Raw genomic sequence first — 56,991 nt, 5'->3', positions numbered from 1 at the left:
CGCGCCGGCCAGCGTCACGGGATGGATGTCGTCCTCTTCAAAATGCCTCACCGCGACGGGCTCGCCGACGAAGTCCGGATGGCCGAAGTAGGTGGTGCTCACGTAGCGCGCGCTGCGGGTCTCGCAATCGACCTTGGCACGGGCCTGGAAAGAGCGGAACCGGATGCCCTCGCGTTCCGTGCGGTCCTCCGGCAGGCTCATGCGCAGGCTCACGAGCCGGTTCGATCCTTCCACCTCGACGCTGGTCGGCTCCACCTGCACGTAGCTGCTGGCGGCATCGCCGGGCGTGCCCGACAGGGTCAGCCACTCGGCCCGCACTCCCGTGGACGCGAGCACGACGAGACAGAGCAGCGGGAGACGTTTCATGAAGGAAGGGCGGGGGGTGGGCAGGCAACGGCCCATTTTCGCCGGGCGGGCCGACAAGGGCCTGACTCCGGCCCTGCATGGTGCAACATCGGCGATATTCCCCCGCACATTCCATGACGCTGACAGAATCCGGCCCCGTCGTCATCGACACCAACATCGCGCTCGACCTGCTGGTCTTCGAAGATCCCGCCTGGGGACTGCTGACCGTGCGGCTTGCCGCAGGCGAACTGCACTGGCTGGCCTCGGCCGCCATGCGCACCGAGCTCGAACGCGTGCTGGGCTACCCGCTGATCGCCCGGCGCATGGCGCAGCGCGGGCTGGAAGCGCCGGCGGTGCTGGCCGATTTCGACGCGCGGGTGCGGATGGTGGAAGGCACTCCGCCGCGCGCGCCCTGCGTGTGCAGCGACCCCGACGACCAGGTGTTCATCGACCTGGCCGTGGCGCACGGCGCACTGCTGCTGAGCAAGGACCGGGCGGTGCTGTCGATGAAGAAGCGGCTGGCACTGCGCGGTGTGGCGGTGCAGGCGGCGTTCGCACCTTAGTTCGGGAGCGCGGGCGGCGCCAGGTGCCACTGCCCCAGCAACCGCGCCACCGCCCGCACCCGCTGCGTATCCCGTCCCCATCGCCGGCTCGCCGGCAGCTTCTGCGCCCACTTCATGCGCCGGGCTGCATTCGCGATGCGCTCGCGCACCTCTTCGTTCACGCCGGCCAGCGCCGCATGCCAGTGCTGCCCCGCGGCCTGCGGCGCGGCGGCTTCCAGCATCATGGCCGTGGAGTGCAGGTAGCTCAGCCAGTCGCGCGCCTGGCATTCGGCCAGCGTCATGACCTCGGCCGGGTCGTCCTCGAAGTCGATGTAGCCGATCACGCCGTCGGGGCACTGCACGAGGTTGCGGTCGAAGGCCTGGCTCAGGTGCTGGCCGCGCATGTGCACGGCGGCAATCGCGGCAAGGCCTTCGCGCCACACGGCCAGCAGCGCGGCTGGGCCGGCGGCGGCGGCCTGGTCGAGCCGCTCCTGCAGCACGACCGTCGCGCGGCCGCTTTCGCCCAGGTCCGAGATCAGCAGGCCATCCGGCTGCTGCGCCAGCACCACCGGCACGCGCAGGCCCGCGGCCGCGAGCTGCTTGAGCCGCCGAGCCTCGGTCGCGATGGCCGCCTCGCCGCCCGGGTTGGGCACCGGCTTGATGATGTCCAGCCCCGCCATGCGCGCGACCGCCGCCATCACGCGATAGCCCCATTTGCCGTGCCGGGGCCCGGCCTTCTTGAGCCACACGCGTTCGCTGCCGAAGCGGTGGCTCGCCACGTTCTTCTCCTGCCGCGGCAGGGTGGTGCGCAGGAACTCCGCGTAGTCGCCGGGTGCCGGCGGGTTCGGCAGGAGCGCGTCGAGGGGCGCGGGCGCCGAAGCTGCGCCCTTGCGCGATTGCAGGCGCCCATTGGCGCCTCGTCTCAAAGGATTCATGCGGCCAGTGCGAAGCCCGCCACCAGCCCGTGCGGGGCCTGCGTCACGGGTTGGAAGCTCTCTGCGCTGGCCAGCGGCCAGTAGGTTCGGAAAACATTGTGCTGCTCGTCGAGCGGGCCGAGCAGGGCGCCCGGCTGCACCTGCATCACCAGGTTGCTCAACAGGCGCACCTCGGTGTCGGAGATGCGGCGCACGATGTGGTGCGCGGTGATCTGCTGTGGATGGTCGAGGCCCGCAGCCTGCACCAGCTCCTGCAGCGCATGCAGCGTGCTGCGGTGGAAGTTGCGCACCCGGTCGGCCTTGGTCGGCACCACCAGCGCCTGCTGGCGCAGCGGGTCCTGCGTGGTCACGCCCGTGGGGCAATGGCCTGTGTGGCAGCTCTGTGCCTGGATGCAGCCCAGCGCCATCATGAAGCCGCGCGCCGCGTTGCACCAGTCGGCGCCCAGCGCCATCATGCGGGCCACGTCGAAGGCGGTGATCACCTTGGCGGCACAGCCGATCTTGATGCGGTGGCGCAGGTTCACGCCGATCAGCGTGTTGTGCACCAGCAGCAGGCCTTCCTGCAGCGGCGCGCCCACGTGGTCGCTGAATTCGACCGGTGCCGCCCCGGTGCCGCCCTCTGCGCCGTCGACCACGATGAAGTCGGGCGTGATGCCGGTGGCCTGCATCGCCTTGACGATGCCGAACCATTCCCAAGGGTGGCCCAGGCAGAACTTGAAGCCGGTCGGCTTGCCGCCCGACAGCTCGCGCAGCCGGGCGATGAAATGCATCATCTCGGTCGGCGTGGAGAACGCGCTGTGCGAAGAAGGCGAGATGCAATCCACGCCCACCGGCACGCCCCGCGCCGCCGCAATCTCGGGCGTGACCTTGGGGGCGGGCAGCACGCCGCCGTGCCCGGGCTTGGCGCCTTGGCTCAGCTTGATCTCGATCATCTTCACCTGCGGGTCGCGCGCGTTGGCGGTGAAGCGTTCCTCGTTGAAGCTGCCGTCGTCGTTGCGGCAGCCGAAGTAGCCCGAGCCGATTTCCCAGATCAGGTCGCCGCCATGCACGCGGTGGTGCTGCGAGATCGAGCCCTCGCCGGTGTCGTGCGCAAAGCCGCCCATCTGCGCGCCCTTGTTGAGCGCGAGGATCGCATTGGCCGACAGCGCGCCGAAGCTCATGGCGGAGATGTTGAACACACTGGCGCTATAGGGCTGTGTACAGAGCTGCTCCGGATTGGCGCCGACCGGCTGCGGCGTGCCGCCGATCACGATGCGGAAGTCGTGGTTCGCGAGCTTCGTGGGCTGCATCGAATGGTTGATCCACTCATAGCCCGCGATGGTCACGTTCAGCTGGGTGCCGAAGGGCCGGTTGTCCGGGTCGCCCTTGGCGCGCTGGTACACCAGCGAGCGCTGGGCGCGCGAGAACGGCGCGGCTTCGGAGTCGCTCTCGATGAAGTACTGCCGCATCTCGGGGCGGATGAATTCCAGCAGAAAGCGCAGGTGGCCGATGACCGGGTAGTTGCGCAGGATCGCGTGGCGCGCCTGCCGCAGGTCGTGCACGCCGGTACCCGTGAGCGCCGCGAACACGGCCACACCGGTCCAGGCCAGCCACAGGTGCGGCGACACCAGCACGAACGCTAGGCAGGCCGCCAGACCGGCCACGCACAGGGCGAAGGCGCTGTAGCGCGCCGGAAACGGAATAATCGTGGGCATAGAAGTAGTCTCGACCGGAGCCTGCTGCATCATAGAGGGCTGCCCCGAACTTGCCATGACGACCATTCCCGACTCCATTTCGCCTTCCGAGGCCCCCTCCGCAGCCCGTACACCCCTCGGCCCCGACGATTTCGACGCTCTCGACCAGGCGCTCGACGCCATGCGCGAGCACGACGAGGAAATCCCTCAGTGGGAGTTCTGCGAAGGCTTCATGGCCGCGCTGATCTGCACCCGCCGGCCCATCATGCCCTCCGAATACTGGCCCGTGCTGCTGGGCGACAGCTTCTCCTCGGCGCAGCACATGGAGTTCGTCTGGAACTGGAAGCGCCGCTGGATCGAGATCGAGGAGGGCCTCGACGCCCCGGTCGAAACCCTCGACGACGAACGCAGCTGGCAGCCCGAGGTGCTCGACACCCGCGGCGCCATTGCCTCGCTGCCCGAGGAAGAACGCGCCGAAGTCGCCGGAGAAGCCATTCCGTCCTTCGCGCAGGTCTGGGCGCTGGGCTTCATGTACGCGGTCGAGAACTGGCCCGAAGACTGGGCCACGCCGCGCGACAAGGACGCCGCGCGCATGCTCGACGACGCGCTCGACAACATCGTCGCCCTGACCGAGGACGACACCGCCAAGCCCACGTTGTCGATGTACAGCGACGACGCCCCGCCCAGCGTGAGCCAGCAGCGGCTCGACGATTTCGGCGCCGCCATCTGGGCCGTGTACGACCTGCGCCAGCTCTGGAAGAGCCTGGGCCCGAAAGCCGAGACCATCCGCAAGGAAGCCACGCCCGGGCGCAACGATCCGTGTCCTTGCGGCAGCGGCAAGAAGTACAAGAAATGCCACGGTGAATGACCTGGGGCTTTTGACGGGGCGTGTTCTTCGGGGCGCGATCGCTCGGAGCACCCGGTGCCCTGCGCACGCGCGCTGAACAAGAACTCCCGGAACACAAACAGTGCAGCCCGGGAGCGGGCCCCGTTCAGATCTTGAAGGCGCGCTGGATGTCCGGCCGTACGAGGTCGGCGTACTCGCGGTGCTTGCGGATGTAGCCCGCGATGAACTGGCACACCGGGATCACATGCAGCCCCTTCTCGCGCGCCTCGTCGAGCACGTGCCTCGCGATGCCCGAGCCCACGCCCTTGCCTTCGTGCTCCGGCAGCACCTCGGTGTGCGTGAACATGATCGCGTCGGTCAGCAGGTTGTATTCGGCGTAGGCGGCGAGCTTGCCGTCGAGCACGGCTTCGTAGCGGTGCTGCGCTTCGTTGTTGGAAAAGGCGATGGCGGTGTTGTGGCTCATGGCTGGCGTGCAAGAAAAGTAGCGAGATTGGCCGCGGCGGTGGCGCGCACCTTGTTGCGCAGCATGGGCGTCCAGCCCAGCAGCAGGCCCGGCGTGCCGAGCGCCTGGCGCGACCAGGTCCAGAACGGGAAGCTGTCGCGGTGCGTCGCGATCAGCCCCTCGGGCGTGAAGGTGAAGTGCGCGTCGATGCTGTTGTCGACGAGGCGGCCGGTGGCGCCGAAGCGGTAGTGCGCATCCCAGTGGGCACTGCCGCTGGTATCGTCGGCCTTCACGTCGCGCCAGCTCAGGCGCCACACGTCGGCGCCCTTGGCCTGCGTGGCCGAGGTCAGCATGCGCCACATGCCGCCCACCTCGCGCTGCCCGCGCAGCGAGAAGGCCTCGTCGTCGAACACCGCATCGCTTGCGTAGCAGGCCTTCATGGCGGCGCCGTCGAGCTTCGCGAAGGCGCTGTAGAAGCGCTCGATGGTCTGGGCGTTGGTGGCTGCTGTCATGAGTCCTCTCGGGTTTGTGAAAAATCGGGTCAGCGGCCAAGCAACTCGACCAACGTCTGCAGTGCGTACCGCACCGTGGCCGCGCGCACCGTGGCGCGGTCGCCGTCGAAGCGGCGGCGCTCGGTGCGCACGTCGCCATCGACCGACCAGCCGAACCACACCGTGCCCACCGGCTTGTCGGGCGTGCCGCCGGTCGGCCCTGCCACACCGGTCACGGCCAGCGCCACGCGCGACGGCGGCGAATGCGCGATCGCGCCCGCGGCCATCGCGCGCGCCACCGGCTCGCTGACCGCGCCGTGCGCCGCGATCACCGCCGCGTCCACGCCCAGCAGCTCGGTCTTGGCCTCGTTCGAATAGGTGATGAAGCCGCGCTCGAACCACGCGCTGGAACCGGCCAGCTCGGTGCAGGCCGCGCCGATCAGCCCGCCCGTGCAGCTTTCGGCGGTGGCCAGCATCCAGCCTTTTTTCTGCAGCAGGCCGGCCAGCGCCACGACCAGCGCGGGCGTGTCGTGGTCCGCGAGCGTCGGCAACGTCGAAGAAGAAGAGGAAGAGTCCATCGGGTTCACCATGCGCGCCAGAGTGCGATGACCAGCAGCGTGCAGAACGCCGCTACCAGGTCGTCGAGGATGATGCCGAAGCCCGCGTGCCACCAGCGCACCTGCGCCGCGTCGCGCTGCTTGAACAGCGCATCGGCCCAGGCCACCGGGCCGGGCTTGGCGGCATCGAAATAACGGAACAGCGCGAAGGCGACGGCCTGCGCGAGGAGGCCGGCCGGCGTCACCAGCCAGAGCACGATCCAGAAGGCGATCACCTCGTCCCACACCACGGCGCCGGGGTCGGCCACGTTCATGTCGCGCGCAGTCACGGTGCAGGCCCACCAGCCGATGGGCAGCGAGGCCGCGATGATCCAGCCGATGGTGGCCGGCGTGAACCACAGCTGCATCACCGAGAACGCTGCCCAGGCCCACAGAGTGCCCACGGTGCCCGGCGCGATGCGCGGCAGGCCGGAGCCGAAGCCCAGCGCGATGAAGTGCGCGGGATGCGAGAGCAGAAAGCGCAGCGTGGCGCGGCGCATCGAGGGTTGGGGCATGGCGCCGGAGGTGGTGGTCGTGGAGGAAGAAGAAGCGGCTTGCATCGGGGCAGGAGTGTCGCGCATCCGGGCCGGCACCGGTTCGGCGCAGTTTTTATTTATCAAAGCAATAGCTTGTTTAATTGACTGTGCGCGCCTAGCATCCGGGCTTCTTTCCGACTTCGTTGCTTGCCATGTCCTCCTCCTCCTCCTCCGCGCTGCGCTCCCCACCTCCCATCGCCGCATGGAGCGAGCTGTTCAGCGGCCGCAACGGCTGGCGCGCGCTCGCGCTGACCGGCGGCGTCGCGCTGCACGCCGTCAACGTGCACATCGTGACCACGGTGCTGCCGTCGGTGGTGCGCGAGATCGGCGGGCTCGACTGGTATGCCTGGAGCACGACGCTCTTCGTGGTCGGCTCGATCCTCGGCGCCACGCTGTCGGTGCGGCTGCTCGCGGTGCTGGGCCCGCGCGGAGCGTGCCTGGCGGCGCTGGCGGTGTTCGGCGCCGGTTCGGCAGGCTGCGCGCTCGCGCCGGCCATGCCGTGGATGCTCGCGGGGCGCGCGGTGCAGGGGTTGGGCGGCGGGTTGCTCGCGGCGCTGAGCTACGGGCTGATCCAGCTGGTGTTCGAGCAGCGGCTGTGGCCGCGCGCGGTGGCGCTGGTGTCGGGCATGTGGGGCGTCGCCACGCTGTGCGGGCCGGCCGTGGGCGGGCTGTTCGCGCAGGCGGGGCATTGGCGCTGGGCCTTCTGGTTCCTGCTGCCGGTGGCGGCGGCGCAGGCATTGCTGGTGCTCGTGCAATTGCGGCCCGAGATGGGTGTGAAGTACGCGCGGCCCGCCACGCCGCCACGTGTGCCGATGCTGCAGATCGGCCTGCTCGCGGCTTCGGTGCTGGTGATCGCAGCCAGTGGTTTGTGGGCCGACCTGCTCCGGCAGGCCGCCGGCCTGGCACTGGGCCTGGCCATCGGCTTCGCGGCCACCCGCATCGACAGCCGCTCCGCCGTGCGCGTGCTGCCGCGCGGCGCGTATGCGATGAGCGCGCCGCTGGGCGCCATCTACGCGAGCGTGGCGCTGCTGCTGATCGGCACGGAAACCGAGATCTTCGTGCCGTACTTCCTGCAACTGCTGCACGGCCATTCGCCGCTCATGGCGGGTTACCTCGCGGCCGCGATGGCGGGCGGCTGGAGCGCGGGTTCGCTGCTGTCCTCGGGCCGCAGTGGCACGGGAGCCGACCGCATGCTGCGCGCCGGCCCGGTGATCTGCACGCTGGGGCTGTTGGCACTCGCGTGGCTGCTGCCGTCGCAGGAATTCTTCGGTGCCGGTTTCGAGACCCTGCTGATCGCCGTCGCGCTGGCGGCCGTGGGGCTCGGCGTGGGCATCGGCTGGCCGCACCTGATCACGCGCGTGATGTCGCTGGCGCCCAAAGGTGACGAAGGCCTGGCCTCCGCTTCGATCACCACCGTGCAGCTCTACGGCATGGCCGTGGGCGCGGCCGTGGCCGGACTGGTGGCGAATGCGGCGGGGCTGGCCGTGCCGGGCGGTGTCGAAGGCGCGCAATCGGCCGCCCTCTGGCTGTTCGCGGGTTTCGCGCTTGCGCCGGCCGCCGCGGTGTGGCTCGCATACCGCGCCGTCGCGAAGCGCTCCCTATAATTTTTGCCACCACAACACGCGGGAGGGCCTCTGCCCATGAGAACTTTCATTCGACGTCTCGGGGCCCTGTCGCTCCTCATGGCCTTCGGCCTTGCACTGGTCGCCTGCGGCAACAAGGAAGCCGAGCAGCGCAAGGCCTTCACGGCCTTCCTGCAGACCCGCGTGCTCGACAAGCCCGGCCTGCGCGTGCCGATGCCCACGGAAGAAGAGAAAGCCTCCTTCGGCGACTACGCGAAGCACTACGCGGTGATCACCGATTTCAATGAAGGCATGAACAAGTCGGTGAGCCAGCCCATGACGCAGATCATGGCCAAGGGCGCGCTGCGTTCCATCGCCGACCTGGCCTCGCGCCGCGACGACCTCAAGGCCGCGAAGGACGGGCTGAACGGCCTGCGCACCGCGCTCGACCAGCAGACCGCCAAGGCCGATGCCGCGCACGCGCAGCTCAAGCAGCCCGACGATCTGAAGCCGGTCTACGACAAGGCCTTCGACAAGACCGTGACCGCGCCGGCCGGCACCTTCAAGGAAGTGTTCCCCGCGCTCGACACGGTGTTCGACAGCGCGCTGGCCATTGGCGACTTCCTCGAGAAGAACAAGTCGAAGATCCAGGTTTCGGGCACCACGGTCACCGTGGCCGACCCGGCCGTGCAGGCCGAGCTCAACAAGATGCTTCAGCAGCTGAACGGGCAATCGGCTGCGATCAATGCGGCACAGCGAAAAATGCAGGCGATGGTGCAAGGCTCCTGAGCCGCGCGCGGCTCAGGCCTTCAGACGAAGTGGTCGAAGGAGCCGAAGCGCTGTGACACCGGCGCGCCGGCTGTATCGACGATGCGCAGGCCGGCATCGGCCTCGATGCGGCCGATGCGCGTGACGCAGGTGGCGCTGTCTTCTCCGGCTTGCTCTACTGCGGCGCGCGCCGACGGCGCAGCGGTGAAGACCAGTTCGTAGTCGTCGCCGCCCGAGAGCGCGCAGGTGCGCAGGATCTCGGTGCTCAGGCTGGGGACTTCGGCAGCGATCAAGGCCGTCGCCGCATCGGCATCGAGCGTGGCACCCACACCGCTCGAAGCGAGGATGTGGCCCAGGTCGCCGATCAACCCGTCGCTCACGTCCACCGCCGACGAGGCGATGCCGCGCAGCGCCAGCCCGAGCGCCACGCGCGGCGTGGGCTGCTCCATGCGCGCGCGGGCCGACTCGAAGGCTTCGGCCGGCAGCGCGACCGTGCCGCGAAAGGCTTCGAGCGCCAGCCGCGCGTCGCCCAGCGTGCCGCTCACCCAGATGTCGTCGCTCGCACGCGCGCCCGAACGCAGCAGCGCCGCGCCGGCCGGCACCTCGCCGAACACCGTGATGCAGATGTTGAGCGGCCCGCGCGTGGTGTCGCCGCCCACCAGCTCGCAGCCGTGCGCGTCGGCCAGCGCGAACAGGCCGCGCGAGAAGCCTTCGAGCCAGGGCTCGTCGACACCCGGCAGTGCCAGCGCGAGCGTGAAGGCCAGCGGCTTCGCGCCGCAGGCCGCAAGGTCGCTGAGGTTCACCGCCAGCGCCTTGTGGCCCAGTCGCGCCGGATCGACGGTCGAGAGAAAGTGCCGGCCCTCGACCAGCATGTCGCAGGACACCGCGAGCTGCATGCCCGGTGCCGGCGCGAGCAATGCGCAGTCGTCGCCCACGCCGAGCGGGGAGCGCGTGGCGGGGCGCTTGAAGTAGCGTGTGATCAGGTCGAATTCACCCATGCAGCGAGCATAAGCGGTGGCCGTGGCGCCGGCCTGCAGGCACGGCGGCGGCGTTCGGGTAGATTCGCCGTGGCGCCCGCCTTTCACTGCCGAAGTCTTCTTGAAATAGAAAGTTCTCGACCATGGCTGAAACCGTTTCCGTGTCACCCGCCACCATGTCCACGACCGAGCGCGTCGGCGAGGCGATGCGCAGGGCCCTGCCCCTGCTGCCCGGCGAGGCGCGCCAGACCGTCGAGGCCATGCTGGAGCCGGCCGCGCTGGCCATCGTGGCCGCCACGCTGGTTGTGTGGGCCGGCTCGCACTTCTTCGGTGTCGGCGAAGTGGTCGACGTGATCCTGCTCGTGGTGGGGTTCGCCGCGCTCGGTACGGCGGTGTTTTCGGGCGCCAGCGAGCTTTACGACTTCGCGCAGAAGTCGGTCAACGCCGGCTCCGACGCCGATCTCGACGAGGCCGCGAAGCACTTCGCCAAGGCGGTGATGCTGCTCGGCATCTCCACGATCCAGGCCCTGCTGCTGCGCGGCGCGGTCAAGCCGGTGGTGGCCCGCGGCATGCCCAGGATCGAGCCGCTGCCCGATGTCGGCCTGCCGCCGCCGCCCGGAGGCCCTCGCTTGCAGCTGAGTCGCCCGCGCTCGATGGCGGGCGGCGCGCTCGGCGGCACCGACATGTACGGCGCCGTCACCGTCGCGCGCAACCAGAGCCTGACAGAGCAGCGCATCACGCTGTTCCATGAACTCGTGCATCGCTACTTCGCGCCGCGCACCGGTCCGCTGCGGCAATTGCGCGCGCAGCTGCGATGGAATGCCTATTCCAAGTCGGCGCTGCTGCGCTACCTCGAAGAGGCGATGGCCGAGGGCTACGGCCAGCTGCGCGTGCACGGGCTGGCGCAGGCGCTCGGGGCCTATCGCTTTCCGGTCCAGTTCGGCTATGTGACCGTCTCGCAGATGCAGGTCGAAGGCATGGCGATCGGCACCATCATCCTGGGCGGCACCAGCTTCTGGGTCAGCGTGAGCGACGGGCCGATCCCGCCGAACGCTGCGCTGCCACCGCTGCCACCGCTGCCACCGCTGCCACCGCTGCCGCCGGGGTCGCGATGATCGACGAGAAAGAGGCCGTCGCTCTGGCGCGCGCCGCCGCCACTGCGGCTGGCTGGGCCTTCGTCGAGCCGGTGCAGGCGCGGCTGCGCAAGCCCTGGTTCGGCAAGGGCGCGGGGCGTTGGGAGATCAACAGCAACGCGATGGCGTTCGGTGCGCGCGCGCGCTTCGTGATCGACGCGGTCGACGGCCGCATCCTCGACAAGGGCTACATCCCGCGCTGAAGGCCGCGCGGCCGCCGCTCCAGGTGCAGCGGGCCCGCGCTCAGGCCGCCGCGCCCCTGAACCGCAGCGCCGCCTGCCGCACCACCTCCGCCAGCAGCCGCTCCTTGCCCTGCTTCTCGCGCAGCCACCGCGCATCGTTGCGGTTGGCCTCCACGCTGGTGCGCAGCTCGCCCAGCGCCTGTGTGGCGTTGAGCGCCTCGCTGTGCCATTCGAGCTGCGTCATCGTCATCAGGATGTGGTCGCGCAGCGGCATGTGCTGGCCGGTGGCCGGGTCGACGTACACCGCGTCGAGGCCGAAGCGGCAGGCCTGGAAGCGGTTGTAGGTGTAGACGAGGTAGTCGTCCTCGGTCGGCGCGAAGGGCTGCTCCTGCAGGAACCATGCGGCCAGCGACTGCACGTAGCCCGCGAGCGCGGCGGCGCGCTCGATGGTGAGCGGCGTGTCGAACACGCGGATCTCGATGGTGCCGAACTCGGGCTTGGGGCGGATGTCCCAGTAGAAGTCCTTCATGCTGCGCACGACGCCGGTGCGGGTCATGCGCTCGAAGTAGGCCTCGAACTCCTTCCAGCTCGTGGTGAAAGGCGCGCGGCCCGACAGCGGGAACGCGAACACCGAGTTCAGCCGCGCCGAGTCGAACTGCGTGTCCTGCCCCTGCACGAACGGCGAAGACGCCGACAGCGCGATGAAGTGCGGGATGTAGCGCGACATGCGGTGCAGCATCAACAACGCCGCATCGGCGTCGGGGCAGCCGATGTGCACGTGCTGGCCGAAGATGGTGAACTGCTTGCTCAGGTAGCCGTACAGCTCCGACAGTTCGCGAAAGCGCGGCTTGTCGTAGATGCGCCGCTCGTGCCACTGCTGGAAGGCATGCGTGCCGCCGCCGACCACCGCGATGTTGAGCTTGTCGGCGTTCTTGATGAGCGCCTCGCGGATCGGCGAGAGCTGCGTGATCACGTCCTGCGCCGAGTGGCAGATGTCGGTCGAGATCTCGATCATGCTCGAGGTCATCTCGGGCACCACGCTGCCGGGCAGCGGGGTCTGCGCCATCAGCCGCAGCATGTCTTCGGCGTACGGGGCAAGGTCGTAGTCGTGCGTGTTCACGAGCTGCAGCTCCAGCTCCACGCCGAGCGACAGCGCCTCCGACTTGTTGAAGGGTTCGAGCTTGACCGCGCGGCTTTCGGGGTCCGATGGCAGCGGCGCCGAGCGGACGTCGTCGCTGTCCGGATCGACAGGGGTGTTGCTGGCTGCGGCGCTCATCGCTGGGTGTCCTCCGTGATGCTGAAGGCCTGGGGCGCCCAGGGCACCGAACTCTCGCCCACCGCGTGGATGGCCACCGTGGCGAGCACCGCGCCCACCACCTCCATCAACAGGATCGAGGGCAGGGCCACCTGCGTGATCATCGTGCCCAGCAGGGGCGAGGCGGTGGCGAAGTTGGAGGCGATGAGCAGCGCGATCGACGACAGCGGCGACATCGCGCAGCCGACCCAGAAGGCCTGCTTCCAGCTCGCGCCGCTGCCCGGGTTGGCAATGGCCACGCCCGAGATCTTGGCCAGCAGGCGCACGCCGATCACGGCCACCACCACGCTGGCCACCGGCAACGTCCAGTCGGCCTGGGCCGCCACGATCGACACCAGCACGAACATCAGCATGGTGAGCAGCGAGGCGGCCGTGCCCAGCTGCCGCTGCCAGGCCCACGGCTTGGGGTTGAGCGTCTTCAGCAGCACGCCGCCGATCAGGGCCGCCAGCGGCGCCGAGCCGCCGATGTGCGCGGTGAGCGCGGCGCCCGCCGCGATGATCGCCAGCAGCAGGATCGACGTGTTCTCGCTCGATGGGCTCATCACCCGCAGCGCCGAGCGCAGCGCCAGCGCCATGACCCCGCCGACCACGAACGAGAGGCCCAGCACCACCGCCACCGGATAGAGCTTCTGCAGCATCGTCTGCGGCGCGCGCTCGATCAGCCCGGCCTGCGCGTAGCCCAGCGCCAGCGCATAGAAGGTGTTGAGCGTGGCCAGCGTCATCGCGCGCTCGGTCACGGGGCCGGCGGCGCGGGTGTCGATGATCACGCGGCTGAGCACCGCGGGCGAGGCGACGATGGCCATCAGCGCGATCGGGTTGGCCACCGGCTCTGGCAGGCCCAGCAGCGTCAGCACCCAGTACACGCCGAAGTAGGTCAGCGTGGCTTCGAGCAGGCTCTGCACCAGCACCATCGGGTTGTGGCGGAACCAGCGCAGCGGCAGCCGCCCGCCGGCCTCGAACAGCACCACGGCCACGCCGAGTTCGAGCAGGAAGAGGCTGATGCCGCGCAGCGGCCAGATCGCGCCTTCGAAGCCGGCGAAGCCCACCACCGCGCCGACCAGCGAGTAGCCGATCACCTTGGGCAGCCCCAGGTAGCGTTGCACGAGGTGGCCGGAAGCCGCCGCCACCGCCAGCAGCAGCGACCATAGAACGGTGGGCAGGCCCGCCGAGGGGCGCACCCATTCGGACCAGAAGCCCAGCAGATCGTTGAGGAAGCTAGTCAAATTCATCCAGAAGAAGGAAAAAGCCCTGCGGCGCCGAGGAAGGCGCCGATGCGGGGTTGTAACGCATGGTCGAGTCCATGGGGTGCAGGACAAAGGCGTTTTCTGTCCATCCGGCGATTTGATCGCCGGAGAACGCCGCGGCGCAAGAGGTTACCTAATGCAGCACGCGCGATACGGGGGCGCCGCCGATGTCGGCTTCGAGCACGAACATCGGAATGGGCACGTCGAAACGCTCGCCTTCCTCGGTCACCACGAAGTAGCTGCCGTGCATCGTGCCGCTCGGCGCCTGCAGGCGGCAGCCGCTCGTGTAGCGGAAGGATTCGCCGGGCGCAAGCAGCGGCTGCTGCCCGATCACGCCCAGGCCCTTGACCTCCTGCGCATGGCCAGAGGCATCGTTGATCAGCCAGTGGCGGGCGATCAGCTGGGCGGCCACCGAGCCCGTGTTGGTGACGGTGACCGTATAGGAAAAGGTGTAGATGTTGTCCTTGGCGGACGACTGGTCGGCCAGGAAGCGCGGTTCGACCTGTACGCTGAAGGGGCTGTGCGGCATGGGCGCATGGTAACGGAGGCCGTTGGTCGGACTTGCGGCGGCTGCGAGAATCAAGGGTTATGAGCACCCCGTTCCGCATCGCGCCCTCCATCCTGTCCGCCGATTTCGCGCACCTCGGCAAAGAACTCACCGACGTGATCGCGGCCGGCGCCGACTGGATCCACTTCGACGTGATGGACAACCACTACGTGCCGAACCTGACCTTCGGCCCGATGATCTGCCAGGCGCTCAAGCCCTACGCCAAGACCGCTGCCGGCGCACCGGTGCCCATCGACGTGCACCTGATGATCCAGCCGGTTGACGCACTGGCGGCCTCTTTCGCGCAAGCGGGCGCCGACTACATCAGCTTCCACCCCGACGCATCGCCGCACACGCACCGCAGCATCCAGGCCATCAAGGCGGCCGGCTGCAAGGCGGGGCTGGTGTTCAACCCCGGCCTGGGGCTCGAAGCGCTGGACTGGGCCATCGACGACATCGACCTGATCCTGATCATGAGCGTGAACCCCGGCTTCGGCGGCCAGAGCTTCATCGACTCGGCGCTGCGCAAGATCGAACTCGCGCGCAAGCGCATCGAGCAGAGCGGACGCGACATCCGCCTCGAGGTGGACGGCGGCATCAAGGCCGACAACATCGCGCGCGTGGCCTCGGCCGGCGCCGACACCTTCGTGGCCGGCAGCGCGATCTTCAACGCCAAGGACTACGGCGCGGTCATCGCCGACATGCGCAGGCAGCTGGCCGGCGTCGTCAGCGCCTGACCTTTCCGCCGCCTTCGACGCTGTCCGCCTCCAGCGCGCGGTCGGTGTCGACCAGTCCGCGCTCGACGTCTTCTTGGGCCTGGCGGCCCACCCTGGGTGGCTGGCCGTCCTGTGTCTGCTGGCTGTCGGACGACTGGTCGCGCTCGTGCGGCAGGCGCGGCGCCGATTCGCCGCCTTGCTCCACCTTGGTCTTGCCGCCGCCGGCGTCCTTCAGGGGATCGGCCGGCGTCGTCTTGCTCTTGCTGCTCTTGCTGGGGGTCATGCGTGGCTCCTTCGATGAGGAACGAGCCTGCGCCGCCGCCGCCGCCGGGGCGGTAGGAAATACGAGGCTGCCCCTGTAGGTGTCCGCTCGGCGCTATGAAATGGGTAGCGCCTTTGCACGCATGGAAGGGCCTCCGCAATAATCCCCCGATGTCCTCCGATCCTTTTGCCGGCGTGGCCACCGACAGCTTGCGCATCCACGCCTTCGCCTCGTTGAACCCCGGTCCCCGGCTGCTCGTGATGGGTGGCGTGCACGGCGACGAAATCTCCGGCACCCTTGGCATCGAGCGCATCCTGGCCGAGTTCGATGCCGGCACGCTGCAGCTGCGGCGCGGCGAACTGACGATGGTGCCCGTCGCCAATCCATTGGCCCGGCGCCGCTTGCAGCGCGAGGGCGAGCGCAACCTCAACAGGCTGTTCCGCCCCACCCAGGCACCAGCCGACTACGAAGCCCGCGTCACCAATGTGCTGGCCCCGCTGATCGCGCGCCACGAGGTGCTGCTCGACCTGCATTCCTTCCAGAGCGAGGGCGAGGCCTTCGCGATGATCGGCCCGCGCGACAACAACGGCGCGCTGGAGCCCTTTGCACGCGCATACGAGGAAGGCCAGCTCGCGCTGCACATCGGCACGCCCATCGTGGTGGAAGGCTGGCTCGACATCTACGCCGCCGGCCTCGCGCAGCGCGCGGGCGGCGTGCCGGCCGACGAGGCCGCGCTCGACTTCGGCCGCGGCACCAACGAATACATCCGCAGCCGCGGCGGCTACGGCGTCACGCTCGAGTGCGGCCAGCACCTGGACCCGCAGGCGCCCGAAGTGGCATGGCGCGCCATCCGCCGCACGCTCGCGCTGCTGGGCATGGCGGCGCTGCCCGAAGGGCTGTCGGGCGGGCCCGCGCAGCCGCCGAAACTGCTGCGCCTGGCCGGCGTGACCGACCGCCTGCACGAGGAAGACAGCTTCGTGCGCGACTGGGCCACCTTCGACGAAGTGCTGCGCGGCGAGCCCATCGGCATGCGCCACGACGGCACGCTGGTGAGCGCGCCCGACGACGGCTTCATCGTGTTTCCCAACGCGGTGGCGCTGCCGGGCGCCGAGTGGTTCTACTTCGCGCGCCCGAGCGAGCGCCAGCTCGGACCCGTGGCCGGCGCGGCCTGACGACGCCTGGGGCCGCGCTCCTACACCGCCTAGGAAGGGGCGGCGCACATTCCCAGCCTGAAGGAGTGCGTCCATGTCCATCTCGAAAAAAGCCCCCGCGCCGCGCGTCCTGTGGAAGGGCGCCATCAGCTTCGGCCTCGTCCACATCCCGGTTGCGCTGTACTCGGCCACCACCGACCACGGCATCGACTTCGACTGGCTCGACAAGCGCACCATGGACCCGGTCGGCTACAAGCGCATCAACAAGAAGACCGGCAAGGAGATCGCGCGCGAGCAGATCGTCAAGGGCATCGAGTACGAGGACGGCGAGTACGTGGTGCTCAGCGACAAGGAGATCGCGGCCGCCTATCCCAAGACCACGCAGACCATCGAGATCGAGACCTTCGTGCCGGCCAACGGCATTCCCTTCGTGTACCTGGAGCGGCCCTACTACGTGGCGCCGATCAACCGCGGCGCGAAGGTGTACGCGTTGCTGCGCGAAACCCTTCAGCGCAGCGGACGTGTGGGCGTGGCCCGTGTCGTGATCCAGACCAAGCAGCACCTGGCGGTGCTGGTGCCCGTGGGCCCCGGCCTCGTGCTGAACCTGCTGCGCTGGGGCGCGGACATCCGGCCGTGGACCGACCTGCCGCTGCCTTCGGAAGACGCGAAGAAGGCCGGCCTGAGCGAGCGTGAGCTCAAGATGGCCACGCAGCTGGTCGACGACATGAGCGCCGACTGGGACCCCGACGAATTCAAGGACGAGTTCAAGGACGAGATCATGCGGCTGGTGGACAAGAAGGTGAAGGCCGGCCAGACCGAGACTGTCACGCAGCCCGAGCCCGAGGAAGAGCAGCGCACCGGCGAAGGCCGCGGCGCCAAGATCCTCGACCTGACCGAGCTGCTGCAGCGCAGCCTGCGCAAGGGTGGCGGCAAGCCCACCAAGGAAGAAGAGGAGGAAGAGGACGCAGAACCGGAACCGCCGCCCAAGGCCGCCGCGAAGAAGCGCAAGCCGGCCGCGAAAGCCGCGCGCAAGACCCCCGCCCGCCACCGCCGCGCCGCCTGAGGGAGGCCGGCCGCGATGGGCTCCACTGCATCGACCGCGCGCAAGGCCCTGGCGCGTTACCACGGCAAGCGCGATTTCTCGCGCACGCCGGAGCCCGAGGCCGGCGGCCGGCCGGGCAAGGGCGTGTTGTCCTTCGTGATCCAGAAGCACCACGCGAGCCATCTGCACTACGACTTCCGGCTCGAACTCGACGGCACGCTCAAGAGCTGGGCCGTGCCGAAGGGCCCGTGCCTCGATCCGTCCGTGAAGCGCATGGCCGTGCACGTCGAGGACCACCCGATCTCGTACGCGGATTTCGAGGGCACGATCCCGCCGAAGCAGTACGGCGCGGGCACCGTGATCGTCTGGGACCGCGGCGACTGGCTGCCCGAGGGCGACGCGCGCAAGTCGCTCGCCGCCGGCAAGCTCAAGTTCGAACTGCGCGGCGAGAAGCTGCACGGCCACTGGACGCTGGTGCGCATGCACGGCAAGGGCGACGACAAGCATGAGCCCTGGCTGCTCATCAAGGAACGCGACGGCGAGGCGCGGGCGATCGGTGAGTACGACGTGGTCGAAGAACAGCCGGCGAGCGTGATCACCGGGCGTGGCGTGGACGAGGTGGACCAGCCGCCGAAGAAAGTCGCCGGCAAGGCGCCCGCAAAAAAGCTTGCAGGAAGAACCGAGAAAAGGACCGCGAAGAAATCCCCGCTGCCGGCCACTTTCCAGCCCCAGCTCGCCACGCTCGCGGCTTCGCCGCCTTCATCTCCCGGCGACTGGCTCTACGAGCTCAAGTTCGACGGCTACCGCCTGCTGGCGCGCATCGACCGCGGCAAGGTCCGCTGTTTCACCCGCAATGGCCACGACTGGACCGCGAAGCTGCCCGCGCTCGAGAAGGCGCTGGCGAAACTGCCCACGGCCGGCGCATGGCTCGACGGCGAGATCACCGTCGAAGGAGAGAACGGTGCGCCCGACTTCCAGGCGCTGCAGAACGCCTTCGATCGCGGCAAGACCTCGTCCATCGTCTACTGGCTGTTCGACGCGCCCTTCCTCGATGGCGAAGACCTGCGCGACATGCCGGTCGAGGAGCGCCGTGCCCGGCTCGCGCAGTTGCTCGGCCGAAAGCCGCCCGCGCCGCTGCGCCTGAGCGAGGCCTTCGACGCTTCGCCGCGCGACCTGCTCGCGTCGTCGGCGCACATCGGTTTCGAGGGCATCGTCGGCAAGCGCAAGGGATCGCCGTACGTGTCGCGCCGCTCACCCGACTGGATCAAGCTCAAGAACCAGCAGCGGCAGGAGTTCGTGATCGGCGGCTTCACCGCGCCGAAGGGCTCGCGCACCGGCTTCGGCGCCTTGCTGCTGGGCGTGCACGACGAGGCCACCGGCCGGCTGCGCTACTGCGGCAACGTGGGCACGGGCTTCGATGCGGGCCGCCTCGCCGATGTCAAGGCCCGCCTCGACAGGCTGGCCACCGACGCCTGCCCCTTCGAGCCTGCGCCGCGCGGCGTCAGGGCGCAATGGGTCAAGCCCACGCTCGTGGCCGAAATCTCGTTCGGCGAATGGACGCGCGAAAACCGCGTGCGCCAGGCCGTGTTCCAGGGGCTGCGCGCCGACAAGCCCGCGCGCGACATCCGGCGCGAGCGGCCGCAGCGGATCAGGGAGATCGAGGCCGCACCAAAGCCGAAGAACCAGGAAGCAAAGACACCCATGATCCCGAAGATCACCCACGCCGACCGCGTGATCGACAAGCACAGCGGCATCACCAAGGGCGCACTCGCGGCCTACTACGACAGCGTAGCGAAACTCATGCTGCCGCACCTGCGCGGCCGGCCGGTGTCGCTGGTGCGCGCGCCCGAGGGCGTGGGCGGCGAGCTGTTCTTCCAGAAGCACCTGCAGAACAGCGAGATCCCCGGCGTGCGCCTGCTCGATCCCGCACTCGATCCGGGCCACGAGCCGCTGCTGCAGATCGACTCGAAGCAGGGCCTGCTCGGCGCCGCGCAGATGAACGTCATCGAGCTGCACACCTGGAATGCCACCTCGCGTGCCATCGGCAAGCCCGATCGCATGACCTTCGACCTCGACCCCGGCGAGGGCGTCGCATGGCCGCAGATCCAGGAGGCCGCGACGCTGGTGCGCACGCTGCTCGACGAACTGGGCCTGCCGTGCTTCCTCAAGACCAGCGGCGGCAAGGGGCTGCACGTGGTGGTGCCGCTGCGGCGGCAGTACGACTGGGACACCGTCAAGGGCTTTTCACAGGCCGTGGTGGCGCACCTGGCCGAGACCATTCCGTCGCGCTTCGTGGCGAAGAGCGGCCCGCGCAACCGCGTGGGCAAGGTGTTCGTGGACTACCTGCGCAACGGCTTCGGCGCAACCACCGTCAGCGCATGGTCGGCGCGTTCGCGCCCGGGGCTGGGCGTGTCGGTGCCGCTTGCGTGGGACGAATTGCCGGCCTTGACCAGTGCCGCGCAGTGGACTGTCGCCAACGCGGCCGAACGCTTCGAGACCGGCAACAAGCCCTGGGCCGCCATGGAGCGCAGCCGCAAGGGGCTTGCCGCGGCGATGAAGCTGCTGGGCTACAGCAGCAAATAGGCATCCCTGCATTCCTCCCTCCCCTTCCGGGGGAGGGTCTTGAAGAAAACGCTGCGCCTCATCGAAGGCCTGCACCCATCCCAGCCTTCCCCCGGGAGGGGAAGGAGCAAAACCCGACGCTACTGAAGCACTTCCTCGGTCGTCACTTCAAAGCGCTCCAGCGTGTTCGCGCCGAACACCATCGTGATCGGCACGTCCGCCGCGTCGCGCCCGCGCGCGATCACCACGCGGCCGATGCGCGGCGTGTTGTGGCGCGCGTCGAAGGTGTGCCAGCGGTTGCCCAGGTACACCTCGAACCATGCGCTGAAGTCCATCGGAGAAGGCACCGGCGGAATGCCGATATCGCCGAGATAGCCCGTCACGTAGCGCGCCGGAATGTTCATGCAGCGGCACAGGGTGATCGCGAGGTGCGCGAAGTCGCGGCATACGCCCGTGCCTTCGCGAAAGCCTTCCGTGGCGGTGCGCGTGGCCCGCGCGTTCCCGTAGTCGAAGCGCAGGTGCCGGTGCACGAAGTCGCAGATCGCCTGCACGCGCGACCAGCCCGGCGCCACGTTCGAGAAGTTGGCCCAGGCGAACTCCAGCAATTCGCTGTCGACCTCGCAATAGCGGCTCGGCAGCACGAAGGGCAGCGTGTCCACCGGCAGGTCGGCCGCCATGTGCCCGACGGCGCCGAAGTCCACCGGGTCGGGCCAGCCGGTGTCGTACACCACCGCGCGGTTGCGCAGGCGCACGCTCTTCACTCCCGGGGGGACGTGCACGCGCGCGCAGTGGTTGCCGAATCCGTCCAGGTAATGGTCGGTGGCCAGTGGCGGGCTGAGCGTGATGTTCTCCTCCCCTTGCAGGTCCCGGGCGCGCGAGGGATGCACCTGGAGCATGTAGATCACGGCCGTGGGGGCGGTGACGCCGAGTTCGATGTCGAAACCGATTCTGATCAGCATGGTTCTTTTCTTCTTTCTTTCTTCCCTGTGTTGGACCCATGCTATGCGACGGCGCTCCCCGATCCCACGGCCAGGGCGCGCGAAGCTTCGTAGGCGGGCAGGAGGTGCTGTCGGCCCGCTCCTACCTCGTCCGCGTGCCTTCTCCCACAGCGGTGGAAGGGCGGCCACTACGGGGTCCGGGCGCTGCGAAACATAACCTTGCATTTCGCTTGCAGCCCCGGAGTGGACCATGGAGTTCTCATCGCTTTTCGACTCGTTCATCGGCACCTGGGGCGCTGAAATCCTGTTGTGGACCGTCGCCGCCGCGGCGGGCAGCATTTGCCTGATCGCCCTGGTCAACGTGCTCGACATGTTCCTCGACAACAACGAAACGGGCTGAACGCCCACCCCATGAAAGACTCCAGCAGATCCACGATGACGCCGCAGAACAAGGCTGCCGCAGGCCGCCGCGCCAGCGCCGCCAAGGCGGGCGGCGGCAGCAACGCCAAGCAGCTGCAGCTCGAAGGCTTCACCGTCGAGCATCCGACGACCCTGACCACCAACCAGGGTCTGCAGGTACCCGACAACCACAACTCGCTGAAAGCGGGCGTGCGCGGTCCGACGCTGCTGGAAGACTTCATCCTGCGCGAGAAGATCACGCACTTCGACCACGAGCGCATCCCGGAGCGCGCCGTGCACGCGCGCGGCTCGGCGGCGCACGGCTACTTCCAGGTCTACAAGTCGATGTCGCAGTTCACCTGCGCCGACTTCCTGCAGGACCCGGACGTGAAGACGCCCGTCTTCGTGCGCTTCTCGACCGTGGCCGGCTCGCGCGGCTCGGCCGACACGGTGCGCGACGTGCGCGGCTTCGCCGTCAAGTTCTACACCCGCGAGGGCAATTACGACCTCGTGGGCAACAACATCCCGGTGTTCTTCATCCAGGACGCGATCAAGTTCCCCGACCTCATCCACGCCGTGAAGCCCGAGCCGCACCACGAGATGCCGCAGGCCGCGAGTGCGCACGACACCTTCTGGGACTTCGCCTCGCTGATGCCCGAGAGCACCCACATGCTGATGTGGGCCATGAGCGACCGCGCCATTCCGCGCAGCCTGCGCATGATGGAAGGCTTCGGCGTGCACACCTTCCGCTTCGTCAACAGCCGCGGCGAGAGCCACTTCGTGAAGTTCCACTGGAAGCCCAAGCTCGGCATCCACGGCCTCGCGTGGGACGAGGCGCAGAAGATTGCCGGCAAGGACCCGGACTTCCATCGGCGCGACCTGTGGGAAGCCATCGAGAACGGCGACTTCCCCGAGTGGGAGCTCGGCGTGCAGATGATCGCGCAGGACAAGGAGCACTCGCTGGGCTTCGACCTGCTCGACCCCACCAAGCTGATTCCAGAAGAAATGGTGCCGGTGCAGAAGATCGGCAGGCTGGTGCTCAACCGCAACCCCGACAACTTCTTCGCCGAGACCGAGCAGGTGGCCTTCCATCCGGGCCACGTGGTGCCCGGCATCGACTTCAGCAACGACCCGCTGCTGCAGGGGCGCCTGTTCTCGTACACCGACACGCAGATCTCGCGCCTGGGCGGCGCCAACTTCCACGAACTGCCGATCAACAAGGGCGTGTGCCCGTTCCACAACTTCCAGCGCGACGGCATGCACAGGCAGACCATCGCGCGCGGCCAGGTGGCCTACGAGCCCAACACGCTGGGCAGCGGCACGGAGTTCCGCGTGGACGGCGGCAGCCACGGCTTCCAGTCGTTTCCGGAAGAGACCGAGTCGCCCAAGGTGCGCCGCCGCAGCCCCTCGTTCGACGACCACTTCACGCAGGCGCGCCTGTTCTTCAACAGCCAGAGCGCGGCCGAGAAGGAGCACATCATCGCGGCCTTCCGCTTCGAGCTGTCGAAGCTCGACGTGCCGGCCATCCGCCAGCGCATGGTAGACAACCTCGCGCACGTGGACGAGAAGCTGGCACGCCGCGTGGCCGAGCCGCTGGGCATCGGCGAGCCCGATGCCAGGGCGGCGGCGGGGCGCGCGGGCTTTCGCGACCACCGCATATCGCTGCCCATCGACGAGTCGCCGGCGCTGCGCATGGTCGACACGGGCGACGGCTCCATCCGCACGCGCAAGGTCGCGGTCCTCGTGGCCGATGGTGTCGATTCGGCTTCGCTGAAGCCGATCCGCGATGCGCTCGAGCAGGCCGGTGCGCAATGCAAGACAGTGGGCCCGAAGCTGGGCACTGTCGCCAGCGCATCGAAGCGCCAGATCGACGTCGACATGACCTTCGCCAACACGCCCTCGGTGATGTTCGACGCCGTGCTCGTGCCGGCCGGCAGCGAGAGCGCCGCCGCGATGTCGGGCATCGGCGATGCGGTGCACTTCGTGCTCGAGGCCTACAAGCACTGCAAGGCGATCTGCACGGTGGGCGAGGGCGTGCGGCTACTGTCCACGCTCGGTATCGCCGCGGACACGCCGCCGGCCGATATGCCGGCGGGCGTGGTGGTGGCGGCCACGCCGGTCACCAACCTGGGCGACACGACGGCGGCGATGCAGGTGGCGAACGATTTCATCGCGGCCATCGCCAAGCACCGGCACTGGGACCGTGCCAACGTCGACGCGGTGCCCGCGTAGTCCATTTGCGCTAGACCGTATTGCGAATAGGCGCGGCAGGAGGCCGCTCCTAGACTTTCCCCCCGAGGCCTGAACGGCGCGCACTCTCGCGACGTCGATGGTCCGCTGACCGCGGGCTCACAGGGCTGCGCACGGGGGTCCAATGGCTTGGTTTTCGAGATGGGGATGGCAGCGCCCGGCACGTTGTCGTGCAGCTGTCGCGAGTGCTCTCGGTCTTGCAGGCATTCTTTTCCTGGGCTTCGGCCCTTCGGCATCGGCACAGCAGCAGCAACGTCCAGCAGTGCCGGCGGTGTCGTCGAATGCCGAAGCCGCAGCCAGCAAGATGGAGCAGGCCCGCCTGGACGACACCGACACCTTGCTGGCATTGACCAGCGAGGGCGCGGTGCTCTACGGGCAGGACGCGGTCAAGCTCTCGGGTTACCAATACTGCAGCCAGGCCGTCGCACTGGCGGAGGCCGGCGAGTTCCGCCAGAGCGTGCGCGCCGCGAGCAAGGCGCTGCACCTGGCCAACGCCACCAACGATCCGAACCTGATGGCCATGGCCAATCGCGACCTGGCCATCGTCTACAGCTACTCGGGCCAGCTCGAGAAGGCCGAGGAGTTCGCACGCGAAGCGCTCAAGCACCCGGCGCGCGATCCCAAGCTGGTGGTCGGCCCGGTGCAGAAAGTGATCGGCGACGTGCGCACGCGCCGCGGCGATTTTTCCGGCGCGGTGCTCAGCTACGACGAGGCATTGGCCAACAGCTCGCCGCGCTATGCACCGCTGGTGCAGGCCTCGCTGGTCAATGCGCTGATCGAATCGGGCGACCCGGCGCGGGCACGCGAAGTGCTTGGCACCATGGCGCCGCCGAAGGACGCACCGCTCACCGCGCAGCTCGACCGCACCCGCGCGCGGCTGCTGCTGGCCGAGAACAAGCCCGCCGAGGCGCGCGACATGTACCGCGCACTCACCGCGCGGCAGGTCGGCGCCGACACCGAGTACTACCGTCTCTGGGCCTGGGACGGCGTGGCGCGCAGCGAACTCGCGCTGGGCCAGAAGCAGGCCGCGGCCGAAGCCGTGGGCCGCGCGCTCGGCGACGTCGACAAGGTGCGTGCCAAATTCCGCAGCGAGGAATTCAAGATGGGCCTGTTCTCGGACCTGCAATCGGTGTTCGAGCGCGGCGTGGCCATCTACAGCGACGCGGGCGATGCGCGCCAGGCCTTCGAGGTGAGCGAGCACAGCCGCTCGCGCGCATTGCTCGACGCGGTGCGCGGCCGGGCCAAGATCAACGAGCAGGCCGCCAACACCGTCGATCTCGCCGCGCTGCAGCGCATGCTGGCACCCGACGAGCGCGTGGTGCAGTTCCACTCGCTGCCCGACCGCCTCGTGGTGTGGGTCGTGAGTTCCGGCGACATCACCGAGAAGACGGTGGCCGTGAAGCGCGACGACCTCAACGAGCTGGTCGAGACCTTCCGCAATTCCATCGTGCGCGGCCGCCGCGCCGCCATCACCAACGCAGACAAGCTGGGCGCCGCGCTGCTCGGGCCGCTCGGCCTCGCGCCGGGGCAGCGGCTGATCGTGGTGCCGCACGGGCCGCTGCACTACCTGCCGTTCCAGGCGCTGCGGCTGGATGGCCGTTACGTCATCGAGAAGCATCCGGTGGCTGTGGCGCCGTCGATCAGCATCGCCGTGCAGCTCGCGCAGCGCACGCCGCGCGTGAACGCGTCGCTTACCGCCTTCGGCAATCCGCGCATCGAGGACAAGTACGACCTGCCCGGCGCCGAGACCGAGGTGAAGCAGCTCGCGCAGCTGTTCCCGCGCAACACCGTGTACATGGGCGCGGCCGCCACCAAGACGCAGTTTCGCGACGTGGCCACGCGCTCGCCGCTGATGCATGTGGCGGCGCATGCCGAGGCCGACGCGGTCGATCCGCTGTACTCGCGCATCCTGTTGGCCAACGAAGGCGGCAAGCAGAATTTTCTGGAAGCGCACGAGATCCTCGGGCTGCCGATGGACGGCACCGCGCTGGTCACACTGTCGGCCTGCGAGTCGGGCCTCGGGCGCATCGCACAAGGCGACGAGGTGCTGGGCTTCACGCGCTCGTTCCTCTCGGCCGGCAGCTCCAGCCTGATCGCCTCGCTGTGGCCGGTGTCGGACGACGCGACCGCGGTGCTCATGAGCACGCTCTACGGCGAGCTGGCCAAGGGGCGCGACATCCAGAAGGCCATGCAGGCCGGACAACTCGCGGTGTTGAAGGACCCCAAGATGTCCCATCCCTTCTTCTGGGCGCCGTTCAACCTGATCGGCAACTGGCGTCTTACGGTGGGGGGATGAGATGACGTGCCTTGTTTTTGAAGAGCGCTGTTTGGGGGGCGATCACGCCGACGGGGGACATTCGCGGAGGGGAGTACCCGGTGGCCTGTGCACGCACTCCGAACAGCCAGCAACGCAACGCGCAACGGAGCACTGACATATGCGCGCCAGTCAACGCCCCACCCCGATTGCCTTCGCAGTCACAGCCTTGGTCAGTGCAACCTTGCTGGTCGCAGCCGAGCGTACGCACGCGTCCGATACCAACACTTTGCTGTCGACCCAGGACCCCTGCGGCACCTGCGATCGCCCGCTCGCGCAAGCCCCCACCGGTGCCGTCGCACCGCAGAGCCTGCCCGCGCCGCCGCGCCCCGCCGGCTCGACGTTCAGGCTCAACGACTTGCGGCTCAACGGCGTGAAAGCGCTGAGCAACGAAGAACTGCAATCCATCACCGCCCCCTACATCGGCCGCGACGTCACGCTCGGCGATCTCGAAGAACTCGCAAAGGCCATCACCGCACGCTACAAGGAGCGCGGCTACTTCCTGGCGCAGGCCGTGGTGCCGGTGCAGACCGTGCGCGACGGTATCGTCGAGATCAGCGTGATCGAAGGCCGCCTCGGCAAGGTCGACGTGGTGGTCGCGCCCGATGCGCCGACCAGCGAATCGCGCGTGCGCGGCTTCCTCGCGCCGCTGCAGCCCGGCGAGGCCGTGAGCGCGCCGGCTTATGAGCGCGCCATGCTGCTGCTGTCCGACCAGCCCGGCGTCAAGGTGTCATCGGGCCTGCAGGAAGGCTCGCAGTCCGGCACCACCGACCTGTCGGTGGAAGTGGTCGCCGCGCCGCGCTGGGCCTTCACGGCCGAGGCCGACAACCACGGCACGAAGGAGTCGGGCCGCTACCGCCTCGGCGGCACGCTGCGCTGGGCAAGCCCCTTCGGCATCGGTGACAACCTGGACCTGCGCGCCATGGTCTCCAACGGCAATGCGCTGCAGTTCGGCCGCGTCGCCTACGAGGCGCCCATCGGCAGCAGCGGCCTGCGCGTCGGCGTGGGGCTGGCGCGCGTCAATTACGAGCTGGGCGGCGAGTTTTCGGAGCTGGGTGCACAGGGCAAGGCCGACGTGTTCGACGTCTCGCTGAGCTACCCGCTCATCCGCCAGCGCCAGCAAAACCTCTTCCTGCGCCTGTCGGCCGACAGCAAGAAGCTCACCGACGAGTACACGGCGGTCGACTTCTCGGCGCGCAAGCGGGTGCGCGGCTTCGGCCTGGGCTGGACCTGGGAGCGCCGCGACGACTGGCTGGGCGGCGGCTACTGGGCCAGCACCGGCACGCTCTACCACGGCAGGCTCTCGATCCGCGATGCCGACAGCCTGCAGACCGACCAGGGCCTGGGCGGCCACCGCACCGAGGGCGGCTTCACCAAGGCCACTTTCCAGTTCTCGCGCCTGCAGGGGGTGCTGCCCCGGCATTCGCTGTACCTGGCGCTGGGCGGCCAGTGGGCCAGCAAGAACCTCGATGCCTCGGAGAAGCTTTCGCTGGGCGGCGCGCGTGCCGTGCGCGCCTACCCCTCGGGCGAATTGCTGGTGGACCAGGGCCTGATCGCCACCGTGGAATGGCGCTGGTCGCTCGACGCCGAGTTCACGCCCTTCGTGTTCTACGACGCGGCGCACGGGCGCCAGATCAAGAACCCCACGATCTTCGACGCCAGCCCCAATTCGCGCAGCCTGCGCGGTGCGGGCATCGGCCTGAGCTGGACGCGGCCCGGCAACTTCACCATCAACGCCACGCTGGCCTGGCGCGCCGGCACCGACCCCGCGCGCACCGACGGCGGCGGGCACAACCCGCGGCTGTACGTGCAGGCGCAAAAGACCTTCTGAGGGCACCATGAGAAACCGTGATCTTTCCGCGAAGGCCCTGCCGCGGCACTGGCGCCTTCAGCCGCTGGCGCTGTCGCTGGCCTGTGTGGGCATGGTGCCGGCCTGGGCGCAGCTCAGCCTGCCGACGGGTTTTCCCCAGAGCGGCGCCGTGGTGTTCGGCAATGTGAACGTCGGCCCCAATGGCACGGCGACCAGGCAGACGCTCAACCAGGCCACGATGAACGCGATCGTCAACTGGCGTGCGTTTTCGCTGGCCGGCGGCAATACGCTCAACATCAATCAGCAGATGGGCTCCGCGAGCGTGATGCTCAACCGGGTGGTGGGCACCGGCGGAGTGATCGAACAGTCGGTCATCAACGGCGCACTGTCGGCCAACGGGCATGTGTTCGTGGTCAACCCCTCGGGCATTCTCTTCGGCAACGGCGCTCAGGTGAACGTCGGCGGGCTGGTGGCATCCACGCTGGACATCAGCGACAGCCAGATCGCCAAGGACGTCAGCGTGGTGGGGAAGGGCAGTCAACTGTTGTTCGGTGGTGGTGCCAACGATGCCACCAGCACCGCGCGCGTGATGGTGCAGGACGGCGCGGTCATCCAGGTCGGCCAGGGCGGCACGGCCGGGCTGATCGGCGCGCTCGTGCGCAACGAGGGCCAGATCAGCGTGGCGCAGGGTTCGGTGGGGCTGGTGTCGGCCTCCAAGGTGACGCTGGACTTCCAGGGCGACGGGTTGACCCGGTTCACCGTGCCCGCCGACGGGCTGATGCACATCGACCTTGGCGCGGTGCAAACCACCACGACGGGTCCGGATCCCCTTCTCGACGCCAGCACCACGGCACAGGTGATGAACGGCCCGGCCGCGGGCAGCGCGAACGCGAGGTCCGGCACCATCGCCGCCGACGGCGGCCGCGTGGTGCTGGTGGGCGCTTCCGACTACGGCCAGCTGGTGGTCAACCAGAGCGGCACCGTGCAGGCGCGTTCGCTGGTCAACCGGGGCGGCGAGATCGTGCTCGAGGGGATCGGCTCTGCCTTTGTCTCGCGCGCCGGCGTGGCGACGAGCGGCACGCTGGACGCCAGCGCGGTGGAGGCCGGCGCGGCCGGCGGCACGGTGCGTGTGAGCGGCGGCAACGTGCAGATTTCGGGCCAGCTCACGGCCCGCGGCCTGGGCAGCGGCGCCGGCGGCACGGTGACGACGGAAAGCGTGGGCGCCGGCCTCGGCGGCGACCGGCTGGTGGTGGACGAAAACACGGTCGTCGATGCCAGCGGCGGCGCCAGCGGCCAGAACGGCCTGTGGGAAGTGAAGTCCAGGATCGACCTGGCCGTGACGAACAACCTCGCGACCTACACCGACATCTCCGCGGTCAGCGACAAGGCCATCGGCGGCGCGCTCGGGCGGGGCACCGATGTGAGTGTCACGAGCGAGGCCATGCGGCTGAACACGGAGCCGGTGGGCTGGACCCGCAGCGGCAACGGCGTGAGCATCGATAGCGGGGCGCAGATCGTGAAGAACGGCGACAGCCGCGCCACCACGCTCGCGGTGAACTCGGGAACCAACATCGGGGTGTCCGGCAGCATCCTGTCGAACCAGAATGGCCCGCTGAACGTCGATCTCAACGCCGACGCCTTCGGGGGGCCTTTGCCCGACACGGCCACCACCGGCCGCGCCGGAACCATCGTCCTGAGCGGCGCGACTGTCCAGACCGACGGCGGCAACATCCGCCTCTATGGCCAGAGCGACGCGGAGAACGGACGCGCCATCGGCAGCCTGATGGTCGGAGGAATCTCCTCCGGCCTCGAAGTCGGCCCAAGTCCTGCCACGCAGCCCGTGGCAGCGATCCTGCTGGCCGACAGCAAACTCTCCACCTGCGCCGTGAGTCCGGGCGAAGCCTGCGGGGGCAGCGGCAGCATCACGATGCGCGCGCAGGGCGACACCAGCGCGGGCGTGGCCACCGGCGCCACCACGCTCCACGTCAGCCATTCGGGCATCGACATGGTCGGTGGTTCGATGACCACCGGCGCCGGCGCGATCAATCTCGACGGACGCGGCGGCATCGGCGCTTCCGGCCTGTCGCTGTCGCCCTCGGCGCTGGGTGGGGCGCCCACGCTGACCTCGGGCAGCGGCACCATCACGCTGGCGGGCAGTTCGCGCAGCCCGGCCGGCGCCAACCCGACGGGCGCCTACTACGGCTACGGCCAGGGCGCGGGCCAGGACCCAGGGCTGGGCGCCGGCACCGGCGTGGTGCTGTCGGGCGCGGCCATCAGCACCGGCGGCAGCGTGAGCATCGCCGGCCAGGGCGGCGATCTTTCCGGGCTGCGCAACGACCTGGGCCTCATGGGGGTGCTCGGCGGCGTGACGGACAGCGGCGGCACCGTCATCGGCTCGCACTTCGCGGCGGGCGACGGCACGGCCATTACCGGCAGCAGCATCCAGGCCGGCCAGGGGCAGACGCTGAGCGTGACCGGCACCGCGGGCAGCCAGGGCTTCCAGGTCGTCAACGACGCCAACGGAACGCCCGTCATCACACCGGACACCTTCGATGCCTGGGCGGTCAACGTCGCCGGCGGCCGAAGCCTGGTGGCGCACGGAGGACAGGTGAGCATCGGCGCCGGCCTCGGCGACGTGCGCCTGGCGGCCACCGGCTACGACCAGCCGCTGGTCGACGTGTCGAACGACGCCGGTGCCGGCGGGACCGTCCACGTGACGGGGCGCAACATCCTGGTTGCCGCCCAATCCGACCTGCCCCGCGCCATCGACGCCAGCGGCTTGACCGGCGGCGGCAGCATCGACCTGCACGCGGTGGCCCAGGCGGACGTCATCCGCAGCGGCGTGGCGGTGGTCGAGGGCGGCGCCGTCCTGCAGGCCAATGCCCTGGGCAGCGGCAACGGCGGACGCATCACCGTCTTGGGCGACAACTCGATCCGGGCCCTCGGCAATTTCGAAGCCAGGGGCGGCAGCGCCGGCGGCAACGGCGGCACGATCGAAACCTCGGGCGGCTCGTTCGACCTGAGCGGCATCCGCGTCGATGCCTCGGCCCCTGCGGGCCAGGCGGGCCGTTGGATCATCGATCCCTACGACGTGACCATCGCACACGGGACGGCCAGCGGCTCGCTGCCCACCAATCCCTTCGAGCCGGTGGCCACCTCGACCATCCAGGACGGCGACATCAACAGCGCGCTGAACAGCGGCACGAGCGTGACCATCACCACGGGCAGCGGCGGCACGGACGCGGGCGACATCCGCTTCGGCAGCGGCATGCTGATCGAGCGAACGGTGGGCAGCGCGCCACTGGCGTTCGAGCTGGATGCGGCGCACTCGATCGGCGACCGTGTCTTTTCCAGTGCGTATGTGGCGCCCATCATCCGCTCGACGACGGGGCCGATGGACGTGATCTTCAACGCCGGTTCTGCCGGGGCGCTCGAGGGCTACGTCCATTACTTCGGCAATACGGGGGCCGATCAGGCCGTCATCTCCACCAACGGGGGCCGCGTGCTGGCGCACGCCACGGGCACGGGCTATGCCGAAGTGGTTTTCAATTCCGCCAGCATCGACACCGGCGGCGGCGAGCTGCGCCTGCTGACGGACGGGCCAAGCACCACCCAGTTCGTCGCGCTCAGCGGCGATGTGCACACGCGCGGCGGCAGCGTGACGCTGGACTCCGGCTTCACCGGCAGCAGCCCCGCGTTCAGCGACATCAACATCGATCTCGACGGCACCATCGACACGGGCGGCGGCGCGGTGTCCATCCATGCGCATGGCGTCGGCGGCATCTACGATTCGGTGACCAGCAGGTTCAACAACCGGATCATCACCAACGGCGGGGCGGTGTCGATCCTCAACGGACAGACCGGTGCGCCCTCGGGTTTTGTCCTGCTGCAGGGCACCCAGATCGACACGCGCGTCGGCCAGTCCGATGCGGGCGCCGGCGGCGCCGTGAGCATCGCCGGCGGCGGCGTGAGCATCAACGGAGCGCGCATCGACAGCGCCACCGGCGACGTGACCATCACGGGGACCGGCGGCACGGGCCAGAGCGGCAGCGCGGTGCAGCTGGACTCCCTCTTCCTGAGGGCCGTGGGTGTCCCGGTCTCCACCGCCATCTCGACCACCAGCGGCAACGTGCTGATCCGGGGCGTGCAGGACTTCGACCGCGGCTCGAACGCGTCCTTTGCGACGCACGGCGTGCTGGTCACCGGCGGCAGCAGCATCACCACCGGCAGCGGCAACATCGCGCTGCGGGGCCTGTTTGCCAGCGCGCCGGTCGACGGCACCGACAGCGGCGTGCGGCTGGAAGACGGCGCGCGCCTGGCCACCACCGGCGGCGGCAGCATCGAGCTGACCGGCAGCTCCCTGCGGGGCACCCCCGGCGTGTCGATCCAGCCCGGCATCTCGTCGTTCACCGGCGGTCCCGGCGCGGTGCCGCAGGTGCAAAGCAGCGGCAACCTGGTGCTGCGCGTCAGCAACGACGGCAGCGCGCCGGCCCTGGCAATCGATGTGCCGGTGAGCGCCGCCGGCGTCATCAACCTGCGGCCGGGCGGCATGGACGGGGCGCTCAACGCCTACGACGCCACGAGCACCGGCATCACCGTCGGAGGCGCGGCGGGGCCCGGGTTCACGCTGTCGGATGCGCTGCTGTCGCGGTTGAGCGCGCCGACAGTGGTGGTGGGCAGCAGCACGCACGACGGCACCATCACCGTGGCCGGCCCGGTGGCGACCGGCGGCGCGCTCACGCTGCAGAACGAAGGCCAGGGCGACGGCACGGGCGGCATCGTGCTGAACGGCGCCGTCACGGCGGACCGCCTGGGCCTGCTCTCGGCCGGCGACATCACGCAGACGGTGAAAGCACCGATCACCGCCCAGCACCTGCTGGCGCGCTCCAGCCGCGGCAGCGTGCTGCTGGACCAGGCGGCCAACAACGTGAGCGAGAACACGCTGGGCGGCGGCGCTGCCGGCGCCTTCCGCTATCAGGACGTGGATGGCGTGCGCATCGGCGCGCTGTCGGTCACCGGCTTCGACGCCGGCACCAACCAGCCGCAGGTGGTGTCGGCCACCTCGATGGCCGCCGACACGGTGTTCGTGCGCACGCTCTCGGGCGATCTCACGCTGGACACCGCCGTCATCAGCACCTCGGGCGCCGACCTGGTCGCTGCGTCACGCTTCCAGAATGCGGGCGGCGGCAGCATCGGCGGCGCGCCCTGGCGCATCTGGGCCGACACCTGGCTGGGCGAGTCGCGCGGCGGCATCGCCGGCTCGGGCGCCACGCCCAACCTGTACCACTGCGCCTATCTGGGCCTGTGCACCGTGAGCATCACGCCGGGCGACAACCACTTCATCTACGCCCAGCAGCCGCGGGCCACGGTGGTCATCGGCGACGCCAGCCGGCCCTTCGGCATGGCCAACCCGCCCTTCGGCTTCACCATCGGCGGGCTGATCCTGGGCGACGGCGCGGCCGGCTTCCTGGGCACGCCCGCGAGCTCGGCGGGCGCCTTCAGCCCTGCGGGGCGCTATCCGATCACCGGCAGCTTCACTTCGGCGGCCGGCTATGCGGTGGACGTGGTGCCCGGGACGCTGACCGTGACGGCGAACCTGCGCCGGCCGGACTTCCCGAGCGCGGACCTGGTGCGCGAGCTGCCCAACACCAACACCTACACCTTCGACCGCAACCTCGGCGCGCCGCCGATCTGCTTTGCCACCGGGCCGCTGGAGGGCGACCGTGCGCAGCAGGGCGGCGACCTGCTGGCGCGCGAATGGTCCCGCGTGCGCTCTCGGCCCAACCTGCTGAATTGCGTGGACACCGAGAAGCGCAACGGCTGCGCGGACTTCTGAACGAAGCCGCTCAGACGCCGCGTGCGCGGCGGTTGGACATCACGACGTTGTCCTTCGGGATCGCCTGGCCTTCCTGCATCGCGGCGATCCATGCCGCGGTCGTGGTCACGGCCGCGAAGTTGCTGTGGAACACCACGCTGAAGACGCGATGGATCTCCTCGGCCGTGACCTTACCCGCGGCGTTCTCGTACGGCAGCGCGCCGCTGGCGTCGGACAGGAACTCCACGTTCAGACCGCGGTGCATGGCCTCGTACACGGTGGAGGCATCGCAGTTCTGCGTCATGTAGCCGGCCACGCTCAGCGTGTCGATCTCGTGGCGCGCGAGCCAGTCGGCGAAGTCGGTGCCGGTGAACACGCTCGGGAAGCTCTTGGTGACGAGGTGGTCGCGCGGCCGCTTCGCGATCTCGGGGTGCAGCTGGCCGTTGTGGGTGTCGGCCTGGAACACCGGCGCGCCCTTGGGGGCATGGTGGCGCACCACGACGACGGGTGTGCCGGCGGTGCGTGCCGCGTCCATGGCCTTCGTCACGTTCGGCAGCGTGTCTTCGATGGGCGGGTACTCGATCGGCAGGCCGCCGCCTTCGAAGTATTCGTTCTGCACGTCGATCACGACGAGGGCGCGGCGCGGGGCGGTGTTGCTGCTCATGAAAGGCTCCTTCTCTTGTGTGGTTCGGATGGCCCGATTCTTCGCGGTTGCGCAGTCCGGAGAAAGTGGCCCGAAAGCCATTCATCGATAAGATCGGGCCATGCCAGCGCCAACCACCGAAACCATCGCCGTCGTCGCCTTCGACGGCATCAGCCCCTTTCACCTGTCCGTGCCGTGCATGGTGTTCGGCGAAGACCGCACCGAGAGCGGCGCACCGCGCTTCCGCCTGCGGGTGTGTGCGCCGGAGCCCGGCCCGCTGAAGACCAACGCGGGCTTCACGCTCGGGGTGCCGCACGGGCTGGAGGCCATCCGCCGCGCGCAGATCGTGGTGGTGCCTTCATGGCGCGACGACGGCAGCGCGGCGCCGCCCGCGTTGATCCGCGCGCTGCAGGCTGCGCACCGGCGCGGCGCCACCGTGGTCGGCCTGTGCCTGGGGGCCTTCGTGCTGGCCGAGGCGGGCTTGCTCGACGGCCGGCCCGCCACCACGCACTGGAAGCTGGCTGCGGCCTTCGCGAAGCAGTACCCGCAGGTGCGGCTGCAGCCCGAGGTGCTGTACGTGGACGATGGCAGCGTGCTCACCTCCGCCGGTACGGCCGCGGGCATCGACTGCTGCCTGCACCTGCTGCGCGTGCGCTACGGCGCCGAGACGGCCAACCGCGCCGCGCGGCGCATGGTGGTCGCGCCGCACCGGCAGGGCGGGCAGGCGCAGTACATCGAGCAGCCCGTGCCCGCCGCGGCCGAGCGCGATCGCCTTGCGCCACTGCTGGAGTGGCTGGGCAAGCACCTCGATACGTCGCATGAGCTGGACGACCTCGCGCGGCGCGCGCTCATGAGCCGACGCAATTTCACGCGGCGCTTTCGCGAATCCACCGGCACGACCGTGGGCCGGTGGGTGCAGAACCAGCGCCTCGCGCTGGCGCAGCGGCTGCTGGAGACCACGGACCATCCGGTCGAGCGCGTGGCGACCGGCGCCGGCTTTGGTTCGGCGGTGTCGCTGCGCAAGCATTTCACCACCGCGTTCAAGGTGTCGCCGACGGCGTATCGCCGGCAGTTCTCGCGGGCCGAGACGACGGCCTGAGCCCTCGCTGCTTGCTGCTCAGCGCTTTAGTGGGCCGCCGGCGGCAGGGCCGCGCGCGCGGCCAGCCGCAGGTAGCGCGCCTGCGTGCCTTCGGCCAGCGCGCCGCGCTGCTCCAGCAGCAGCACGCAGCGCAGCGCCAGGTCGAAGGAGCGGAAGCACCAGTGCGCCAGCATGGCCAGGTGCTTGAGCTGTGCGTCGCTCATGGCGTCGGGCCGCGTGATGTCGCGCACGTAGACCAGGTCGGCTTCGAGCAGTTGGCGCAGCGGCTGGCACGGATCACCGTTGACCACGCACGGCGCCACCGGCCAGTGCTTGAGTTCGGCCAGGCAATGCGGCAGGAAGCCCTGGCGGCGCAGCTCGAGGTCAATGTCGCCGATCGATGCCTGCCCCTGGTAGATCGGCACGAACGACACCTCGGTCTGCACCGCGACGGCCTGCGCCAGCCGGACCGCGCCTGCGCGCAGCACCGCCAGCTCGCTGCCTTGCGCGTCGATCTTCAGGAAGTCGAGGTGCTCGACTTCTTCCATGTCGTCAAGCCGGCGCGTCTGCACCGCAACGCGCGCCACCACCTGGGCCATCGGCCGCAGCAGGTCGAACAGCGCGAGCGCGGCCGGGTCGGGTTCGAGCAGGCTGGTCATGCCGGGAGCGGCGCACACGTGGAGCGTGTGTGTCCGGCCGTCGCCCACGGCCCACGGGAAGTAGCGCTCCATCGTGCCCCGCCGCCGCCGCAATGCGCGCAGCGCGTCGGGCTGCGGCTCGAAGCCGGTCACGCGGCACTGGCCGGCCGCCAGCATCGCGCGGTAGGGCGGCTCGCCGTCGATCGGGTTCGCGCCGACGTCGACCACCTGGGTGGGGCGATCGAGCGCAAGCAGCCTGGCCAGTGCTTCGTCGTTCATGCCGGTGGACCGCCGCGCGCCGCCTCGGGCTTGAAGCCGATGTCGGCGTCGAGCCAGAACAGCGTCACGACGAAGGGACGGATGTCTTTCAGGGCGGCGAGTTCGAGCATCGGCAGGTTTCCTTGAAGGAGGTCAGTTCGCGTGCACGTGCCGCCGCGTGGTCAGCAGCGCGCGCAGCTTGGCCGGCGCAACCGGCTTGGTCAGCAGCATCACGCCGCCCTGGCGCAGCCGCTGCAGCACATCGGGCCCGGTGGCGCCCGACACCAGCACCGCGAGCGCATCGGGCTGCAGGCGCTTGGCGGCGTCGATCACGTCCACGCCGTCGCCATCGCCGGCCAGCTGCAGGTCGCACAGCACGGCGTCGTAGCGGATGTCGCCGGTACCCAGCCGCGCGATGGCCTCGGCGCCGGTGTTCACGCATTCGACCTCGCAGCCCCATTGCGCCAGCAGGGCGCGGCTGCCGTCGAGGATGGCGGGGTCGTCGTCCACCACCAGGCAGCGCAGGCCGGCCAGGGGCGCGGGGGCCTGCTGTGGCGCGTCGGGCGGCGTCACGTCGGCCAGCCGTGCCGCGGGCAGCGTGAAGGCGAAGGTGCTGCCCGCCTGCAGCGCGGAGCGCACGGTGATGCGCGTGCCCAGCAGCGCAGCGATGCGCGCGCAGATGGCCAGCCCCAGCCCGAAGCCGCGGCGCCGGTCGCGCTCGGTGTTGGCCACCTGGTAGAACTCCTCGAAGATGCGGCCCTGGTGGATCGGCGCGATGCCCACGCCGTTGTCGCGCACCTCGATGCGCACGCCGGCCGTGCTGCGCCGCGCGGCCACCAGCACCGTGCCGCCCTCGGGCGCATGGCGCAGCGCGTTGGCCACGAGGTTGCCGACGATGCGCTGCAGCATCGCCGCATCGGTGCGCACGGCCAGGCCGCGGCCGCTCCAGCGCAGACGTACGCGCGCCTGCGCGGCGATGGCGGCATGCTGCGCATCGAGCTGGTCGAACAGCGCGGACAGCGCCACGTTGGTGATCGCCGGGGTCAGCACCTGCGCATCGAGCCGCGAGATCTCGAGCAGGTCGTCGAGCAGCACGCCCATGAACTCCGTGCTCTCCTGCAGCCGCAGCACGGCCGGGCGCTGCGCGGGCGAGGCGCCGGGCAGCAGGCCGTCGATGAACAGGCCCATGGCATGCAGCGGCTGGCGCAGGTCGTGGCTCGCGGCCGCGAGGAAGCGCGCGCGCGACAGCGCAGCCTGCTCGGCTTCGGCCATGCGCTGCAGCGCGACGGCGGTGGCCTCGCGCACGCGCTCCTCGCTGAGCTGGCGGTTGCTCTGCAGGCGCTCGGCGAGGCGATCGATGTCGTGCGCGAGCACCGCGAGTTCGTGCGTGTCGCGCGTGCTGTCCTCGACCACGTCGCAGCGCGCCTCGAAGTGCCCCGACTCCAGCGCGGCGACCGTGCGCGACACGCGCCGCAGTGGCCGCGTCACCGTGCGCGCCATGTGCCGCACCGAGGCCCACGCCGCCACCAGCGCGACGAGCGCGATGCCGATGCCCGCGAACAGCGAGCGGCTGCGCTCGCGCGTGTAGGCGGTGGTGTCGCGGAAGGTCTGCACCAGGCCGATGGGCGTGTCGCCCGCCGCGGTGGAGCCGGCGGGCGCGAAGGCGCTGGCGCGCGAGGCTTCGCGCAGCGTGACCGGCGCGGTGAACATGCGCAGCTGCGCCAGCGGCGGCGTCTTGGGGCCGGCCGTGACGTAGACGCCCGCGCTGTTGCTGATTTCCACGCGCGTCACCTGGCCGCCGCGCAGCGCGGCATTGGCCACGTTCTGCAGCGCCGGCAGGTCGCCGGCATAGAGGCTCAGGTCGGACATGGCCGCCACCTGCCGCGCCACGGCCTGGCCTTCGGCATCGAAGGCATCTTCGAGGGTGTGCAGCCGGTTGTGCGTGAACCAGCCGGTGAGCGCCAGCGCCACCGCCGCGCACGGCACCACGCCAAGGCGGAACAGGTCGTGCTGCAGGTTGCCGCGCACGGTCAGCGTGTGGGGAGACTGGAGCGGCGGCGGTGTTGGGGACGACACCGGCGTCCCCCGGGGTGCTACCGGACCGTGGGAAGGCGGTGCGGTGCTCATCGGGGGGGCGCGAGGCGGTCGGCCAGTTCCCGTTCCTCCGGCAGTCGCAGGCCGAGTCCGCGCGCCACGGTGGCGTTGACGCGCACAGTGGCGGGCGTTGCGGCTTCCACCAGTGGCACGTTGTTGCTGCTGCCGCCCGCACCGGCACCCACGCTCGCACCCGCCACCTTCTGGCCGAGCAGCCGCGCCTGCTGTGCGAGCTGCGACGGCGTCGAGACCGCCGCCGCCAGGCCACCCGAGCGCACCAGCCCTTCGCTGGCGCCGAACACCGGCAGGCCCGCGCCCGCCCCGGCACGAAGCACCGAGAGCGTGGCCGCCTGGTTGTCGCCGATCAGGTCGGGCAGCACCATCAGCGCGTCGCTCTGCGGCACCACGAGGCGCAGTGCGGCGGCGAGCGACCTGGCGTCGGGTGCGTACTCCACGCGCAGCTCCCAGGCCGGGTTCGCGCCCTGTGCCGCGCGCTGCAGCTCGCGCACCAGCGGCTCCGATTCGGGCGTGGCGACCACGCCCACGCGGTGCTTCTGCGGCAGCACCGCGTTGATCAGCGCGAGCTGATCGGCCATGGCCGGGTCGCGCAGCAGCACGCCCACGCGCCGGTCGCCGCGCCGCAGGGCGGGGCTGGCGGCCTTCAGGGTTTCGTACTCGAGCCGGCTCAGCATCGCCAGCACCAGCGGCTCGTGGCCCGGCCGCTCGACGGCGGCGCGCGCGGCGGCGGGGCCGACAGCCATGGTGAGCGGAGCATCGGAGGCGGTGCGCAGGCTGCGCGTGCGCACGCCGGAGTTCGCCGTGCGCTCGGCGTCCGCAGCTTCCGTCGACGCTTGCGGATCGGCGCCGCCCGGCGCGAGTCGCACCAGCTCGAACCTGCCGCCCGGCTCCTGGTCCGCGCGCAGCCGCTGCACGAATTCGGAAGACGCCGCGACGTCGTCGCCCATCAGCACCGTGAGGCTCGCCGCCGTGGCGCTGCTGCCGGCGCCCCAGGCCAAGCCCGCGGCCAGCGCGGCACCGGCCGCGCGGCGCAACCTTCCGTAGAGGGGCGAGAAGAAGGACTTCACGGCAACAAACATGGACTGCTTTCGCAGCGAAGGAGCGATGGTCCAATGTAAGGACGCCCCCCGCTTCGCGCGATAAGGCAGAGGGCTTATGTCAGCGCTGGCAGGCGCCTGCCAGTGTGACGAAACTCACACCATTGCAGCCGCTCGGCCTATGTCCGACGGACTACCTATGCACCTACCATTTGCGCGGCGGCCGCGCGCTGCGCTTGAATGGCCTGGCGCAGCACGCGCGGCGACACCGGCTTGTAGAGCACCGCGATGCCTGCACTCGCCACTTCGCGCAACCGGTCGGGCTTGGTCTCGCCGGTAACGAGCAGGCGCGCGGTACCGGCGCCGATGCCGCGCGGATGGCGCTCGAGTGCGCCGATCACGTCGAGCCCGTTGTCGCCGCCCTGCAGCAGCAGGTCGCTGATCACCATGTCGGGCGGCTGCGCCCAGGTATCGGCGAGTGCCAGCGCCTCGGCGCGGGTCTGCGCGGGCAGCACCTCGGCGCCCCAGTTGGAGAGCACCACCGTCAGGCCTTCGAGGATGGTGCGCTCGTCGTCGATCACGAGGATGCGCACGTTGGCCAGGCTCTCTTCCTCCTCGATGGCGGCAGCGGCGGGCGACACCGCCGGTGCCGGCAGCGCGGGCGGCGCCGAACGCACCAGCACCCGCACGCAGGTGCCCTTGTGCAGCTTCGAGCTCAGTTCGACGCGGGTGTTGAGCAGCTCGGCCAGCCGCTGCACCGTGGCCAGGCCCAGCCCCATGCCGCGCGCGCCGCGCGCCGCCTGGCGGCCGGTGGGCTCCACCTGGTAGAACTCCTCGAACACACGGGCCTGGTGATGCGTGGCAATGCCCACGCCGGTGTCGACCACGTCGATGCGCACGCCACGGCCGCGCCGACGCGCGCCGATCAGCACGCCGCCCTCGATGGTGTGGCGCAGCGAGTTCGACACCAGGTTGTTCAGGATGCGCGAGAGCATCACGTAGTCGCAGCGCACCCACAGGTCGGTCTTGCGCGCCACCAGCCGCAGGCCCTGCTGCTCGGCCACCGGACGGAAGTTGCGGCTGATCTCCTCGAACAGCCGGTCGAGCGGGAAGTCGATCCACTGCGGCTGCAGCACGCCCGCGTCGAGCTGCGACAGGTTCAGCAGCTCGGAGAACAGCCGGTCCAGCGAATCGACGCACTCGCGGATGTGGCCGATGCGCTGCAGCTTCACCGGGTCGGTCTCGCCGTTGGCCAGGCCGTCGGAAAACAGCGTGAGCGCGTGCAGCGGCTGGCGCAGGTCGTGGCTGGCGGCGGCCAGCAGGCGGGTCTTGGCCTGGCTCGCCACCTCGAGCTGCTGGTTCTTGCGCGCCAGCTCGGCCGTGGCCTCGTTGATGCGGCTTTGCAGCAGCCGGTGGCTTTCGGCGAGCGCGCGCGCGGCCTGGTTGAAGCCCTGCTGCAGGTGGCGCACCTCGGACGTGCCCTCGACGGCCACGCTCGCGTCCTCGCCCGCGCCGAGGCGATCGACTGCCTCGCCGAGCGCACGGATCGGCTCGCTGATGCGGCGCGCCGCCCACCAGCCCGCCAGGGCCACGCCGGCGAGGCTGATCGCCAGCACCAGCCCCACGTTGAACCAGACCGAGCGCCGCGCGCTCTGCACCGCGGCCAGGCTCATCTCGACCATCACCTGGCCGGTGTGCCGGCCGTCGTCGCCCACGATGGGCACCACCACCTGCAGGCCGTCGCCGCGGACGCGGTCGACGGTTTCGGAATTGGCCACGATCTCGCCGTCCTCCGTCCAGATCTGCACCTGCTGCACGTTGGGCTGGTAGGTGCCCGACTGGGCGGTGCGCGCCAGCGCGCGGCGGTCCATGCGCGCCAGTGGCGCCTGCGCCACCGTGGCCACCTGCAGGGCCACCGTCTGCGCATTGGCGCGCATCAGTTCGGTGAGATTGCCCAGGTGCTGCCGCGTCAGCACGGTGATTGCCGCGAGCGTGGCCAGCGTTGCCGGCACCAGCGCCAGCAGGATCAGCTGCTGGGCGAAGGTCAGGCGGGCCAGGCCGCGCAGGACGCGGAAGTTCCAGTTCATAAGGGCATTGCAAGCATGGGCGCCGAGCTTAGAGGGGCAACCCGGAACTGGGAAGGCAGGAAAAACATCACGAAACTTGCATGTATTTGATATTTAATGGCGTCCGCGCTGCCCATGTTAGACCCGCCGCTGCGCAACGGCCCTTTGTCCCAGGCCCACAAATGCAGGCTTCCATGCGCCGATTTGCCGATTTGCCAGGCGCCCTCCGTGCGGCGGCGCTGGCATTGTTCGTGGGGCTGCCGCTGTGGGCCTCGGCCCAGGCCGGCGCGCTGGACGGGCCGGTTCGCTTCGGCATCCTGCCGCTCGGAGGCGCCTTCGAGTCGCGCAACGACTGGGACCCGCTGCTGGCCGAGCTGAGCCGCGCCATCGACCGCCCGGTGAGCGTGCTGTCGGTCAACTCGTACGAGGCGCTGGAGCAGGCCATCCAGCGCGACGAGGTCGACATGGCCTTCCTGTCGGGAAAGATGGCGCTCGACGCCGTGACCCAGCGCCGCATGAAGGTGGTGGCGCAGGTGGTGCGGCACGACGGCCTGCCCGGCTACCGGGCGCTGCTGCTGGCGCGCAAGGCGCCGCCCTTCAATTCGCTGAAGAACATGCTGGAGCAGCCGGAGCGCTGGCGGCTGGCGCGTGGAGAGAAGCAGTCGGTGTCGGGCTTCATCGTGCCGCAGCTGCAGCTCTTCCTGCCGAACCACATCGCGATGGAGACGCGCTTTCTCAGCGAGACCGTGGGCACCCACCAGACCAATGCGCTGGCCGTGGCCAACAGCGAGGCCGACGTGGCCACCAACAACTCGGCCGACTTCGAGCGCTTCAAGCTGCGCTTTCCGGCCGAGACGGAGCGCCTGCAGGTGCTGTGGGAGTCGGAGCTGATCCCGCATGCCCAGATCGTGGTGCGCCGCGAATACCCGCCCGAACTGCGCAAGCGCGTGCAGGCCTTCCTGGTCGGCTACGGCCGCGCCAAGGGGCCGCGCGGCGACGCCGAGCGCGCGGTGCTCAAGTCGCTGCACGACCTGGCCGGCTTCGTGGCCGCCGACAACAGCTCGCTGCAGCCCGCGGCCAAGCTGGCCTACCAGCTCGCCAGGCAGAACGCCATGACCGCGCAATGGGTGAACGACGCCGCGCGCCAGGCCCGCCTGCAGCGCATCGAGAGCGGCTATGCGGACCAGGTCACCGTGCTCAGGGACACGACACCGTGATGAAGCCCTTGCGCGCGTTGGTCCCGCCATGGTGGCTGCTGGCTTTTCTGGCCGCCGTGCTTGCCGGGCCCTTGATGGCCATGGCGCAGGGTGCGGGCGCCGCCGCATCGACCGAGAAGACCGACAAGGCCACCCCCGTGCCGCCGGCCGTCAGGATGATCCGCTTCGGCGTGCTGCCGCTGGGCGGCGCTGTCGAATCGCGCGCGCTGTGGACGCCGCTCATGGCCGACATGAGCCGCAGCCTCGGCATTCCGGTGAGCGCCTATTCGGTGCCGACGTACGAGGAGCTGGACCGTGCCATCGGCCGCGACGAGATCGACATGGCCTTCCTCTCGGCCAAGATGGCGCTCGACGCCGTGATGCAGCGGCGCATGAAGGTGGTGGCGCAGATCGCGCGGCACCCCAGCGTGCCCGAGCACCGCGCCGTGCTGCTGGTGCGCAAGGACGGGCCGCTCAACACGCTCGAAGGCGTGCTCGCGCAGCCCGAGAAATGGCGGCTCGCGCGCGGCGACAGCCGTTCGGTCACCGGCTTCATCGTGCCGCAGAGCCAGCTCTTCCTGCCGCACAACATCGAGATGGAGACGCGCTTTCGCAGCGAGTTCGTCGGCACCCATCAGGCCACCGCGCTGGCGGTGGCGAACGGCGATGCCGACGTGGCCACCAACAACACCACCGACTTCGAGCGCTTTCGCCAGCAGTTCCCGGTGGAAGCCGAGCGGCTGCAGGTGGTTTGGCAATCGGAGCAGCCGCCCGGCGCGCCGATGGTGGTGCGGCGCGACTACCCGCCGGAGTTCCAGGCGCGGCTGCAGAGCTTCCTGACCGGCTATGGCAAGGCCAAGGGCGCGCGCGGCGACGCCGAGCGAGAAGTGCTGAAGACCCTGCGCGCGGCCTACGGCTATGCCGCGGCCGATGACAGCGCGCTGCTGCCGCAGGCACGGCTCGAATACCAGCTGGGCAGGCAGCGCGCCATGTCGGCCTCGTGGGTCAACGAGGCAGCACGCGAACAGCGGCTGCAGCGCATCGAGAAGACCTACGCGGAGCAGGTCGAGACCTTGCGCGCGGCCGCACGCTGACCGAACGCTGGAAGCAGCGCATCTACTCCCTTCGCCGTAGCTCCAAAACCCCGCATCTAGGCCGTTAGGCGGATTTGCCCGCCGCCGCCCGCGCCGGAAACTTCGTGTTTCTTTCAGGCACCCTTGCCGTTGACGGAGTGCGGATGAGTTGGCGAACAAAAGTGGTCTGGAGCGAGGGGATGCTGTTGCAGCCTCAGCACCTGCAGCAGAGCGAGCGTCATGCCGATCATGCGCGGCATGTGCTGCTGCGTTCGACCACCCCCTACGCCTGGGGCTTTGCCGAGCTGGAGATCGACTCCGCCGCGCTCACGCTGGGCAAGCTGGCATTGGTGCGGGCGGTCGGCGTGTTCGGCGACGGCACGGTGTTCGACATGCCGGCGGTCGATCCGCTGCCGGAGCCCATCGACATTCCTTCTTCCATGCGCGACGAGGCCGTGGTGCTCGCGCTGCCGCTGCGCCGTGCCGGTGCGCGCGAGGCCGACGCCGAGGAATATGAAGAGCTGGTGCGCCACCGCGTGCTCGAGTCCGAAGTGCCCGACTCCAACACCGCCGGCGAACGCACCGCCATGCTGCAGCTGGGCCGGCTCCACACGCGCCTGATGCGCGCCGGCGAAGCCACCGACGCCTGGACCACCATCGGCGTGGCTCGCGTGGTCGAGCGCCGTGCCGACAACCAGGTGCAGCTCGACCGCGCCATGCTGCCGCCGCTGCTCGACGTGGCCGGCCATGCCGTCATCCGCGCCTGGCTCGACGAACTGCTGGGCCTGCTGCGCCAGCGCGGCGAGGCGCTGGCGGGCCGCATGACCCAGGGCGGCACCGGCGGCGTGGCCGAGATCGCGGACTTCATGCTGCTGCAGGCCGTGAACCGCAACGAAGCCGTCTTCGCGCACCTGGCGAAGAGCGCGGTGCTGCACCCGCAGCATTTCTTCGAGCATGCGCTGGGGCTGGCCGGCGACCTCGCGAGCTTTCGCGACTCGCGCCGCGTGGCCCACTTCGGCCCCTACGTCCACGACGATCTCGCGATGAGCTTCCGCCCGGTCATGGACGACCTGCGGCGCAGCCTCTCGATGGTGCTCGAACAGTCGGCCATCCGCATCGACCTGCACGACCGCAAGCACGGCGTGCGCGTGGCGATGGTGACGGACGTGGAACTGCAGCGCAAGGCGACCTTCGTGCTCGCGGTGAACGCGAGCATGCCGAGCGAGGCGCTGCGCGCGCGCTTTCCGACGCAGGTCAAGATCGGCCCGGTCGAGCGCATACGCGATCTCGTCAACCTCGCGCTGCCGGGCGTCACGCTGACGCCGATGCCGGTGGCGCCGCGCCAGATTCCGTTCCATACCGGCGCGAACTACTTCGAGCTCGAGACGCGCAACAGCGACCTGTGGCGCCAGCTCGAGCAGTCGGGCGGCATCGCCATGCACATCGCCGGCGACTTCCCCGGCTTGGACCTCGCGTTCTGGGCGATACGAGCATGACCCCCAGTCTTCGCGCACTTCGTGTCGCTACGCCAACCCCCTTCCAGGGGGCAACGCCTGCGGCCCGGCAAAGCCGGTTCCGCGGCATTCCACGAATTGGCACCGTCAGCGTGGAGCCATCATGAGCACACCTCCCGATCCTTTTGCCGCCTTCGAGTCGGAGCGCACGGTCATCAAGCCCAAGCCGCGCACGCCGGGCGGCACGCCCAGCGCCCCGGCGCCCGCGCCTTTCTTCGGCGGAGCCGATCCGACGCCGGTCGCCGATGTCGGCGAGCTGGGCCTGCTCAATCCGCTGGTGTCGGCGGCCGGCAAGCTGCTGGTGCTGATCGGCAAGCTGCGCAACCTCGCGCAGCCTCCCAATGTGCCGGCCTTGCGCGCATCGACCGCCGACGCGGTGAGCCAGTTCGACGCCAGTGCGAGGCGCGCAGGCGTCGGCAACGAATCGGTGCTCGCCGCGCGCTACGTGCTGTGCACCGCGCTCGACGAGGCCGTCGCCAACACGCCCTGGGGCGTGCAGGCCGGCTGGAACAAGCAGAGCCTGCTGGTGCAGTTCCACAACGAGACCTGGGGCGGCGAGAAGGTGTTCCAGCTGCTGGCCAAGCTCGCGCAGGACGTGCCCACGCACCGCCAGCTGCTGGAGCTGATCTACAGCGTGCTCGCGCTCGGCTTCGAGGGCCGCTACCGCGTGGTCGACAACGGCCGCGCGCAGCTCGACTCGGTGCGCCAACGCCTCGCGGACCTGATCGCGAAAGACCGCCCGGCCGTCGAGCCCGAACTCTCGCCGCACTGGCGCGGGCAGGGCGCGGGCACGGTGCGCTTGCGCGAGTCGCTGCCGCTGTGGGTGTTCGCGGCGGGCTTCGCGCTGCTGCTGGCGCTCGCATGGTTCGGCCTGCGGCTCACGCTCAACCACCGCTCCGACACCACCTACGCCGCGGTGTCCAGCCTGCGCGCGCCCAACATCCAGATCGCGCCACCCGCGCTGCCGGCGAAGGCGCCACGCCTCGCGGGCTTTCTCGAACCCGAGGTGAAGCAGGGCCTGGTCACGGTGACCGACGAGGCCGACCGCAGCGTGGTGCGGCTGCGCGGCGACTCCTTCTTCGGCTCCGGCAGCGCCGAGCCGATGGCGCAGTCGCTGCCGGTGCTGCGCCGCATCGGACAGGCGCTGGCGGAGGTGAAGGGCGAGGTGCTGATCACCGGCCATTCCGACAACCAGCCGATCCGCTCGCTGCGCTATCCGTCGAACTGGCACCTCTCGGCCGCGCGGGCCGATGCGGTGAAGGGCGCGCTGTCGACGCTGGTCGATCCGGCGCGCATGCGCGCAGACGGCAAGGCCGACGCCGAGCCCGTGGCCGCCAACGACACGCCGGCCAACCGCGCGAAGAACCGCCGCGTCGACATCGTGCTGCTCACGGAACCCGAGCGCGTGGCCGCGAACACGGGAGCCGCGAAATGATCAAGAAAATCTTCGGCTTCCTGTTCAGCCCGCTGCTGCTGACGCTGCTCGCGCTGCTCATCGTCGCGCTGCTGATCTGGTGGATCGGGCCACTGGTGAAGATCGGCGCGCTCGCGCCGCTCGAAAGCGAAATGGTGCGCGCCATCGTCATCGGCGTGATCGTGCTGGTCGTGGTGTTGCGCGCGCTGTACCGCCGCTGGCGCGCGCGCCGTGCGAGCCAGCATTTGACCGACGGCCTCATGAAGGCCCCGGCCGCCAAGGCCGATGCGCCGGTCAACGGCGAGCAGAAGATCCTCGACACGCGCTTCAGCGAAGCCGTCGCCACGCTCAAGCAGATGCGCCTGCACGCCGCCGGCAGGAAGCCGGGCTGGCGCGACTGGATGTCGATCTCTGGCGGCAGCTACCTGTACGACCTGCCGTGGTACGTGTTCATCGGCGCGCCCGGCGCGGGCAAGACCACTGCGCTGGTGAACTCGGGCCTGAGCTTTCCGCTCGCCGAGAAATTCGGCCCCGGCGCGATCCGCGGCGTGGGCGGCACGCGCAACTGCGACTGGTGGTTCACCGACGAGGCCGTGCTCATCGACACGGCCGGACGCTACACCACGCAGGACAGCCACCAGTCGGAAGACAAGAGCGCGTGGGAAGGTTTCCTGGGCCTGCTCAAGAAGGCGCGCCCGCGCCGGCCGCTGAACGGCGTGTTCCTCACCGTCAGCGTGGCCGACCTGCTGAGCCAGGGGCCGGAGGCGCGCACGCAGCTCGCGGCCTCGATCCGTGCACGCCTGCTCGAACTCGACGGCAAGCTCACCACGCGCCTCCCCGTGTACGTGCTCGTCACCAAGAGCGACCTGCTCTACGGCTTCACCGACTACTTCGACGACCTGGGCAAGGAGCAGCGTGCGCAGGTCTTCGGCTTCACGCTGCCGGCCGACGAGAACCTGCAGGTCGAGGAGAAGGGGCTTTCCACGGCCTTCCACCGCGAGTTCGCGCTGCTGCACAACCGCGTGAACGACGGCCTCATCGCGCGCATGCAGCGCGAGACCGACGGTACGCGCCGCGCGGCGATCTTCGGTTTTCCGGCGCAGTTCGGCTCCATCGGCTCGCTGCTGTCCGACCTGCTCGAACAGGTGTTCGCCGGCTCGCGCTTCGCGCAGCCGCCGTGGGTGCGCGGCGTGTACTTCACCAGCGGCACGCAGGAGGGCAGCCCGATCGACCGCGTGATGGGCAGCCTTGCGCGCAGCTTCGGCATCGAGCGCGCGATGCTTGCGCCGCAGAAGTCCAGCGGTCGCAGCTACTTCCTCACCTCGCTGCTGCGCGAAGTGGTGTTCCCCGAGCAGCGCCTCGCGGGCGCCGACGTGAAGCTGGAGCGCCGCCGCCACACGTTGCGCGTGATCGGCGTGACCGCGATGACGCTCGTCACCGTTGGCCTGCTCGCCGCCTGGGGCTACAGCACGCTGCAGAACATGAACTACCTGAAGTCGGTCGAGGCCCGTGTCGAGCCGGCCCGCCAGAACCTTGCGGCGCTGCCCGCGCGCGTGCAGAACCTGGTCGAGGTCGCCCCCGTGCTGCAGGGCCTGCGCGACATCTGGAAGACGCCCGACAACCGCCAGGGCGACGAGCCGCTGTCGATGACGCTGGGCCTGTACCAGGGCGACAAGCTCGACGCCGCCGCGATGCTCACGCACCAGCGCGCGCTCAACGACGCCTTCCTGCCGCAGATCGCCAAGCGCATCGAGGACCAGCTGCGCACCGCGCAGAAGGACAACCTCGAGTTCACGTACGAGGCGCTCAAGAGTTATTTGATGCTCTACCAGCCCGAGCACTTCGACGCCGAGGCGCTCAAGGCCTGGATCACGCTCGACTGGTCGCGCAACCTCGACCGCGGCATTCCCGAAGACCAGCGCAGGCAGCTCGAAGACCAGCTCGACGTGCTCATCGCCCAGGGCCCGCCGCGCTCGCCGCTCAAGATGGACGAGAACCTGGTGCGCAGCGTGCGCGCCGTGCTCGCGAGCTACCCGCTGGAGCAGCGCGTGTTCAGCCGCCTGAAGCGCCAGCGCGCCAGCAAGGACATTCCGGCCTTCAGCGTGGCCAACGCCACCGGCCCCTCGGGCCCGCTGGTGTTCGAGCGCATCAGCGGCAAGCCGCTGTCCGATGGCGTGCCGGGCATGTTCACCTACGACGGCTATCACAAGCGCTTCCAGAACGAAGTGACCGTGCTCACCGGCCTGCTCGCCAACGAAGACCCGTGGGTGTTGGGGCAAGACCGCAACGCCGCCGACCGGCTGCGCGACGTGGCCGCGCTCGGCGCGCTGACCGACCGCGTGCGCCGCCTCTACCTGGAGGAATACGTCAAGCAGTGGGAGGCGCTGCTCGCCGACGTGCGCCTGATCCGCGTGAGCGGGCTGGAGAAGAACATTGAGACCGCGCGCATCCTCTCGGGCGTCGATTCGCCGCTCGCGAACTTCCTGCGCGCCGTGGTCAAGCAGACCACGCTGATCCCCGCGGCCGACGCCAGCAAGGACGTGGTCAGCAAGGCCACCGAGACGGTGCGCAACACCCGCAAGGGCCTGGAGGACCTGTTCGGCAGCGACCCTGGCCGCCAGGTGGCGCCGGGCAAGCGCATCGAGAGCATCGTGGACGACCGCTTCGAGTCGCTGCGCCGCCTCGTCACCGCGGGCGGCCCCAACCAGCCCGCGCCCATCGACGACGCGCTCAAGCTCTTCAACGAGGTGTACGTGTACCTCAATGCGGTCGACACGGCGGTGAAGGGCCGCACGTCGCCGCCGCCCGGCGACGTGGCCGGCAAGCTCAAGTCCGATGCGGGCCGGCTGCCCGAGCCGGTGCGCTCGATGGTCGAGAACCTGAGCCAGGCCGGCGCCGCACAGGCCCAGGTGGCCGAGCGCGGCAACCTGAGCCAGGACCTGCGCCCGGTGGCCGAGTTCTGCGCGCGCGCCATCGCCGGCCGCTATCCCTTCGTGCAGGGCAGCAAGCGCGACGTGCTGCCCGAGGACTTCGGCCAGATGTTCGGCCCCGGCGGGTTGATGGACGACTTCTTCCAGAAGCGCCTGGCCGCCATCGTCGACACCAGCACGCGCCCGTGGCGCTACAAGCCGGTGGCCGAGCGCGGCGCCATCACCACCCAGGCGATCGCCCAGTTCGAGCGCGCCGCGCGCATCAAGGAAATCTTCTTCCGCGGCGGCGGCCGGGGCCCGTCGATGCGGCTGGATTTCAAGCCGGTGGAGATGGACGCGGGCATCACCCAGTTCATCCTTGACGTCGATGGCCAGCTCGTGAAATACGCGCACGGCCCTGTCGTGCCCATGGCCGTGCAGTGGCCCGGCCCGAAGGGCAGCAACCAGGTGCGCATCCAGGTCAGCCCGCCCTCGACCACCGGAAGTTCCGGCGCAGCGGTGGACGGGCCATGGGCCCTTTTCCGCGCGCTCGACGATGGCCAGCTCGAGGCGGGCGACGCGCCGGAGAAATTCTTCATCACCTTCCAGATCGGCGCGCGCAAGACGCGATTCGAGGTGACCACCAACAGCGTGCAGCATCCGATCCGCTTGCGCGAGCTGCGTGAGTTTTCTTGTCCGGAGGGGTTGTGAGCGAGGCTTCCTCTTCACCTTCTTCTCTCTTTGCATCGACCGCATTGCCGGGGTGGTTCGGCAAGCTGCCCGGCATGGGGGACTTTGCGCATCGCCGGCTGCCTGAGTCGTTCCGTGTGGTGTGGGACCAGTGGCTGCAGCGCGGCATGTCGCGGCTGCGGGATCGGCATGCGGACTGGACCGAGCGGTATCTGGAGGCGCCTATCTGGTGCTTTGCGCTGGGGCGGCAGGTGGCGGGGGAGCAGGCGTGGATCGGGGTGTTGATGCCTTCGGTGGATGGGGTGGGGCGGTACTTTCCGTTTGCGCTGGCCATCGAGCTCGATGCTTCAGCGCCCGGGTGTTTGCAGGGGGCGGCGCTGGCTGCTGCGTTGCGGTGGTGGGCTCATGCGACGCAGGCTGCGTTGGAAGGGCTTGATGGGGATCTGGATGCTTTGCGGTTTGATGCTGTGTTGCATCGGCTGTTTGTCGAAGGCGTTTCTTCTGATCTGCCTGAGGGGTCGGTTGAATCGCTGGACTTGCCTCCGGCGGGGGCTTCGCTCTGGTTGAGTGATCCTGCTGCGGAGCATGGGGTTCGGATGTTGAGTACCGGGTTGCCTCGGGACGAGCAGTTCGAGGCGTTGTTCCTCGGCTTTGCGGAGGAGGGGTGAGATGAGTGCCTCTCTTCGTCTTGTTTCCCGGGGCCGGGTCTCGCCCCGGCAGGCGACTTACTTTCTTTGCTTCGCCAAAGAAAGTAAGCAAAGAAAGGCGACCCCACTGTCTGCGTCCCTTCGCTTCGCTACGGGCAACCTGCGGTGCTCGCGTTTCGCGGGGTCCGCAGAACTCGCTTCGCTCAAACAGCTGCGGCCCTTATCCGCGAAACGCTCCGCTCCTCGGCGCAGCCAGAGGGGAGGAGAACCCTCCCGGGCCATTGCTTCGCTCGGCCCCCATGCGGCTGCAGGCGCTGCGCGCCTGCAGCCGCCCCCCGCCGAGCGCAGCGATGGCGCGTTCGGTTTCCAAATCCCTTCTGGCTGCGCCGAGGAGCGCAGCGGTTCGCGGATCAGGGCCCGCCCTTGTTTGAGCGAAGCGAGTTTGGGCGGGACCCCGCGAACCGCGAGCACCGCAGGTTGCCCGAAGCGAAGCGTAGGGACGCAGACAGCAGGGTCGCCTTTCTTTTGCCTACGTTTCTTTGGCGAAGCAAAGAAAAGTAGGTCGCCCGCCGGGGCGAGACCCGGCCTCGGGAAGCAAACCAAAAGCACAGTTCAAACAGGAGCCAGTCGATGACCGACTCCAACGACGACCGCACCCAGGTCCTGCCCAAAGCCGCGCAGCCGCCGACGACCGGCGACATGACCGCCACCGTCATCACCGCCGGCGCGACCCCCGTCACCAGCCCTGCCATGGGCAGCACCGAAGCCGGCCTCCTCCCCGTAGGCAGCCGCCTCGCGGAATTCGAAGTCACCAGAGTCATAGGCCAGGGCGGCTTCGGCGTCGTCTACGAGGCCTGGGACCACACCCTCGAACGCGTGGTGGCCATCAAGGAATACCTGCCAACGTCGCTATCGACAAGACAGCAGGACGGCACAGTGGTCCCCCTGTCGGAACGACACCGCGAAACCTTCGACCTCGGCATGCGCAGCTTCATCAACGAAGCGCGATTGCTGGCCCAGTTCGACCATCCGTCGCTGCTCAAGGTCTACCGCTTCTGGCAGGAGAAGGGCACCACCTACATGGTCATGCCCTTCTACCGGGGCGACACGCTGAGAGAGGCCCTGGTGGCCATCCCCGCCGGTGTCGACGAGGCATGGCTGATCCGCATCATGGACGGCGTGACGCAGGCGCTCGCGGTGATGCACAACGCCAACTGCTACCACCGCGACATCGCCCCCGACAACATCATCCTGCTCGAAGGCTCCGGGCGTCCGGTGGTGCTCGACTTCGGCGCTGCGCGCCGCGTGATCACCGACAAGACGCAGGCGATCACCGTCATCCTCAAGCCCGGCTATGCGCCCATCGAGCAGTACGCCGAGATGCCCGACATGTCGCAGGGCGCGTGGACCGACGTCTACGCACTCGCAGCCGTGATGCACGTGGCCGTATGCGGCCGCGCGCCGCCGCCGTCGGTGGCGCGGCTGCTGTCCGACAGCTACGTGCCGCTCGCGGGCAACGAGATCCTGCGCCAGCGCTACAGCACGCGGCTGCTCGAAGCCATCGATGCGGGCCTGGGCGTGCGGCCCGAGCAGCGGCCGCAGTCGATGGCCGAGCTGCGCGCGGCGCTCGATCTCGAGGTGGGGCACAGCGTCGCGCCGACGCCGCGCACGCAGCCGCCATCGGGAGCGCGGGCCACCACGAATGCCGATGCGGCGACGGTCATCGCCAGCGGCAGCAAGACCGGCAGCGGCAAGGCGCCTGCACCCGCCCCCGCCAGCGGCGGAAAGGGCAGCAGCAAGGCTGTCGCCGCACTCGCATCGGCCGCCGTCCTCGCGGCCGCGGCAGGTGGCGCCTGGTGGTGGTTCCAGGGCCGCGCAGGCGGTGAAGCGGGCAGCGGCGGCGGCAAGCAGACCGTCGCCGCCACGCCGGCCCCGCCGCCCGACACCAAGGTTGCAGAGGCACCACCTCCTGCGCCTCCACCGCCGCCGCCGCCTCCGGCCCCGCGCACCCCTGCCGAATCGCTGCAATCGCTTGCGGCCGGTGCAGCCCCGGGCTTCGACGTGACGGCCACACCGAAGAAGGCCGAGGTCGCCATCGGCAAGGACCGCCTCGCTTTCGAGGTGCGCAGCAAGCGCGAGGGCTTCGTCTACGTTTTCCTTCTGTCCAGCGGCGGCGAGATGTTCCTGCTGTTCCCGAACCTGCTCGACAAGTACAACAAGATCACCGCCGGCGGCTCGCTCTCGCTGCCGCGCGCCTCGTGGCCGATGGACGCGGGCGGCCCGGCCGGCACCGACCAGTTCGCGGTGCTCGTGAGCGAGCGCGAGCGCGATTTCAGCGCCGCCGGCGTGCAGAACGACGGCGTGTTCCCGGTGTTCCCTCTGCCGGTGCTGGCCGCGCTCGAAGCCACGCGCGGCACCGGTCCGACCCCGCTGCTGGGCAAGCCCGTGTGTGCGTCCAACACCCCGTGCAACGACGTCTATGGCGTTGCGAATTTCAAAATCGTCGAGAAGTAATCGTCTGTAGGGCGTTGGCCCCTCGGGCCGCCACCTGCTGGACAAGGAGACTTTCATGACCGCTTCACAACCGCAACAGCAGCCCGAACAGCGCCTCGCCTGCGCGCTCCGATGGGCCGTGGCCGCCGCCATTGCGTCGCTGGCGGGCTGCGCCGCACCACCGCCGGCCGCCACGGGTACCGGCGCGGCCGCGACTGACGCCGCGGGCAGCGCGACCGCCTCGCGCCCGCCACCCGCAGGCAGCAGCGTGGCCGGGCAGGCGCGCACTTTCTCTACGCAGCTCGCCACCTACACCTCGGTCGGTTTCGACTCGGTGCCGGGCTGGGCGCGCGACGATTTCTCCGAAAGCTGGCCCGCCTTCCTCGGCAGCTGCAAGGTGCTGACCGGGCGCGGTGCCGAGTGGAAAGAGGTGTGCGACCGTGCGCTGAAGGTCGACGGCAAGAGCAGCACCGCCATCCGCGGCTTCTTCGAGGGCGAGTTCTCGGCCTACCAGATCCGCGACGACGACCGCAGGCCCGACGGCGTGGTCACCGGCTACTTCGAGCCCGAGATCGCGGGCGCCCGCCAGTACGGCGCACCCTTCATCTACCCCGTCTACGGCCAGCCCGAGGACATGCTGTTCGCCGACGCGCGCAAGCTGCCCCCCGGCAGCGGCACGGTGGCGGCGCGGGTCGAGGGTCGCAACGTGGTGGTGCAGACCGGCCTCAGCACGCGCGACATGGGCGCACCGGGCCTCTATGCGCTCGACCTCTCGGCCATTTCGCGCGACACGCTCGACCGCAAGGTGCGCCTGCGGGTCGAGGGCAAGCAGCTGCTGCCGTACTACACGCGCGAAGAGATCGAGACCAAGGGCGCGCCCAACGCCAAGGTGCTGGCCTTCGTGAGCAGCGCTACCGCGCTGTACGAAATGCAGATCCAGGGCTCGGGCCGCATCAGGATGGCCAACGGCGACATCGTGCGCGTCGCCTACGCCGAGCAGAACGGCCAACCCTTCCGCCCGACGCTGGCGCAGGCCTCCAACGGCAAGCCGCGCAGCCCGGTGAAGGTGCGCGGCTCGTCCATCGAGCTGCAGTTGGACGACGGCGACGAGGACGACACCGGTGCCGTCGACAGCGGCACCATCCGCACGCGCGGCTTCACGCTCGTGCGGCCGGTGGCCAGCGGCCCGGTCGTCGTGCCGGGGCGGCGCGCGGCTGGCGCGGTGAGCGGCTCGGGCATCAAGGACCCGAGCTACGTGTTCTTCAAGGAATCGATCTCGCCGGTGGGCGGGCCGGTGGGCGCCTTCGGCGTGCCGCTGTCGGCGGGACGTTCGATTGCGGTCGATCCGCGCAGCACACCGCTGGGCTACCCGGTGTTCGTGTCGACGCGCACGCCCGGCAGCGGCGCGCCGATGCAGCGCCTGACCATCGCGCAGGACACCGGCGGCGCCATCCGCGGCGCGGTGCGGGCCGACTATTTCTTCGGCAACGGCCAGCAGGCCGCGACCAACGCGCGCCGCATGAAGGAGCGCGGGCAGCTGTGGATTCTTCTGCCGCGCGGCCTCGCCGTGGCGCAGGCCGCGGTGTCGTCGGCTATCCGCACGCGCGGCGGGGCGGTGGGGGCGAACCTGCCGCAGTGCCTTGTGCCCTCGGAAGGCAGCTGCGTCGACGATTAGTCATGTCTGCCCCCCGGCTTTTCACTCGCTGCGCTCGTGTAACTCCACCCCCCGGGGGGGAGGCGCGGCTCGCCTTGGGGCGGCCCGGCGGCGGCCGCTGAACTCATGCAGGAGACGTTGTCGTCCGCGGAGAGCAGCGAACTCGTCCGCCTCTGGCGGCGCAGGCAGACGCTGTCCCCGGGCGAGATGGGCGCCATGTACCGCATCGTCGGCGAGGCGCTGGTGGCCTGCAATCCGCCCGAGCTGCAGGTGCTGGGCGAGGGCCGGCAGGAGCTGGTGGCGCAGTTCATCTACGTGAAGGTGCTGCGGCTCGATGCCGACCCCGACGAGGCCGACGAGCGCGCGGGCCACAGCGCGCCGTCCACCGCCTTCGCGCTGTGCGCCTACTTCCGCCGCTACCTCATCGACTGCACGCGCGCCAGCTCGTTTCGCCGCAAGCTCTCCATCGGCGACCAGATCACCGAGGCGCAGCTCGAGGACGAGATCGGTGCCGGCGAAGACCTCGACGGTTGCCTGGCCGAACACGGCCTGAGCGCGCAGGGCGTGCAGCTTGCCGCGCGCGCCTTCATCGCCGAGCTGCCCGAGCCCGAGCGCCTGCTGCTGTGCGAGGGCTTCGGCAAGGAGGCCGAGGGCGGGCTGTCGGGCATCGCCTCGCGCCATGCCATTGCGTCGTACCACTACCGTGCGGGGCGGCTGGGCCTCGTGCACAAGCGCGAGGGGCTGACCGCGGACTACGCCAGGACCCGGCTCGGCGGCTGGCTCCAGCAGACGCTGGGCATCGCCATCGAGCCCGACAACATGGCCGTGATCCTGCAGGTTTTCAAAATCCTCGGTGCTGAAGCGTCTTATGCCTGAAGACATAGCCATTCAGGAACAGATGCCATGACCCACGACCTCTGGCCCCCGCTCAGCGTGATCCGCCACGCGTTCGAAACGGGCGCGGCCGTGCCCGACGACGCGTCGCCGCCCGGCATGGCCACCGTGGCCATGCCGGGCTCGTCCCCCGGAACGGGCGCCGAACCCGTTGCTGCAGCCGCTGCATCCGACCTGCTGCTGCCCCTCACCGATCTGGCCCGGCGCCGCGAGGCTGTCGCCCAGCGTGCCTTCCCGGCGCGCTGGGCGCCGGGCCGCCTCGTCAGCGTGGTGCACGAGGGGCGGCTGCTCGGCGTGCTGCTCGACCGCCGCATCCACGGCGAACTCTGGCAAGGCTGGATGGCCGCTGGCGAGGCCGACTGGGCATCTGCCTTCGACGTGCTGCTGGAGCCCGAGGACGAGCCCTTCGAGCCGATGTTCGGCGTGATCCAGGCCTGGAACGTGCTCACGCTCGAGCCGAGCCCGCAGCTGTGCGCGCGCGTGCAGGGCGAGGTGTCGGCCACGCGTCTCGCCGCTATCCGCGCGGTGCACGACGAGTGGGCCGCGCACGCCCCGCTGGCCATTGCGCCCGAACCGGGGCGCATCGCGCTGCGCAGCGTGGGCGGGGTGTTCTCGGTGCTGTCGGGCACGCCGCTCGGTCCGCAGGACCCGCGTGCCGACTACCAGGCGCTGTACCGCGACGCGGGCCTGCGGCTTGGGGCGGCGCTGGCGCGGCCGCAGGGCGATGCATCGGCTTCCTCGCCTTCTTCTTCATCTTCGCGTGCGCAGCCGCAGTCCCGGCCGGAAGACGGCTGGTGGGGCAGCATCCGCCGCTGGTTCGGCGCGGAAGGCTGGGCGCGCCCGGCCTTCGCGGTGCTGGCGCTGTTCGTGGTGATCCAGAACATCGGGGTGCTGGGCGGCCGCGATGCGTCCGAGGAAGACGAGGTGCGATTCCGCGCCGTGCCTGCCGCACCTGCGCCGACGCGGGCCGACCTCGTGGTGCGTTGGAAATCCGGCATACGCATGGACGAGGCCGACCGGCTGCTGCAGTCGATCTCGGCCGATGTGGTGGGCGGGCCGGGCGGCGAGGGCGCGTGGCGCCTCCGGGTGCCGGAGCCCGTCGATGCGCTGGCGGTGCTCGCGGCTTCGCCGCTGGTCGAGTCGGCCGGGCCGGCCACGGGGCAGCGGCCATGAGTCGCATCGTGCATTTCTCTTTCTCCCTCCCCCACTGGGGGAGGGCCGGGGTGGGGGCCGGCGGCGTATCCGACGGGCCCTCTGCCCGCCCCCATCCCAGCCTACCCC

44 protein-coding genes (1 of these 44 only partly in view) are annotated in these 56,991 nt (G+C 69.8%); 26 read left to right on the top strand and 18 right to left on the bottom strand.

Translation table 11 applies throughout. From position 1 onward, the window contains the following. Positions 1-366, bottom strand: the 5' portion of a protein-coding gene (locus tag ACCD11_RS20850) for a surface-adhesin E family protein (protein ID WP_413315299.1). Its footprint begins 102 nt before the window's first position; 366 of the gene's 468 nt are visible here — the first part of the coding sequence; it begins with the start codon at positions 364-366; its stop codon lies off the left edge, out of view. 113 nt (positions 367-479) lie between these two features. On the opposite strand from ACCD11_RS20850, the gene ACCD11_RS20845 reads away from it, so the two are divergent. Continuing rightward, positions 480-908 carry a putative toxin-antitoxin system toxin component, PIN family gene (locus ACCD11_RS20845; RefSeq protein WP_413315298.1) on the top strand — a complete coding sequence of 143 codons (429 nt, stop codon included), beginning with the start codon at positions 480-482 and terminating at the stop codon, positions 906-908. Here the strand turns inward: ACCD11_RS20845 and ACCD11_RS20840 are convergent. Then, positions 905-1,822 carry a hypothetical protein gene (locus tag ACCD11_RS20840; protein ID WP_056588688.1) on the bottom strand — a complete coding sequence of 306 codons (918 nt, stop codon included), beginning with the start codon at positions 1,820-1,822 and terminating at the stop codon, positions 905-907. The two genes, ACCD11_RS20845 and ACCD11_RS20840, sit on opposite strands and share 4 nt — an antisense overlap. Continuing rightward, positions 1,819-3,516 carry an FMN-binding glutamate synthase family protein gene (locus ACCD11_RS20835; RefSeq protein WP_413315297.1) on the bottom strand — a complete coding sequence of 566 codons (1,698 nt, stop codon included), beginning with the start codon at positions 3,514-3,516 and terminating at the stop codon, positions 1,819-1,821. The genes ACCD11_RS20840 and ACCD11_RS20835 overlap by 4 nt, the downstream gene beginning before the upstream one ends. Before the next feature lie 55 nt (positions 3,517-3,571). Between ACCD11_RS20835 and ACCD11_RS20830 the strand changes: the two genes are divergently transcribed. Then, entirely contained in the window at positions 3,572-4,363 is a 792-nt protein-coding gene (locus tag ACCD11_RS20830) for a UPF0149 family protein (RefSeq protein ID WP_413315296.1), read from the top strand. A gap of 124 nt (positions 4,364-4,487) precedes the next feature. Here the strand turns inward: ACCD11_RS20830 and ACCD11_RS20825 are convergent, their stop codons facing one another. Genes ACCD11_RS20825 through ACCD11_RS20810 form a run of 4 tightly spaced genes read right to left on the bottom strand, consistent with a single transcriptional unit; the run spans position 4,488 to position 6,386 of the window. After that, positions 4,488-4,805: a GNAT family N-acetyltransferase gene (locus ACCD11_RS20825; RefSeq protein ID WP_413315295.1), complete on the bottom strand. Its 318-nt coding sequence runs from the start codon at positions 4,803-4,805 to the stop codon at positions 4,488-4,490. Continuing rightward, positions 4,802-5,296 (bottom strand): nuclear transport factor 2 family protein, encoded by a 495-nt coding sequence (locus ACCD11_RS20820; RefSeq protein ID WP_413315294.1) that lies wholly within the window; start codon positions 5,294-5,296, stop codon positions 4,802-4,804. The genes ACCD11_RS20825 and ACCD11_RS20820 overlap by 4 nt, the downstream gene beginning before the upstream one ends. Before the next feature lie 29 nt (positions 5,297-5,325). After that, complete coding sequence (locus tag ACCD11_RS20815; RefSeq protein WP_237726046.1) at positions 5,326-5,853, bottom strand: CinA family protein; 528 nt, start codon at positions 5,851-5,853, stop codon at positions 5,326-5,328. Positions 5,854-5,858: 5 nt separating this feature from the next. Beyond that, positions 5,859-6,386, bottom strand: coding sequence for a phosphatidylglycerophosphatase A (locus ACCD11_RS20810; protein WP_007829904.1), 528 nt, complete (start codon positions 6,384-6,386; stop codon positions 5,859-5,861). A 173-nt stretch (positions 6,387-6,559) separates the two neighbouring features. Between ACCD11_RS20810 and ACCD11_RS20805 the strand changes: the two genes are divergently transcribed. Together ACCD11_RS20805 and ACCD11_RS20800 are read left to right on the top strand one after the other, a co-directional pair. Next, positions 6,560-8,011 carry an MFS transporter gene (locus ACCD11_RS20805; protein ID WP_413315293.1) on the top strand — a complete coding sequence of 484 codons (1,452 nt, stop codon included), beginning with the start codon at positions 6,560-6,562 and terminating at the stop codon, positions 8,009-8,011. A 36-nt stretch (positions 8,012-8,047) separates the two neighbouring features. Then, positions 8,048-8,758, top strand: a complete 711-nt coding sequence (locus ACCD11_RS20800) for a DUF3053 domain-containing protein (protein WP_413315292.1) — start codon at positions 8,048-8,050, stop codon at positions 8,756-8,758. A 20-nt stretch (positions 8,759-8,778) separates the two neighbouring features. On the opposite strand, the gene thiL is transcribed toward ACCD11_RS20800, so the two are convergent. Continuing rightward, on the bottom strand, positions 8,779-9,735 hold the full coding sequence (gene thiL / locus ACCD11_RS20795; RefSeq protein ID WP_413315291.1) for a thiamine-phosphate kinase: 957 nt from the start codon (positions 9,733-9,735) through the stop codon (positions 8,779-8,781). Positions 9,736-9,857: 122 nt separating this feature from the next. Here thiL and ACCD11_RS20790 point away from each other — a divergent pair, with 122 nt between their 5' ends. Further along, positions 9,858-10,829, top strand: coding sequence for a hypothetical protein (locus ACCD11_RS20790; RefSeq protein ID WP_413315290.1), 972 nt, complete (start codon positions 9,858-9,860; stop codon positions 10,827-10,829). After that, entirely contained in the window at positions 10,826-11,050 is a 225-nt protein-coding gene (locus tag ACCD11_RS20785; protein WP_007829918.1) for a hypothetical protein, read from the top strand. Before ACCD11_RS20790 ends, ACCD11_RS20785 begins: the two co-directional genes overlap by 4 nt. 40 nt (positions 11,051-11,090) lie before the next feature. Here ACCD11_RS20785 and ACCD11_RS20780 read toward each other — a convergent pair whose 3' ends face one another. The 3 genes from ACCD11_RS20780 to apaG all read right to left on the bottom strand — a co-directional run bounded on the left by ACCD11_RS20780 (position 11,091) and on the right by apaG (position 14,117). Further along, positions 11,091-12,305 carry a YbdK family carboxylate-amine ligase gene (locus ACCD11_RS20780; protein ID WP_007829920.1) on the bottom strand — a complete coding sequence of 405 codons (1,215 nt, stop codon included), beginning with the start codon at positions 12,303-12,305 and terminating at the stop codon, positions 11,091-11,093. Further along, positions 12,302-13,573 (bottom strand): cation:proton antiporter, encoded by a 1,272-nt coding sequence (locus ACCD11_RS20775; protein ID WP_007829922.1) that lies wholly within the window; start codon positions 13,571-13,573, stop codon positions 12,302-12,304. Before ACCD11_RS20775 ends, ACCD11_RS20780 begins: the two co-directional genes overlap by 4 nt. Positions 13,574-13,721: 148 nt before the next feature. Next, entirely contained in the window at positions 13,722-14,117 is a 396-nt protein-coding gene (apaG, locus tag ACCD11_RS20770) for a Co2+/Mg2+ efflux protein ApaG (RefSeq protein ID WP_007829924.1), read from the bottom strand. A 59-nt stretch (positions 14,118-14,176) separates the two neighbouring features. Here apaG and rpe point away from each other — a divergent pair, with 59 nt between their 5' ends. Then, positions 14,177-14,872: a ribulose-phosphate 3-epimerase gene (gene rpe, locus ACCD11_RS20765; RefSeq protein ID WP_413315289.1), complete on the top strand. Its 696-nt coding sequence runs from the start codon at positions 14,177-14,179 to the stop codon at positions 14,870-14,872. Here rpe and ACCD11_RS20760 read toward each other — a convergent pair. After that, complete coding sequence (locus ACCD11_RS20760; protein WP_007829926.1) at positions 14,862-15,134, bottom strand: hypothetical protein; 273 nt, start codon at positions 15,132-15,134, stop codon at positions 14,862-14,864. The genes rpe and ACCD11_RS20760 overlap by 11 nt on opposite strands. A 149-nt stretch (positions 15,135-15,283) precedes the next feature. On the opposite strand from ACCD11_RS20760, the gene ACCD11_RS20755 reads away from it, so the two are divergent. From ACCD11_RS20755 to ligD, 3 genes are all read left to right on the top strand, one after another. After that, complete coding sequence (locus ACCD11_RS20755) at positions 15,284-16,285, top strand: succinylglutamate desuccinylase/aspartoacylase family protein (protein ID WP_413315288.1); 1,002 nt, start codon at positions 15,284-15,286, stop codon at positions 16,283-16,285. Between the two features lie 73 nt (positions 16,286-16,358). Beyond that, on the top strand, positions 16,359-17,327 hold the full coding sequence (locus ACCD11_RS20750; protein ID WP_007829928.1) for a Ku protein: 969 nt from the start codon (positions 16,359-16,361) through the stop codon (positions 17,325-17,327). Between the two features lie 15 nt (positions 17,328-17,342). Continuing rightward, positions 17,343-19,889 carry a DNA ligase D gene (gene ligD / locus ACCD11_RS20745; protein WP_413315287.1) on the top strand — a complete coding sequence of 849 codons (2,547 nt, stop codon included), beginning with the start codon at positions 17,343-17,345 and terminating at the stop codon, positions 19,887-19,889. 119 nt (positions 19,890-20,008) lie between these two features. Here the strand turns inward: ligD and ACCD11_RS20740 are convergent, their stop codons facing one another. Next, on the bottom strand, positions 20,009-20,827 hold the full coding sequence (locus ACCD11_RS20740; protein ID WP_007829931.1) for a transglutaminase-like domain-containing protein: 819 nt from the start codon (positions 20,825-20,827) through the stop codon (positions 20,009-20,011). A gap of 229 nt (positions 20,828-21,056) precedes the next feature. Between ACCD11_RS20740 and ACCD11_RS20735 the strand changes: the two genes are divergently transcribed. From ACCD11_RS20735 to ACCD11_RS20715, 5 genes are all read left to right on the top strand, one after another. After that, on the top strand, positions 21,057-21,206 hold the full coding sequence (locus ACCD11_RS20735) for a hypothetical protein (protein ID WP_007829937.1): 150 nt from the start codon (positions 21,057-21,059) through the stop codon (positions 21,204-21,206). Between the two features lie 35 nt (positions 21,207-21,241). Further along, on the top strand, positions 21,242-23,437 hold the full coding sequence (locus ACCD11_RS20730; protein ID WP_413315302.1) for a catalase: 2,196 nt from the start codon (positions 21,242-21,244) through the stop codon (positions 23,435-23,437). Between the two features lie 289 nt (positions 23,438-23,726). After that, the gene (locus ACCD11_RS20725) at positions 23,727-25,751 is read left to right on the top strand and encodes a CHAT domain-containing protein (protein WP_413315286.1); all 2,025 of its coding nucleotides are present in this window, start codon (positions 23,727-23,729) and stop codon (positions 25,749-25,751) included. Between the two features lie 139 nt (positions 25,752-25,890). Continuing rightward, positions 25,891-27,600 carry a ShlB/FhaC/HecB family hemolysin secretion/activation protein gene (locus tag ACCD11_RS20720; protein WP_413315285.1) on the top strand — a complete coding sequence of 570 codons (1,710 nt, stop codon included), beginning with the start codon at positions 25,891-25,893 and terminating at the stop codon, positions 27,598-27,600. A gap of 7 nt (positions 27,601-27,607) precedes the next feature. Then, complete coding sequence (locus ACCD11_RS20715; RefSeq protein WP_413315284.1) at positions 27,608-33,415, top strand: filamentous hemagglutinin N-terminal domain-containing protein; 5,808 nt, start codon at positions 27,608-27,610, stop codon at positions 33,413-33,415. A gap of 10 nt (positions 33,416-33,425) precedes the next feature. Here ACCD11_RS20715 and ACCD11_RS20710 read toward each other — a convergent pair whose 3' ends face one another. Next, positions 33,426-34,058, bottom strand: a complete 633-nt coding sequence (locus ACCD11_RS20710) for a cysteine hydrolase family protein (RefSeq protein WP_413315283.1) — start codon at positions 34,056-34,058, stop codon at positions 33,426-33,428. A gap of 100 nt (positions 34,059-34,158) precedes the next feature. Between ACCD11_RS20710 and ACCD11_RS20705 the strand changes: the two genes are divergently transcribed. Further along, the gene (locus ACCD11_RS20705; protein ID WP_413315282.1) at positions 34,159-35,136 is read left to right on the top strand and encodes a GlxA family transcriptional regulator; all 978 of its coding nucleotides are present in this window, start codon (positions 34,159-34,161) and stop codon (positions 35,134-35,136) included. Between the two features lie 26 nt (positions 35,137-35,162). Here ACCD11_RS20705 and ACCD11_RS20700 read toward each other — a convergent pair whose 3' ends face one another. From ACCD11_RS20700 to ACCD11_RS20685, 4 genes are all read right to left on the bottom strand, one after another. Further along, the gene (locus tag ACCD11_RS20700) at positions 35,163-36,032 is read right to left on the bottom strand and encodes an FkbM family methyltransferase (RefSeq protein WP_413315281.1); all 870 of its coding nucleotides are present in this window, start codon (positions 36,030-36,032) and stop codon (positions 35,163-35,165) included. A gap of 132 nt (positions 36,033-36,164) precedes the next feature. Then, positions 36,165-38,087, bottom strand: a complete 1,923-nt coding sequence (locus ACCD11_RS20695) for an ATP-binding protein (RefSeq protein WP_413315280.1) — start codon at positions 38,085-38,087, stop codon at positions 36,165-36,167. A gap of 47 nt (positions 38,088-38,134) precedes the next feature. Beyond that, complete coding sequence (locus ACCD11_RS20690; RefSeq protein ID WP_413315279.1) at positions 38,135-39,202, bottom strand: ABC transporter substrate binding protein; 1,068 nt, start codon at positions 39,200-39,202, stop codon at positions 38,135-38,137. A gap of 155 nt (positions 39,203-39,357) precedes the next feature. Then, positions 39,358-41,247, bottom strand: coding sequence for an ATP-binding protein (locus ACCD11_RS20685; RefSeq protein ID WP_413315278.1), 1,890 nt, complete (start codon positions 41,245-41,247; stop codon positions 39,358-39,360). A gap of 161 nt (positions 41,248-41,408) precedes the next feature. On the opposite strand from ACCD11_RS20685, the gene phnD (ACCD11_RS20680) reads away from it, so the two are divergent. The 10 genes from phnD (ACCD11_RS20680) (at position 41,409) to ACCD11_RS20635 (ending at position 56,883) form a co-directional block, all read left to right on the top strand. After that, positions 41,409-42,443, top strand: coding sequence for a phosphate/phosphite/phosphonate ABC transporter substrate-binding protein (gene phnD / locus ACCD11_RS20680; protein ID WP_413315277.1), 1,035 nt, complete (start codon positions 41,409-41,411; stop codon positions 42,441-42,443). After that, positions 42,443-43,516, top strand: a complete 1,074-nt coding sequence (phnD, locus tag ACCD11_RS20675; protein ID WP_413315301.1) for a phosphate/phosphite/phosphonate ABC transporter substrate-binding protein — start codon at positions 42,443-42,445, stop codon at positions 43,514-43,516. The genes phnD (ACCD11_RS20680) and phnD (ACCD11_RS20675) overlap by 1 nt, the downstream gene beginning before the upstream one ends. Positions 43,517-43,659: 143 nt before the next feature. Next, positions 43,660-44,991 carry a type VI secretion system baseplate subunit TssK gene (tssK, locus tag ACCD11_RS20670; RefSeq protein ID WP_413315276.1) on the top strand — a complete coding sequence of 444 codons (1,332 nt, stop codon included), beginning with the start codon at positions 43,660-43,662 and terminating at the stop codon, positions 44,989-44,991. Between the two features lie 121 nt (positions 44,992-45,112). Further along, entirely contained in the window at positions 45,113-46,444 is a 1,332-nt protein-coding gene (locus ACCD11_RS20665) for a DotU family type VI secretion system protein (RefSeq protein ID WP_413315275.1), read from the top strand. Continuing rightward, on the top strand, positions 46,441-50,043 hold the full coding sequence (gene tssM / locus ACCD11_RS20660) for a type VI secretion system membrane subunit TssM (protein WP_413315274.1): 3,603 nt from the start codon (positions 46,441-46,443) through the stop codon (positions 50,041-50,043). The genes ACCD11_RS20665 and tssM overlap by 4 nt, the downstream gene beginning before the upstream one ends. Next, complete coding sequence (tagF, locus tag ACCD11_RS20655) at positions 50,040-50,690, top strand: type VI secretion system-associated protein TagF (protein WP_413315273.1); 651 nt, start codon at positions 50,040-50,042, stop codon at positions 50,688-50,690. Before tssM ends, tagF begins: the two co-directional genes overlap by 4 nt. A gap of 609 nt (positions 50,691-51,299) precedes the next feature. After that, positions 51,300-53,183, top strand: a complete 1,884-nt coding sequence (locus ACCD11_RS20650) for a protein kinase domain-containing protein (RefSeq protein ID WP_413315272.1) — start codon at positions 51,300-51,302, stop codon at positions 53,181-53,183. A gap of 55 nt (positions 53,184-53,238) precedes the next feature. Further along, complete coding sequence (locus ACCD11_RS20645) at positions 53,239-54,837, top strand: murein transglycosylase A (RefSeq protein WP_413315271.1); 1,599 nt, start codon at positions 53,239-53,241, stop codon at positions 54,835-54,837. A 105-nt stretch (positions 54,838-54,942) separates the two neighbouring features. Then, positions 54,943-55,692, top strand: a complete 750-nt coding sequence (locus tag ACCD11_RS20640) for a hypothetical protein (RefSeq protein ID WP_413315270.1) — start codon at positions 54,943-54,945, stop codon at positions 55,690-55,692. 27 nt (positions 55,693-55,719) lie between these two features. After that, positions 55,720-56,883, top strand: a complete 1,164-nt coding sequence (locus ACCD11_RS20635) for a hypothetical protein (protein WP_413315269.1) — start codon at positions 55,720-55,722, stop codon at positions 56,881-56,883. The last annotated feature ends 108 nt before the right edge of the window (positions 56,884-56,991 follow it).

The organism is Variovorax sp. Varisp36 (assembly GCF_047304235.1).
Taxonomy (GTDB): Bacteria; Pseudomonadota; Gammaproteobacteria; order Burkholderiales; family Burkholderiaceae_C; genus Variovorax.
This window is presented reverse-complemented; position numbering and strand designations above follow the sequence as displayed.

Excerpts from the sequence above, each read along its gene's own strand:
- thiL (WP_413315291.1), bottom strand. The coding sequence starts at position 9,735 with ATGGGTGAATTCGACCTGATCACACGCTACTTCAAGCGCCCCGCCACG.
- ACCD11_RS20715 (WP_413315284.1), top strand. The coding sequence starts at position 27,608 with ATGAGAAACCGTGATCTTTCCGCGAAGGCCCTGCCGCGGCACTGGCGC.
- ACCD11_RS20685 (WP_413315278.1), bottom strand. The coding sequence starts at position 41,247 with ATGAACTGGAACTTCCGCGTCCTGCGCGGCCTGGCCCGCCTGACCTTC.
- ACCD11_RS20700 (WP_413315281.1), bottom strand. The coding sequence starts at position 36,032 with ATGAACGACGAAGCACTGGCCAGGCTGCTTGCGCTCGATCGCCCCACC.
- ACCD11_RS20785 (WP_007829918.1), top strand. The coding sequence starts at position 10,826 with ATGATCGACGAGAAAGAGGCCGTCGCTCTGGCGCGCGCCGCCGCCACT.
- ACCD11_RS20820 (WP_413315294.1), bottom strand. The coding sequence starts at position 5,296 with ATGACAGCAGCCACCAACGCCCAGACCATCGAGCGCTTCTACAGCGCC.
- tssK (WP_413315276.1), top strand. The coding sequence starts at position 43,660 with ATGAGTTGGCGAACAAAAGTGGTCTGGAGCGAGGGGATGCTGTTGCAG.
- ACCD11_RS20790 (WP_413315290.1), top strand. The coding sequence starts at position 9,858 with ATGGCTGAAACCGTTTCCGTGTCACCCGCCACCATGTCCACGACCGAG.
- ACCD11_RS20720 (WP_413315285.1), top strand. The coding sequence starts at position 25,891 with ATGCGCGCCAGTCAACGCCCCACCCCGATTGCCTTCGCAGTCACAGCC.
- ACCD11_RS20830 (WP_413315296.1), top strand. The coding sequence starts at position 3,572 with ATGACGACCATTCCCGACTCCATTTCGCCTTCCGAGGCCCCCTCCGCA.
- ACCD11_RS20710 (WP_413315283.1), bottom strand. The coding sequence starts at position 34,058 with ATGAGCAGCAACACCGCCCCGCGCCGCGCCCTCGTCGTGATCGACGTG.
- ACCD11_RS20810 (WP_007829904.1), bottom strand. The coding sequence starts at position 6,386 with ATGCCCCAACCCTCGATGCGCCGCGCCACGCTGCGCTTTCTGCTCTCG.
- ACCD11_RS20835 (WP_413315297.1), bottom strand. The coding sequence starts at position 3,516 with ATGCCCACGATTATTCCGTTTCCGGCGCGCTACAGCGCCTTCGCCCTG.
- phnD (WP_413315277.1), top strand. The coding sequence starts at position 41,409 with ATGCAGGCTTCCATGCGCCGATTTGCCGATTTGCCAGGCGCCCTCCGT.
- ACCD11_RS20730 (WP_413315302.1), top strand. The coding sequence starts at position 21,242 with ATGACGCCGCAGAACAAGGCTGCCGCAGGCCGCCGCGCCAGCGCCGCC.
- ACCD11_RS20800 (WP_413315292.1), top strand. The coding sequence starts at position 8,048 with ATGAGAACTTTCATTCGACGTCTCGGGGCCCTGTCGCTCCTCATGGCC.
- ACCD11_RS20840 (WP_056588688.1), bottom strand. The coding sequence starts at position 1,822 with ATGAATCCTTTGAGACGAGGCGCCAATGGGCGCCTGCAATCGCGCAAG.
- ACCD11_RS20825 (WP_413315295.1), bottom strand. The coding sequence starts at position 4,805 with ATGAGCCACAACACCGCCATCGCCTTTTCCAACAACGAAGCGCAGCAC.
- ACCD11_RS20805 (WP_413315293.1), top strand. The coding sequence starts at position 6,560 with ATGTCCTCCTCCTCCTCCTCCGCGCTGCGCTCCCCACCTCCCATCGCC.
- ACCD11_RS20740 (WP_007829931.1), bottom strand. The coding sequence starts at position 20,827 with ATGCTGATCAGAATCGGTTTCGACATCGAACTCGGCGTCACCGCCCCC.
- ACCD11_RS20845 (WP_413315298.1), top strand. The coding sequence starts at position 480 with ATGACGCTGACAGAATCCGGCCCCGTCGTCATCGACACCAACATCGCG.
- ACCD11_RS20665 (WP_413315275.1), top strand. The coding sequence starts at position 45,113 with ATGAGCACACCTCCCGATCCTTTTGCCGCCTTCGAGTCGGAGCGCACG.
- ligD (WP_413315287.1), top strand. The coding sequence starts at position 17,343 with ATGGGCTCCACTGCATCGACCGCGCGCAAGGCCCTGGCGCGTTACCAC.
- ACCD11_RS20735 (WP_007829937.1), top strand. The coding sequence starts at position 21,057 with ATGGAGTTCTCATCGCTTTTCGACTCGTTCATCGGCACCTGGGGCGCT.
- ACCD11_RS20640 (WP_413315270.1), top strand. The coding sequence starts at position 54,943 with ATGCAGGAGACGTTGTCGTCCGCGGAGAGCAGCGAACTCGTCCGCCTC.
- ACCD11_RS20650 (WP_413315272.1), top strand. The coding sequence starts at position 51,300 with ATGACCGACTCCAACGACGACCGCACCCAGGTCCTGCCCAAAGCCGCG.
- ACCD11_RS20690 (WP_413315279.1), bottom strand. The coding sequence starts at position 39,202 with ATGTTTGTTGCCGTGAAGTCCTTCTTCTCGCCCCTCTACGGAAGGTTG.
- ACCD11_RS20705 (WP_413315282.1), top strand. The coding sequence starts at position 34,159 with ATGCCAGCGCCAACCACCGAAACCATCGCCGTCGTCGCCTTCGACGGC.
- phnD (WP_413315301.1), top strand. The coding sequence starts at position 42,443 with ATGAAGCCCTTGCGCGCGTTGGTCCCGCCATGGTGGCTGCTGGCTTTT.
- ACCD11_RS20775 (WP_007829922.1), bottom strand. The coding sequence starts at position 13,573 with ATGAATTTGACTAGCTTCCTCAACGATCTGCTGGGCTTCTGGTCCGAA.
- rpe (WP_413315289.1), top strand. The coding sequence starts at position 14,177 with ATGAGCACCCCGTTCCGCATCGCGCCCTCCATCCTGTCCGCCGATTTC.
- ACCD11_RS20815 (WP_237726046.1), bottom strand. The coding sequence starts at position 5,853 with ATGGACTCTTCCTCTTCTTCTTCGACGTTGCCGACGCTCGCGGACCAC.
- ACCD11_RS20750 (WP_007829928.1), top strand. The coding sequence starts at position 16,359 with ATGTCCATCTCGAAAAAAGCCCCCGCGCCGCGCGTCCTGTGGAAGGGC.
- ACCD11_RS20645 (WP_413315271.1), top strand. The coding sequence starts at position 53,239 with ATGACCGCTTCACAACCGCAACAGCAGCCCGAACAGCGCCTCGCCTGC.
- ACCD11_RS20755 (WP_413315288.1), top strand. The coding sequence starts at position 15,284 with ATGTCCTCCGATCCTTTTGCCGGCGTGGCCACCGACAGCTTGCGCATC.
- ACCD11_RS20760 (WP_007829926.1), bottom strand. The coding sequence starts at position 15,134 with ATGACCCCCAGCAAGAGCAGCAAGAGCAAGACGACGCCGGCCGATCCC.
- ACCD11_RS20780 (WP_007829920.1), bottom strand. The coding sequence starts at position 12,305 with ATGAGCGCCGCAGCCAGCAACACCCCTGTCGATCCGGACAGCGACGAC.
- tssM (WP_413315274.1), top strand. The coding sequence starts at position 46,441 with ATGATCAAGAAAATCTTCGGCTTCCTGTTCAGCCCGCTGCTGCTGACG.
- apaG (WP_007829924.1), bottom strand. The coding sequence starts at position 14,117 with ATGCCGCACAGCCCCTTCAGCGTACAGGTCGAACCGCGCTTCCTGGCC.
- ACCD11_RS20635 (WP_413315269.1), top strand. The coding sequence starts at position 55,720 with ATGACCCACGACCTCTGGCCCCCGCTCAGCGTGATCCGCCACGCGTTC.